The sequence below is a fragment of the Protofrankia sp. CiP1_Cm_nod4 genome (genome assembly GCF_982290645.1).
Genome location: NZ_CEVIVC010000003.1, coordinates 12,883 through 70,195 on the forward strand (window position 1 = coordinate 12,883; position 57,313 = coordinate 70,195).

The window sequence follows — 57,313 nt, forward strand, 5'->3', positions numbered from 1 at the left end:
GTCCCGTCCGTCCGCGCCGGACGTTGTGCCAGCTGTGCCGGAGCTGTCGGCCGCCGGCGTGCCGTGGGCCGCCGCGGCGGCCCGGACCTCGGTCACGTCATGGCTGACGCCGATCCACTCCAGCGGATAATCACCCTCAGTAATAGGAACGATCCGCATGACGAGCACCCGCTCCGTCCCGTCCACGGTGTCGAGCCGGAACTCGGCGTCGAAGACGGCGCGCTGCTCGACAGCCCTGCGCCAGGCGTCGGCGACCCGGTCCCGGTCCTCGGCGTGCACACCGTCGAGCCAGCCCGCCCCGGCGATCTCCGGGAAGCTCTGGCCGGTGGCGGCCCGCCAGCGCGGCATGTCCACGTCCAGGGCGCCGCGGGCGCCGGCGTGGAACACGTCCGTGTCCCCGGCCCGCGCGAGCGCCCGGTACCGGGCCTCGCCGCGGGCCAGCTGGTGCCGGGTGTCGCCGATCCTGGTGACGTCGGTGGCGACGAGCGCCGCGCCCAGCGGCACGCCATGGGCGTCCGTGGCCGGGAACCAGCTCATCGTCCAGATCCGCGGCGGCTGGGCGGCGGTGGCGGCGCTGACCTCGAAGGTGGCCACCGGCTCGCCGGTGGTGAGCACCCGCCGCAGCAGGCGGTCCATCTCGTGGCCGATGTCGCCGAGCAGCTCCGGCATGGTGCGGCCGATGTGCTCGCCGGGCGCCCGCCCGTTCAGCCTGGCCAGGACGTCGTTGACCCGCAGGTAGCGGCCCTGGGTGTCGTAGAAGGCGAAGCCGGCCGGCGCCTGGGTGAACAGCGCCTCGAGCAGGGTGATGACCGGTTCCACCGCGGCGGGCGGCCGCGGCGGGCTCCCGCCCGGGCCGGCCTCGGCGGGCTCCCGCCCGGCGGTGCCCCTGCCGTCGTCGTCCCCGGCCACCTCGGCGTCCTCGGCTCTCTGCGCGTCCGGGTGGCCGGCGCCGTTCGTCCGGTGGGCCCTGTGAGCCTCGCTCCAGCCGGCCTGGTCACCCGCCGGCCCGCTCCGCGGCTGTCCGGAAAGCTCCCCGAGGAACGGCGTCGTCATGGGAGACGATTGTGGCCGGTGTGGCACCGTTGTGCCCAAAACCTTCGACGGCCCGGGACACACCCTGAGCCTGGAAGACACCTCATGCGCCCGATCGTGCCGGGCCGGGCAGGCCGTGCGCTGTCCATCGACCGACAGGGGTGGCGCGCATCGCATGTGCGACGTCGCATGCCCGGCGGCGTCCCGCCCGTCCTCTCCCGGCCGCTGCCGGCCCTGGGCCGCCCGGCCGGGCAGCACCCGCCCATGCCCCTGACAGTAGCCGGCCCGGCCCGGCCATATCGGGCCCAACGGATTCCCCGGGAACATGGGCCGCATTATCGACATCCTTTGTCGTTCCATTGTGATGAATGCCCGGGGCCAAACGCCCAGGATCATGCCGGGCCCTGTCGCCGGGGATTCGTTAGGGTCTGGGTCCGTGGCTGCTGGACACGGCAACGAACACGGACCCGCACCGGAGACCGGAGCGGACACCGGCATCGAGGGACAACTGTTGTGGACGCCGTCCGCGCGGCGGGTCCGCGCCGCCGGGGTCACCGCCTACCTCGAGTGGCTGGCCGCCGAACGGGGCCGACGGCTGACCGACGCCACCGCCCTGTGGCAGTGGTCGGTGGACGATCTCGACGGCTTCTGGGACTCGGTCTGGGACTTCTGCGCGGTCGAGGGCGAACGCGGGGACGGGCCCGCGCTCGCCGACGCGCGGATGCCGGGTGCCCGATGGTTCCCGACCGCCCGGGTGAACTACGCCGAGAACGCCCTGACCCGCCACGGGCCGGCGCCGGCGGTGATCGCCGTACGCGAGGACGCCACCACGGCCGTGGTGTCCTGGGACGAGCTGCGCCGCGAGGTCGCGGCGGCCGCCGCGGGCCTGCGCCGGCTGGGGGTCGGGCCGGGCGACCGGGTCTGCGCCGTGCTACCGAACTGCATACACGCGGTGGTCGCCATGCTCGCCACCACCGCGATCGGGGCGGTCTGGTCGTCCTGCTCCCCCGACTTCGGGCCCACCGGCCTCGCGGACCGTTTCGCCCAGGTGCGCCCGACCGTGCTAATCGGCGTCGACGGCTACACCCACGGCGGCAGGTCGTTCGACACGCTCGGCGTGCTGGCCAAGGCGGCCGAGCGGCTGCCCGGCCTGCGCGCCACCGTCGTCGTCGCCTACCTGGCCACGGACGCCCTCGACCGGGCCCGCGCCACCGGCCTGCCGGGCCTGCTGGCCTGGGAGGACCTGCTCGCCGGGTGCGACGACGCCGTCCCGGCCTTCCACCGTCTCCCGTTCGACGCGCCGCTGTGGATCCTGTACTCCTCCGGCTCGACCGGAAAACCCAAACCGATCGTGCACGGTCACGGCGGCATCCTGCTCGAACATCTCAAGACGCTGGTGCTCCACCTCGACATCGGGCCGGACGACCGCTTCCTGTGGGTGACGAGCACCGGCTGGATGATGTGGAACCTGCTCGTCTCCGGCCTGCTCGCCGGCGCGGCCGTGGTGCTCTTCGACGGGAGTCCGAAATTCCCCGGCCCCGGCACCCTCTGGCGGCTGGCCGAGGCCACCGGAGTCACCTGTTTCGGGACGAGCCCCGGTTTCCTGACCGACTGCGCGCGCTCCGGCACGGTCCCCCGTGAGATCGCCGACCTCTCGGCGCTGCGCACCGTGGGATCCACCGGCGCGCCGCTGCCCGCGCGGACGTACGCCTGGGTGTACGAGTCCGTCGGCGACGACCTGATGCTGTCCTCCATCAGCGGTGGGACGGAGGTGTGCACCGCGTTCGTGCTCGGCCTGCCGACGCTGCCGGTGCGCGCCGGGGAGATCCCCATGCGTGGGCTCGGCTGCGCGGTGACCACCTTCGACGAGCAGGGCAAGGAGGTCGTCGACGAGGTCGGCGAGCTGGTGGTCACCGCCCCCATGCCGTCCATGCCGGTCGCCCTGTGGGGGGACGAGGACGGCTCGCTGCTGCGGGCAACCTACTTCTCGGCCTACGAGGACGTGTGGCGGCACGGGGACTGGGCGAGCATCACCGCCAGCGGGGCGGTGTCCATCCACGGCCGGTCCGACGCCACGCTGAACCGCGCGGGCGTCCGGATCGGTACCGCCGAGCTGTACCAGGTGGTGGAGAGCATCCCCGGCGTGACCGAAAGTATCGTCATCGACACCTCGACCGCCGGCCGGCGTGGGGAGCTCGTCCTCTACGTCTGCCTGGCCGGCGGCGTGGTGTTCGACGACGCGTTCACCGGGACGCTGCGCGCCACGATCCGCCGTGAGCTCAGCCCCCGTCACGTGCCCGACCGCGTCGAGGAGATCGCCGAGGTCCCGCGCACCCAGAACGGCAAGAAACTGGAGGTGCCGGTCAGACGGCTGCTGCTGGGCGAGCCGCTGGAGCGCGCGGTCAGCCTCGGCGCCGTCGCCAACCCTCAGGCGCTGCTGCCGTTCATGCCGCCGACGACCCGCTGACCGGTCCGCTGACCGGTCCTACGACGTGACGATCCCCTGCCCGGTCAACTACCCGGGCAGGGGATCGTCACGTCGTACGCGTTCTACGCGGAAACCAGCCGTACGCGGGGCAACTAGTCGAGGAACTCCCGCAGCCTGCTCGCGACCGCCGGCTTGCGCAGTTCGCGCAGGGTGTCCCGCTCGATCTGGCGGATCCGTTCCCGGGTCAGCCCCAGCCGGTTGCCCACCTCGGCGAGGGTGTGCTGCTTGCCGTCGGCGAGGCCGAACCGCAGCCGCATCACCTCACGCTCACGCGGGGTGAGCCCGCTCAACACGCCTTCGATCTCATCCTGCATGGCGCCGTAGGATGCGGCGTCCGCGGGCGAGGTGGCGTCGGCATCCTCGATGAAGTCACCGAGGACGGAGTCGCCGTCGTCGCCGACCGCGGTCTCCAGGCTGACCGTGTCCTGCGCGTACCGCCGCAGTTCGACGACCTGCTCGATCGGCATGTCGAGCTCGAGCGCCAGCTCCTCGTCGGTCGGTTCCCGGCCGAGCGTGGAGACGAGCTGCCGCTGCAGCCGAGTGATCTTGTTGATCTGCTCGACCACGTGTACCGGGATCCGGATGGTCCTGGCCTGGTCGGCCAGGGCTCGGCCGATGGCCTGCCGGATCCACCAGGTGGCGTAGGTGGAGAACTTGTAGCCCTTGGCGTAGTCGAACTTCTCGACCGCGCGGATCAGGCCGAGGTTGCCCTCCTGGACCAGGTCGAGCAGGGTCATGCCCCGGCCGCTGTACTTCTTGGCGACCGAGACGACCAGGCGCAGGTTCGCCGAGACCAGCTGCTGCTTGGCGGCGTGCCCGTCGCGGACCAGGGTCTGCAGGTCCCGGCGCAGCTCCGGAGCCAGGTCGGGGTCGGTGTCGAGCTTGTGCTCGGCGAACAGCCCGGCCTCGACCCGCTTCGACAGCTCGACCTCCTGCGCGGCGTTGAGCAGCGGCACCTTGCCGATCTCACGCAGGTACATACGGACGAGGTCGGCGGTCCCGGCGTGCTCGGACGTCGCGCGCGTGGCCGCAGCCCCGCCCGGCGCCTCCTCTTCTTCCTCGTCGAGAACCTCGACCCCGAGTGTGGTCAGCCGGGCGACCAGGACAGGCAGCAGTTCAAGACCGAGATCGGCGGTCTCCAGTGCCTCACGGAGCTCGGCACGGCTGAGTTCGCCGGACTCACGTCCACGCGCGACGAGCTCGGCGACCTGAGTGACGTCGAGTTCGTCGGTATCATCGGGCACGGCAGCCAAGCTGCGGCTGGGCGTCGTGCGGGCAGGAGTGGATGACCGACGAGTCCGTCGCGTGCTCACGGCACGCGTACGCGGCTCATCGGAGCGCTCATGAAGTTCGAGGGCAGGCAGCGTCATCAGTAGCAGATCCGAAGGTCGGTGCGGGTGACGGGTCTTGGTGCTTGCACGTATGGGCAACGCCTGGGGACGTCTCTCCCATTCCGCGTTCAGACACAACCGGACGTAAGCGATCGCCGGGTCTACGAAGCAGTGTAGACCCTCACCCTCGGGACGCCGCACCCGCTGTCGCGAAGACTACTCCGCGGATCGGCCAGTGTGTCACGAATAACTAATTATCTCTTCAGTTCTCCACGTCCGCGCTGTCGAGAACGAGACTAGCCCCAATTTTCCACCAACATGACCACAACAATGTGGACAGACCGTAACAATCGTCACTGAGAGTACGTGAGATCACGAAGGTGCCACGAGGTTCCGGCGCTACCGGCCACCGGCCCCGGTACCCTCACACGATGTCATCGCCGGCCCTGTCGTCCGAGGTGCTCGCCGAACTCCGAACGTCCGCGATCGAGGTACTGCGGGACAACGATCTGGGCGAGGCGACCCGGCCCTCCCCGACGCTCTACCCCCACCAGTGGCTGTGGGACAGCTGCTTCATCGCCATCGGGCTACGGCACGTCGACCCCGGACGGGCCAGCCGGGAAATCCTCGCGCTGCTGCAGGGCCAGTGGCTCAACGGGATGATCCCGCACGTCATCTTCTCCGGCTCCGGCAGCTACCACGCCGGGCCCGACCGGTGGCGCTCCGACCTCGTCGACGCCGGCCCGCGGCACGTGCAGACCACCGGCGTCACCCAGCCGCCGATGATCGCCGAAGCTGTCGTCCGCGTCGGCGAGGTGTTCGACCCGGCCCGGCGCCGCGAGTTCTACCGGGCGGTCTATCCGGGCCTGCTGCGCTACCACTGCTGGCTGTACCGCGAACGCGACCCCGACGACACCGGGCTGGTCACTCTGGTCCACTCGTGGGAGTCGGGGATGGACAACACCCCCGCCTGGATGGAGCTCACCCGCAGGGCGGCTCCCATCCCCCTGAAGCTCATCCGCCGGCTCAACGGGGATGGCGCGCTCGACGCCCTGCGCCGGGACAACAAGGAGGTTCCGTCCGACCAGCGGCTGTCCGCCACCGACCTGTTCACCCTTTACCACCTGGTCGGGGAGCTACGCGACGCCCGTTACGACTTCAGCCGGATTCGTGCGTCCCGCGTCCCGCTGGTACAGGATGTCGCCTTCAACGCGATTCTCGCCCGCGCGAACGACCACCTGCGCGACATCGCCGCCGACATCGGCGAACAGCTGCCCGCGCAGCTGCTGCGCTCGGCCCGCCGGACCAGGGCGGCGCTGCCCGCCCTGTTCGCCGACGGCATGTACTGGAGCCGGGACGCGCGTTCCGGCCGGCTGATCCGAAGGCCCACGATCGCCGGCTTCCTCGCCCTGTACGCCGGTGTCGTGCCCCCCGCCGGCGTCGAGGATCTTGTCAGCCGGATGACCGCACCGCGGTTCTGGCCGGCCCACGGCATCGCCAGCACCCCCACCGACGATCCCGACTTCCAGCCCCGCTGCTACTGGCAGGGCCCGGTCTGGGTGAACATGAACTGGCTGCTCGCCGACGGGCTCGACCGCGCCGGCCGCGGCGAGCTCGCCGACCGGCTGCGCGCCGACACGATCTCGATGATCGCCGGTTCCGAGGGCCTGTACGAGTACTACTCACCGTTCGACGGCACCGGAGTGGGCAGCAACCACTTCTCGTGGACGGCAGCCCTGCTCCTGGACCTGCTCGACGGCCGGAAACCGGCCCACCGCCTGCCGTCCGCCCGCACGGGCGCGGACGGGGAGCACCTGACCCGGCACGGCGGCTGACCAGCCGCCGCGCCGGGTCCACCGGCTCCCGCGATACTGGCGGAAGGCACATATTCGTGATCTGCGGTATTCCCGCGGCAGTCAAGATCGATTCGGTGCGAGGCGGCGCTGTGGCGTGGGCTACGACGACGAGGCCGCAGGCTGTTCGCCGGGTGAGGGCGGGACCGTGAGGCGGGCGATGGTGACGGTGTGGCCGGCCGGGCTGGTCTGGGTCGTCAGCGGGCCGTCGGCGGCGGACTCCGGCCGCGGGCGCTGGTCGAATATGACGATGTAGCCCGAGGCCAGGCTGAGGTGGTTGAGGTAGCCGTCGAGCTGGGTCATCGCTTCCTTGACCGGGTCGGCGTAGCCGGGGCGGTGGGTCTTCACCTCGAAAGCCTCGTGCTGTTCGGCACTGGTGCCATCGGGGGCGGTGTAGCGCCAGGTCATATGGATGTCGGCCCAGCCGCCGCCGGCGGCGAACTCCCGGAAGACGTCACCGTCGCCGTTCACAGCCCGGTCGAGCCAGCTCAGGAAGATGGCGTGCGGGATGGCCTCCCGGTAGGGCCTCTTCACCCTGAGCATTGGCTCGTTGTTCCGCCAATAGCGGGCGAGCGTGGTCAGCATGTCCGGCACGTCGAAACGGCCGTCGGGGCGGACGAAGTCCCGCGGTGCTGGAAGCGCCCCCGGTCACGCACGACGATCTCGGCCAGCGCGCGGGCGATGACCTCATCGTAGATCGGGTTGGCGATCCGCAGGCCGCCGTCGGGCGTCTCGGCGACCAGGCCGAGGTCGCGTGCATAGGACCGGTCGTCCGAGCAGGTCAGGTCGGCCGGCTCGTCGGTGCTAGCGAGAACGGGCTCGAGAACCCGGCGTACCGCCGGCTCCTGGAGCCGGCGGACGAGTGAGTCGAGGTGACTTGGCCGGGCCTGGATGATCCGTTCCCGGGCAGCGTTGACGTGTTCCACCGAGACCGGCTCTGTGACCGGGACCTTCATCCGGTCGACGATCTCGGCCGCCAGCGCGTTGACCAGCCAGGGCTGGCCCGTGGCCAGCCGGTGCACCTGCTCCACGGCCTCATCGGTGAACACCCGATCGGTCTCTGCCGTGTGCTGACTGTAAAGATCGTGGATCTCGTCCAGCGTGAAGTCACCGAGTCGCAGCGACTCGACGATGACGTTGAACGGGCTCGGCCCCCCGGACAGTTCTGGGCTGCCGCCGGCGGCGACCTTGTAGTGGCGAACGTCCCGCAGCCCGCACAGCGCGACCGAGGCCGGGAACGCACTCGGACGGTATTCAAAGCCGGTGCGCAGCTGGGAGAGCACCCTGACCAGGGTCGCCCCCTCCAGCGAGTCGATCTCGTCCACGCACCGGCCTCCGCTGCCTACCGACCACAACCCGATCAACGCAACTCTACGGACAGCGCTCGGCGTGGTCCTGCGACGGCTCGACAGCCGAAGGCTATCTAGATCAGGCGAAATACCGCATCCCGCCGCGATACCGCCCGGTCTCAGCTGCAGCCGCTGGTGGAGCCGCACTGCTCGCACACGTAGCAGCTGCCTGCGGGACGCATGGTGACCCCGCAGGTGAAGCACAGCGGCGCGTCCACCACGTTCTGCGCCGACAGCGCCTCGCCCGGTGGGACGCTGCGCGGCAGTTCGCCCCGCACCTCCCGGGCCGACAGGCCCACCGGGTGGGTGTGACCGGTCTCGGCGGGCACCGTCGGCACCGCCGCGGCACCGGCCGCCGCCGCCTCGTTCGCCGCGGGCCCGGCCGTCGCGGAGCCGGTCGCCTCGGCCGGCCCGGCGTCGGCTGTCTCCACCGTGTCCGTTTCCACCGCGTCCGGCTGGCCGGCCCCGCCGTGCTGGCCGGTGAGCTGGCGGGCCCGCTCCCGCGCGCTGAGGACGCCGAGCTCCGCGCGGGTCTGCTCGGGGAGGTAGTCCAGGGCCAGGCGACGGAAGAGGTAGTCCATCACCGACTGGGCGATCCGCACGTCCGGGTCGTCGGTCATGCCGGCCGGCTCGAAGCGCATGTTGATGAACTTGCGGACGTAGGTCTCCAACGGGACGCCGTGCTGGAGCGCGATCGAGACCGCGATGGCGAACGCGTCCATCACGCCGGAGAGGGTCGAGCCCTGCTTCGACATCTTGATGAAGACCTCGCCGAGCCCGTCGTCGGGATACGACCCGGCGGTCAGATACCCCTCGGCACCGCCCACGGTGAAGGAGACGGTCTGCGACTGGCGGATCTTCGGCAGCCGGCGCCGGACCGGACGGTGCTCCCCGGGCTGTGCGGCGGCGGGCTGTGCGGCCGGCTGCTCGCCCGCGCCCCCGGTCACGGACCGCTTCGCGCCGCGCAGGTCCGACAGCGGCTGGCCGACCTTGCAGTTGTCCCGGTAGATCGCCAGCGCCTTCAGACCGAGCCGCCACCCCTCCAGGTAGATCTGCTCGACGTCCTCGACCGTGGCCGACGTGGGCATGTTGACGGTCTTGGAGATGGCGCCGGACAGGAACGGCTGGACCGCCGCCATCATCCGGATGTGGCCCATCGGGCTGATGGCCCGCTCCCCGATCGCGCAGTCGAAGACCTCGTAGTGCTCGCGGCGCAGGCCGGGGGCGTCGATGACGTGACCGTGCTCGGCGATGTACTCGACGATCGCCTCGACGGTCTCCTCGGCGTAGCCGAGAGCGCGCAGCGCGGCGGGAACCGTCTGGTTGACGATCCGCATGCTGGAGCCGCCGACCATCTTCTTCATCTTCACCAGCGCGAGGTCGGGCTCGATGCCGGTGGTGTCGCAGTCCATCGCCAAGCCGATCGTGCCGGTCGGGGCGAGCAGGCTGACCTGCGCGTTGCGCCAGCCGTGCTTCTCCCCGACGCCCTGGGCGCGCTCCCACTCGCGGGCGGCGACGGCGAGCACCCGGGCGTCGTCGACCCCGACCGTGCGGACGGCGTCCGTGGCGGCGGCGTGCTTGCGGATCACCCGGCGGTGGGCGTCGGTGTTGCGGGCGAAGCCGTCGTAGGCCCCGAGCGCCGCCGCGAGCTCCGCCGAGCGGCGGTAGGCCGTCGCGGTCATCAGCGACGTGACGGCCGCGCCCATGGCCCGGCCGCCCTCGGAGTCGTACGCGCGGCCGGTGGCCATCAGCAGCGCGCCGAGGTTGGCGTAGCCGATGCCGAGCTGGCGGAACATCCGGGTCACCCGCGTGATCTCCGGAGTCGGGAAGTCCGCGAAGCAGATCGAGATGTCCATCGCCGTGATGATCAGCTCGACGGCCGCCACGAACGCGTCGGCGTCGAAGCTGAGGTCCTTGCGCAGGAACTTCATCAGGTTCAGCGACGCCAGGTTGCAGCTGGAGTTGTCCAGGTGCACGTATTCGCTGCACGGGTTGCTGGCGCTGATCCGGCCGGACTCCGGGCAGGTGTGCCAGTCGTTGATCGTGTCGTCGTACTGGATCCCGGGATCCGCGCAGTCCCAGGCCGCCTGGGCGATGGAGCGGAACAGCGACCGGGCCCGGAGGGTCTCGATCGTGCGCCCGTCGAGCCTGGCCCGCAGGTCGAAGCCGGCGTCGTCGACGACGGCCCGCATGAACTCGTCCGTCACCCGCACGGAGTTGTTGGCGTTCTGGTACTGCACCGAGACGATGTCACGGCCGCCGAGATCCATGTCGAAGCCGGCGTCCCGCAACGCACGGATCTTGCTCTCCTCGCGGGACTTGGTCTCGACGAAGTCGACGATGTCCGGATGGTCGACGTCGAGCACGACCATCTTCGCGGCCCGCCTGGTCGCGCCGCCCGACTTGATCGTGCCGGCCGAGGCGTCGGCCCCGCGCATGAAGCTCACCGGGCCCGAAGCGGTGCCGCCGGAGGACAGCAGCTCCTTCGACGATCGGATACGCGACAGGTTCAGCCCGGCGCCCGACCCGCCCTTGAAGATCAGCCCCTCCTCCCGGTACCAGTTGAGGATCGACTCCATCGTGTCGTCGACCGAGAGGATGAAGCAGGCCGAGACCTGCTGCGGCGCGGGGGTGCCGACGTTGAACCACACCGGGCTGTTGAAGCTGAACACCTGGTGCAGCAGCATCCAGGTCAGTTCGTGCTCGAAGATCTCGGCGTCCGCCGGCGAGGCGAAGTACCCGTGCTCGGTGCCGGCCGCGCCGTAGGCGCGCACGACCCGGTCGATGAGCTGGCGCAGGGACCACTCGCGGGCGGAGCTGCCGAGCGCGCCGCGGAAGTACTTGCTCGTGACGATGTTCGTGGCGTTCACCGACCAGAAGTCGGGGAACTCCACCCCGCGCTGCTCGAAGTTGACCGAGCCGTCGCGCCAGTTGGTCATGACGACGTCCCGCAGCTCCCAGGTGACCTCGTCATAGGGGTGGACGCCCGGCGAGGTGTTGACGCGTCGCACCTGCAGGCCAGCGGCCCTGGGGGCGGCCTTGGTGCCGGCCCTGGGGGCGGCCTTGGTCGCTTTCGTGCCACGGTTGTCGGTCATGGCGCTCCTCGTCTGGCGTCGGTCGGATGGTGTTTCTCACCAGCTGTCTGTCGCGTCGGGGTGCGTGGCTACGACGGCGCCCGGTCGGCCCGCCCGCGCAGGTCGGTGATCGCCGTCTCGAAGTCCGCCAGCGAGTCGAAGGAGAGGTACACCGAGGCGAACCGCAGGTAGGCGACCTCGTCGAGCTCCCGCAGCGGCCCGAGGATCGCCCGGCCGATCTCGTCCGAGGCGACCTCGGCGGCCCCCGAGGCACGCAGCGTGTCCTCGACCAGCTGGGCGAGCCGGGCCAGCGCGTCCGCCTGGACCGGCCGCCCCTGGCATGCCCGCCGCACGCCGGCGATCACCTTCCCGCGGCTGAACGGCTCGGTGACACCGCTGCGCTTGATGACTCGCAGTGACGCCTCTTCGATCGTCGTGAAACGACGGCCGCAGGACGGGCACGACCGACGGCGACGGATCGCGGCGCCCTCCTCGGCCTCCCGGCTGTCGACAACCTTGCTGTCAGGGTGCCGACAGAACGGACACCGCACGCACAACCTCCAAGATCTTGTCGACTTACAGCCACGTAACTACAAGATGTTGTGGTCAACACTAGGACCGGACACCACGAGCTGGCAAGCTGGCCCACCCGCGGAACCTCATGACACATGCATCACAGAAGACCCTTCATGCGGACCTGTCATGACAGGCCCGTCATGGCAGGCCCGTCACGGCAGACGGAGCATCTGACCGGGGACGAGATCGGTCGTCTCCAGCCGGTTGAGGCCGGCCAGCCGGGCCACGACCACCCGGGTGTCACCGTCGGGAGCCAGCGCGCGCGCGATGCCCCACAGCGTCTCCCCGGAACGCACCACGTGGACGCGCACCGGCCGGTCGTCCCCGGTCGGCGCGGCCGACGACGTCACCCGGGCCACGGACAGCACCAGGCAGGACACCAGCATGACCAGGACAATCAGGACAACCCGGCCCCGCCCGGTCAGCCGCAGCGGAGGCTCAGCCGACGCCCGCATCGTCCACCTCCCCAACTTCCACCAGCACATACCACTTCCAACAACATGATCAAAGAACATCCGTTCGATCGAACGTCTGATCGAGTTTGTACCGCACGGTCCCGACGGAATCGTCGTGACACGCTCGAACAGACGTTTGAGATATCCGGCCGCGGCGGTTACGGTCGTAGCGATCAGATTCAGGTCAGATCCAGGTCGTGGCCGCCAGCTCCGGTTCACGGCAGAACGTCGGATATGCCGGGAGCGCAAGTCTGCCATGACCGACAACGAAGGAGTACGGCAGGGATGACCACCGACGACAACCGCACCCGCCGCGGCCGGCCACCCCGCGGCTCCGTGCGCGACCTGCCGGACGGGCCGGCGGACGCCACGGGCCTGACCCCCCGCCAGCGCAGGGTGCTTGAGGTGATCCGCGACGCCGTCGAGCGCCGAGGCTACCCGCCGAGCGTGCGGGAAATCGGCGATGCGGTGGGGCTCACGAGCACGTCCAGCGTCGCGCACCAGCTCAAGACGCTGGAGGAGAAGGGCTTCCTGCGCCGCGACCCGCACCGCCCGCGGGCCATGGAGGTCCTCTCCGCGCAGGCACCGGTACGCCCCGTGCCACGCCAGGCGCCCGCCGTTGGTACGCTCGCGGCAGGCTCGTCGGCGGCTGGCCCCGCACAGGCGGCCTATGTGCCGGTCCTCGGCCGCATCGCCGCGGGTGGGCCGATCCTCGCCGAGCAGGCGGTCGAGGAGGTCTTCCCGCTCCCCCGCGAGATCGTGGGGGAGGGCACCCTGTTCACCCTGCGGGTCGTCGGGGACTCCATGGTCAACGCCGCGATCTGCGACGGCGACTGGGTGGTCGTCCGCCAGCAGCCGGTCGCGGACAGCGGCGAGATCGTCGCCGCGATGATCGACGGCGAGGCGACGGTCAAGACGCTGCGCCGTCGTGACGGCCACGTCTGGCTCGAGCCGCAGAATCCGGCCTATGCTGACATTCCGGGTGACAGTGCGACGATCCTCGGCCGGATCGTCGCGGTTCTTCGCCGGGTCTGATCCTCCCGGGAGTGAGCATGGGCACAGGTGTCGACCGGCACCGCGCCGGCCGGGTCGTGGCTGTCGTCGGGCCGACAGCGGCCGGCAAGAGCGACCTGGCGATCGCGCTGGCCACCGAGCTGGGCGGTGAGATCGTCAACGCCGACTCCATGCAGCTCTACTGCGGGATGGACATCGGCACCGCCAAGGTGCCGCCGGCGGAACGCGGTGGTGTCCCCCATCACCTGCTCGATGTCTGGGAGGTCACCCGCGCCGCCGACGTAGCGTCCTACCAGGCGCTGGCCCGGCAGGCCGTCGACGGCCTGCTGGCCGCCGGCCGCACGCCGGTGCTCGTGGGCGGCTCCGGGCTCTACGTCCGGGCCGTCCTCGACGACCTCGCCTTCCCCGGCACCGACCCGGCCGTACGGGGACGGCTGGAGCGGGAGCTGTCCGAGCGGGGCCCGGCCGCGCTGCACGCCGATCTCGCCGCGCGGGCGCCGGCGGCGGCGGCGGCCATCCTGCCTGGCAACGGCCGGCGTATCGTGCGCGCGCTGGAGGTGGTGGAGCTCACCGGCGGCTTCACCGCCTCCCTGCCGGAGCACCGCTCGGTCTACGACGTGGTCCAGTTCGGCATCGACCACCCGCAGCTCGACGAGAGGATCGCCGGCCGGGTGGCCGGTATGTGGGCCGCCGGCATGATCGAGGAGGTCCGCGCCCTCGTCGACATGGGCCTGCGGGACGGCCCCACCGCGTCCCGGGCGCTGGGCTACGCCCAGGTTCTCGCCTGGCTCGACGGCGCGCTCGATTCGGCCGAGTCGGCCCGGCTCGCGACAATCGCCGCGACGCGCCGACTTGCACGCAGACAAAGGTCGTGGTTTCGGCGCGATCCTCGCATAATTTGGCTGGACCGTCCCGACGTCGAACAGGTGGCGGGCATGGTCGACTCGGCCTGAACGTGCGACGACTCCGTGGCTCGTTCTTCCCGCCGGCTGGAGACACCCGTCGTCTGGAGACATGTGTGACCGCGATCGAGTTGAACCTCGTCCCGGCCCTGTGTGCCGCGTTCGACGACGGGTCGTTACAACTGCACTACCAGCCCGAGGTCGACCTGCGCACCGGGTCGGTCCCCGGGATGGAGGCGTTCCTGCGCTGGCACCATCCCGACCGGGGGCTGATGAACCCGTCGCAGTTCATGCCGGCCGCCGCGGCCGCGGGCCTGTCCGACCAGGTCGGCCGCTGGGTGTTACGCACCGCCGTGGCCGAGGCCCGGACATGGCACGAAATGGCCGCGGGAACCGCGATCCGCCCGCCCCGGCTGTGGGTCAACGTGACCGCCGACCAGCTGACCCGGCCCGGTTTCGCGATCGAGGTGGAACAGCTCCTGCACGGCCGTGCGCTGCCGCCGGGAGCGCTCGGGCTGGAGTTCACCGAACAGACCCTCGGCCTCGCGCGCGTCGGGGTGCCCCGGCTGCTGGCCCGGCTGCGCTCGTTCGGGCCGGCCATCGGCGTCGACGGCTTCGGCACCTGGTACGCGTCGCTGTCCACCCTCGACGTCCTGCCGCTGGACATGGTGAAGATCGATGGCCGCTTCCTGCACGCGATGCAGCGGGACCTGGAGGGCGAGGCTGTCCTGGCCTCGATCATCACACTGGCCCACCGGCGGCGGCTGGTCGTGACCGCCGAGGGCGTCGACAGCGCGGTCACGGCGTCCCGGCTGGCGGCGATGCACTGTGACCGGGGAGCCGGCCGCCTGTTCTGCCCGCCCGTCCCCACCGACGACGCCCGGATGATCGCCCTGGGCCGCGGCCGGCCGAACCGGCGCCACGGGCGCTCCCGGCCGGCCAGCGGCACGGGACGCGCCGGGCGCGCCGCGCCCGACCGCGGTGACCGGGCCACCGGCACCGCCAGCATGGCCGCCGTCATCTGACCGGGAACCACCGTCGTCCGGTCGAGAAAATTCGGTCGCGGCCCCGGAACGGACGTGGGAGCCTGCGATAAAGGAGGCAGCGACATGACGTTTCCCGCCCTCTTCGACGCCTCCGGCGAGGCGCTCGACCTCGCCGACCGTCTGGCACTGCGCCGGGTACCAGGCCTGGCAACCGAGCTCGACGACGTCACCGAGGTCGAGTACCGCCAGCTCCGGCTGGAGCGGGTGGTCCTCATCGGGGTGTGGACCTCGGGCACGGCCGCCGAGGCGGAGACCTCCATGGCCGAGCTCGCCGCCCTGGCGGCCACGGCCGGCTCGGTCATCCTGGACGCGCTCGTCCAGCGTCGGGACACTCCCGACTCGGCGACGTACGTCGGCTCCGGCAAGGCGCGTGAGCTGCGCGACGTCGTCACCGCCACCGGCGCCGACACCGTCGTCTGCGACGGTGAGCTGACCCCCGGCCAGCTGCGCCAGCTGGAGGACGTCGTCAAGGTCAAGGTCATCGACCGGACCGCGCTGATCCTCGACATCTTCGCCCAGCACGCCACCTCCCGGGAGGGCAAGGCCCAGGTCGAGCTCGCGCAGCTGCAGTACATGCTGCCGCGGCTGCGTGGCTGGGGTGAGTCGATGTCCCGCGCCGGTGGTGGCATCGGCACCCGCGGCCCCGGCGAGACGAAGATCGAGACGGACCGGCGGCGGCTGCGCACGCGCATGGCCAGGCTCCGCCGGGAGCTCGCCGGGATGAAGACGGTCCGGACGACCAAACGCTCGGCGCGGCAGCGCAGCGGCATCCCCGCGGTCGCGATCACCGGCTACACCAACGCCGGCAAGTCCTCGCTGCTCAACCGGCTGACCGGCGCCGGGGTGCTGGTCGAGGACGCCCTGTTCGCCACGCTGGACCCGGCCGTGCGGCGGGCCACGCTGCCCGACGGCCGGACGTTCACCCTCGCCGACACCGTCGGCTTCGTCCGCCACCTGCCGCACCAGATCGTGGAGGCGTTCCGCTCCACCCTGGAGGAGGTCGCCGACGCCGACCTGCTGCTGCACGTCGTCGACGGCTCGCATCCCGACCCGATGTCACAGATCTCCGCGGTCCGCACCGTGATCAACGACATCGACGCCGGGGACGTCCCCGAGCTGCTGGTCGTGAACAAGATCGACGCCGCCGGCCCGGACGTGCTCGCCCGGGTGCGCCGCGCCGTCCCCGGCGCGCTCCTCGTCTCGGCGCGCACCGGGGAGGGGCTGGCCGCCCTGGTGGCGGAGCTGACCGAGCGCGTCCCCCACCCCGACGTCGAGGTGTGCGTGCTGCTGCCGTTCACCCGCGGTGACCTGGTCTCCCGGGTGTACGCCCGCGGGGAGGTCCTCGGCCTCGAGCACACGGCGACCGGCACGGTCCTGCGGGCCCGGGTACCGGCCGAGCTCGCCTCCCAGCTCACCAGCTTCTTCCTCGAACCGGCCTGAGGCTGGCCTGAGGCTGGCGGGCCTACGCGGCCCGCTGGCCCACGCCGTTGCGCCAGAACTCGACCAGCAGCGCGGCGGTGACCTCCGGGTTCTCGGTCGCCGGCGAATGCGCCGCCCCGGCGATCACCTCGTAGCGGGCGTCCAGGCGTGCCGCCATCTCCGCCTGCAGACGCGGCGGCCAGGCGTCGTCGGCGGCCCCGTGGGCGACCAGCACGGGTACGTCGTCCTGGCTGACGGCGTCAGCGAGCTCACCGACCCGGTCGGGTTCGCTCAGCAGCTGCTCCCCCATCACCCGCAGGCCGACGTTGCTGCTGGCGAAGAACCGGCGCTCCAGGAACTCCAGGCCACCGGGCGGGTACACGGCGGTGTCCGCGGCCCGCATGGCGGCCCATACCGCGTCCCGGCCGCTGCGCTTGTACACCACCCGCATGGCCTGCAGCGCGATCCGCCGAGGGCCGACGATCCCGGCCGGGCCGGAGCTGAGCAGCACGAGGCTTGCCACGCACGACGGGCGGGCGATGACCGCGGTCCGCGCGACCAGCCCCCCGAAGGAATGGCCGAGCAGGTGCACCGGGCGACCGATCTCGTCGGCCACCCGGCCGACGTGTCCGGCCAGCGCGTCGACCGTGCAGTCCCGCTCCGGGTCGGCCGCGGGTGACTCGTACTGGCCGTGCTGGTCGACCGCGACCACGTCGAACCCGGCCCGCGCGAGCCGCGGAATGATCGGCAGGAAGTCCTCCTTGCTCCCGGTGTAACCGGGCAGCAGGACGACCGGCGGGTCGACGGGCGATCCGGCTCGTAGGACCGCGAGGCTCGCGCAGGTCGAGTGCTGTACCCCGGATGGCAGTTCCGTCGACCTCGAGATCATTACCCAGGACTCCCCTGCTCCCACACGGCGACCACGTACCCCACACCGTAAGGGGCGGCGACATACTCAGCACGAGACGTCCATGACCACGTGCGCGTGTCGCTCATGGTGATGCCCGGATCGTGCGCTGTGGCGGTGACGGTAGCACCGGCAAGCCGCGCGCCGGCGAGTACCTGCCACGACGCGCGGCCCGCCGCCAGCAGCTCCCGCGAGAGAGCCGGGTCCAGGCGCAGCAGCGCGGCCGCGTCGCCGGCGGCGAGCGCCGCCGCCACCGCGGCGTCGTGGCCGTCCGCGCGGCTGTCGAACCCGCCGGGCGCGCCGGCCGTCCGCCGTGCGCTGCCGTCGCCCATCACCAGCAGGGCGACCCGCCGCGCCGAGCCGGCGAGCTCGGCGCCGATCCGGGCGGCGTCCGCCGCGCTGGTCGTCGCGCTCACGCCGAAGCCGGTGACCGCGCCCTCCCACCGGGCCTGCCCGAGCAGCCAGGCCCCGACCGTCAGCGACAGCGGCAGCGCCGGGGCCGCCTCCGGCGTGGGAGAGGCCGCCGCGGGAGGATCCGGGACGCGTCCCAGCGTGACCGACAGCGGCACTCCGTAACCGGCCATGCTTCCGGACTCGCCTGCGGCGTACGGCCCGGTCCGTGGCGCGTCACCCACGACGACGACCACGTCCGGGCCGCCGGCCACAAGCCGGCGCACGGCCTGGACCGCCGGCTCACGCACCGCGACGGCCTCACCGGCGGCGAGCTCGGGGACGAGCAACGGTGGATGCGGGCAGAGCACCGCCGCCGTCAGCGTCACCGCCGCAGCGCGGGCATGCCGAGCAGCGTGGGCGCGCCCGCGGCGGCCGCGGCGGCCGGCCGTTCCCGCTCGGCCTCCCACAGGTCACCGGCCCTGGTCCGCCGGTGGGCGAGCAGCGGGCCGTCCGCGACGAGGTGATGGGGCGCGCCCCGCGTGACCGCCGTCCGCACCACGTCACCGGGACGGATCAGGGTGGCCGACGGCGCGCCCAGATGGACCAGCCGGCCGTCCCGGGCGCGACCGGAACGCCGCCCGGTGGCGGCGTCCTTGCGCCCCTCCCCCTCGACGACGAGGACCTCCACCGGCTGGCCGACGAGCGCGCGGTTGCCCACCCAGGAGACCTCGTCCTGGACCGCCACGAGCCGTTCGTAGCGGTCCCGCACGACGGCCGGGTCGACCTGGCCGTCCATGGTGGCGGCCGGGGTGCCCGCCCGCGGGGAGTACTGGAAGGTGAAGGCCCCGGCGAACCGCGCCTGGCGCACCACGTGCAGGGTGTCGGCGAAGTCGGCCTCCGTCTCGCCCGGGAAGCCCACGATGATGTCGGTGGTGATGGCGGCGTGCGGCATCGCGGCCCGGACCCGCTCGAGGATTCCCAGGAAGCGCTCCTGGCGGTAGGAGCGGCGCATCCGCCGCAGCACCGCGTCCGACCCCGACTGCAGCGGCATGTGCAGCTGCGGGCAGACGTTCGGGGCCGTCGCCATCGCCTCGATCACGTCGTCGGTGAAGTCCCGTGGATGCGGTGAGGTGAACCGGACCCGCTCCAGCCCCTCGATCGTCCCGCAGGCGTGCAGCAGCTTCGCGAACGCCCCGGGATCGCCCAGCGACCGGCCGTAGGAGTTCACGTTCTGGCCGAGCAGGGTGATCTCGATGACGCCGTCGGCGACCAGCGCCTCGACCTCGGCCAGGACGTCGCCCGGACGCCGGTCGGTCTCCCTGCCCCGCAGGCTCGGCACGATGCAGAAGGTGCAGGTGTTGTCACAGCCGACGCTGATGCTCACCCACGCCGAGTGGTGCGTCGAGCGGCGGGAGGGCAGCGCGCTGGGGAAGACCTCCAGCGCCTCGACGATCTCGACCTCGGCCGCCGCGTTGTGCCGTGCGCGCTCGAGCAGCACGGGCAGCCGGTGCAGGTTGTGGGTGCCGAAGACGACATCCACCCAGGGCGCCCGCTCGGTGATCGTCGCACGGTCCTTCTGCGCGAGACAGCCGCCGACCGCGATCTGCATGCCCGGATGCTGCTTCTTCGCCGGGTACATCTGGCCAAGATTGCCGTAGAGCCGGTTGTCGGCGTTCTCGCGGACGGCACAGGTGTTGAACACCACCACGTCCGGCGTGGCATCCGTGGCCGCGGGCACGTAGCCGGCGGCATCCAGCATGCCGGCGATCCGCTCGGAGTCATGGACGTTCATCTGACATCCGAATGTCCGGACCTGGTAACTGCGGGGACTCACACAGCCAGCCTACGGCGCGGGCGCAACAGACACTTTCCACCACCTCTGACAGGCGGCCCCTATCGGGCGGTCTCGACGGCGCGGGTCTCGCGGACCACCGTGACCCGGATCTGACCCGGGTAGGTCAGCTCGTCCTCGATCTGCTTGGCGACGTCACGGGCGAGTATGTGCGCGGCGATGTCGTCCACCTGCTCCGGGACGACCATCACCCGGACCTCGCGGCCGGCCTGCATCGCGAAGACCTTCTCCACCCCCGGGCGTTCCCCGGCGATCTGCTCGATGCGCTCGAGCCGTTTGACGTAGGACTCCAGGCTCTCCCGGCGGGCCCCCGGCCGTCCGCCGGAGATCTGGTCGGCGGCCTGGGTGAGCACCGCCTCGACCGAACGCGGCTCGACCTCGTTGTGGTGCGCCTCGATGGCGTGGACGATCTCCTCGTCCTCGCCGTAGCGGCGGGCGATCTCGGCGCCGATGAGGGCATGGCTGCCCTCCACCTCGTGGGTCAGCGCCTTGCCGAGGTCGTGGAGCAGGGTGCCCCGTTTGGCCAGCGCCGGCGGCAGCCGCAGCTCGGCGGCCATGATCCCCGCCAGGTGCGCGGACTCGATCAGGTGTGCCAGGACGTTCTGGCCGTAGCTGGTCCGGTACCGCAGCCGCCCGAGGATGGCGATCAGCTCGGGGTGCATCTCCGCGATACCGGTCTGCATGAGCGCGTCCTCACCGGCGCGCACACAGCGCGTCTCGACCTCGCGCCTGGCCCGGTCGTGCTCCTCCTCGATGCGGTGCGGGTGAATCCGCCCGTCTCCGACCAGGGCCTCCAGCGTGATCTTGGCGATTTCGCGGCGTACCGGATCGAAGCAGCTGAGCAGTACCGCCTCGGGCGTGTCGTCGATGATGACGTTCACGCCGGTGACCGACTCGAACGACCGGATGTTGCGCCCCTCACGGCCGATGATGCGGCCCTTCATCTCGTCGCTGGGCAGGTGCAGGACGGAGACGACCGACTCCGTGGTCGTCTCCAGGGCGACCCGCTGAATGGCCAGCGTAACGATCTTCCTGGCCCGTTCCTCACCCTGCTCCCGGGCCTGTGCCTCGATGTCACGGACCAGTACGGCCGCGTCCCGCCGGGCGTCGGCCTCGACGACCTTGACGATTTCGGCCCGCGCCTGGGCGGCGGTGAGCCGGGCCGCCTCCTCCAGCGTCCGGCGGCGTTCCTCCTCCAGGTCGACGACCTCCGCGCGCCGCCTGGCGAGTTCGGCCTCCCGGGCTGCCAGGTCGTGGTCCCTGGCCTCGATGTGACGGGCCTGTTCATCCATGGCGGCGGCGCGGGCCTCCAGCCGCTGCTCGCGCTGGGCGAGACGGGCGTCCCGCTCGTGCAGCTCCGCCCGCAGCGCCCGCACCTCCTCCTCGGCCTGCGTCCGGAAGGTCTCCGCAGACTTCCGGCCGGCCTCGCGCGCCTTCGCCTCGACAAGGGAGCCACGCAGCGCCAGCTCCGCATCGGCCCGCTCCCGCAGCGCCCGGGCGTTCTCCTCCGCGCGGCGGAGCAGGTCCGCGGCCTCCCGCTCCGTCTGCTCCCGCAGGCCGGCGGCCTGCCTGATGATCTCAGCGGCTTCGCCGGGCTCGGCCGTCGCCACCTCGGCGTCAGCGCCTCCCGAACGCAGGACGCGCAGGAGGAGCAGCGTGATTACTCCCAGACCCAGGAGCACGCAGACGGCAAGCACGACGAGGAGAACGCTCATCGGTCCTCCTCCCTCAGCCGGGATCGACCCGCGATCAGCGGGCCGGAACGGCGAGGGACTCACGAAACGGGCTGTTCCGGAACTCGTGAAGGCGTGTTGCCACCGACAAACGCCTGAGCCCACGCGGATGCGGCGGCGTCCGCAGACGTCGCGATCCGGGCCAGCCGCCCTCGTGTGAAGTTGTTTCGCACTATCGGAACCGCGTCACCGCGGGAGCCCTCTCACCTTTGCTGAGAGTAGGTCTGCGACTCATGGACGGTCAAGAAAAGCTAGTCAAGCGAACCATCCGCGACCTCCTCGGTGACCACTCGCACAACAAGATCGGACGGGTAGCCACGACGGCCGAGCAACGCGGCCAGACGCCGGGTGCGCACCTGGGCCGGCAGCCCTGCCATCGCCGGCATACGACGTCGCACCAGCTCCCGCGCGGCGGCCTCCTCGTCGTGGGTGTCCAGGTTGTCCTGGTCGGCGAGCGCCGCGGCGATGACCTCCACGTCGACCCCCCGACGGCGCAGCTCGTGCACGAGCCCGTGACGCCCCAGGCCGCGGTTCACCCGCGCGGAGGAGATCAACGCGGTGGCGAACGCCCTGTCGTCGACAAGACCCACCTCGGCCAGGCGGGCCAGCACCGCCCGCGCGGTATCGGGATCCACCCCACGCCGCGCCAGGGTGGCAGCCAGTTCCGCGTGGCTTCGCGGCCGGGCCTCAAGCTGACGCAGACAGATCTCCCGCGCTCTGGCGACCGGGTCCGCGGCCTCTTTCACAGGTCCGCGGCCTGTTTCACAGGTCGGCTGGCGGCGGGGACGCCGGATCCACGTCGAGCGTCGGCACCAGGCCGAGCTTTTCCTTGATTCGCTTCTCGATCTCGTCGGCGATGTCGGGGTTGTCCCGCATGAAGGAACGAGCGTTCTCCTTGCCCTGGCCCAGCTGGTCGCCGTCGTAGGTGTACCAGGCTCCCGACTTGCGGATGATGCCGTGCTCGACCCCCATATCGATCAACGAGCCCTCCCTGCTGATGCCGCCGCCGTAGACGATGTCGAACTCCGCCGTGCGGAACGGGGGGGCCATCTTGTTCTTCACGACCTTCACCCGAGTACGGTTACCCACGGCATCCGCCCCATCCTTCAGGGTCTCGATGCGGCGGACGTCCAGCCGCACGGAGGCGTAGAACTTCAGCGCCTTGCCGCCCGTGGTCGTCTCGGGCGAACCGAACATGACGCCGACCTTCTCGCGGAGCTGGTTGATGAAGATGGCGGTGGTCCCCGAATGCGACAGCGCACCGGTGAGCTTGCGCAGCGCCTGGGACATCAGCCTGGCCTGCAGACCGACGTGGCTGTCACCCATCTCACCCTCGATCTCGGCCCGGGGCACGAGGGCCGCCACCGAGTCGATGACGATGATGTCGATCGCGCCGGACCGGATGAGCATGTCCGCGATCTCCAACGCCTGCTCACCGGTGTCGGGCTGGGAGACCAGCAGCGCGTCGGTGTTGACCCCGAGCTTGGCCGCGTAGTCGGGGTCGAGCGCGTGCTCGGCGTCGATGAAGGCCGCGATCCCGCCGGCGGCCTGGGCGTTGGCGACCGCGTGCAGCGCGACGGTCGTCTTCCCGGACGACTCCGGACCGTAGATCTCCACGACGCGGCCACGCGGCAGCCCACCGATGCCGAGTGCCACGTCCAGGGCGATGGAACCGGTCGGGATGACCTGGACCGGTGGGCGGGTGTCGTCACCGAGCCGCATCACCGAGCCCTTGCCGAACTGCTTGTCGATCTGTGCGAGGGCGTTCTCCAACGCCTTCTCGCGGTCGAGTCCTGCCATCGGGGTCACTCCAGGCTGAGGTCGTCGATTCTTGGCCACGATGGCGACGGTAGGGGGCGGGTCCGACAATTTCGAGCGCCGGGCCGCGCCTGTGGACAACTGGACGGTCGAAGCAGCCACGATCAACAGCCTTTCTCACCCCACCGGGGCACCTCGCTACTCGACATCCACAGTAGGCGAACATGCGTTCGATGGCATCATCGACACGCCGTCGACACGCTGAGGCTCCCGGGATGGAGCCTCAGCGTTCGCGCGCGGGCACCCCGAACTCCTCGCACACCGCCCGCCAGACGTCCTTGGCGTCGTCACCGCGGGCGAGGGCCGCCTCGACCGTGGCCCCGCCGAGCCCGGCGACAACATGGTCGCGGGCAACCGACTCCGCGTACCCGGAGCCGAACTGCTTGTTCATTCGCGCCCAGAACTCGGTCAGCCGCACGGGTGCAAGTCTGCCCTTCCCGACAGACGGACTCGTGACAGGCAGACTCGAAGGCATGCCCGCGCCGTCCCCTCTCACGCTGTTCTCGGCCCCCACCCGGGCCTGGTTCACCGGCGTGTTCCCCGCGCCCACCCCCGCGCAGGCCGGCGCGTGGGAGGCGATCAGCCGCGGGGACGACGTGCTGGTCGTCGCCCCGACCGGCTCGGGCAAGACGCTCGCCGCCTTCCTGTGGTCGCTGGACCGCATCGCCCGCACCGGCCCTCCGGCCGACGCCTCCCGGCGCTGCCGGGTGCTCTACGTCAGCCCGCTCAAGGCGCTGGCCGTGGACGTCGAACGCAACCTGCGGGCCCCGCTGGCCGGGATCCGGGCCACCGCGGCGCGCCTGGGCCGGCCCGAGCCTGACGTGCGGGTGGGCATCCGCTCCGGTGACACCCCCGCCGCCGAGCGGCGGGCGTTCGGGCGGCTGCCCCCGGACGTGCTCATCACCACGCCCGAGTCGCTGTTCCTGATCCTGACCAGCCAGGCGCGCGAGGCGCTGCGCGGGGTCGAGACGGTCATCGTGGACGAGGTGCACGCCGTGGCCGGTACCAAGCGCGGCGCCCATCTCGCCCTGAGCCTGGAACGCCTCGACGCGCTGCTGGACACCCCCGCCCAGCGGGTGGGCCTGTCGGCGACGGTGCGCCCGGCCGAGGAGGCCGCGCGCTTCCTCGGGGGCGCCCGCGCGGTCACGGTGGTCCGCCCGTCCACGGACAAGACCCTGCGGATCGACGTGGTCGTGCCGGTGCCGGACATGACCCAGCTCACCGGCCCCAGCACCGACACGCGGCCGGCGGCGTCGATCTGGCCGGCCGTGGAGGAGCGGATCCTCGACCTCGTCCTCGCGCACCGCTCGACCATCGTGTTCGCCAACTCCCGCCGGCTGGCCGAACGGCTGTGCGCCCAGCTGAACACCCTCGCCACAGCGGAGGTGGCCCGGGCGCATCACGGCAGCGTCAGCCGGCAGCAGCGGGCGCTCATCGAGGACGATCTCAAGGCCGGCCGGCTGCCCGCGGTCGTGGCCACCTCCAGCCTGGAGCTCGGCATCGACATGGGCGCCGTCGACCTCGTCGTCCAGGTCGAGTCACCACCGAGCGTGGCCGCCGGCATGCAGCGGGTGGGACGGGCCGGGCACCAGGTCGGGGCCGCCAGCCGCGGAGTGATCATACCCAAGCACCGCGGTGACCTGCTGTCGTGCGCCGTCGTCGCCGAACGGATGCGCGACGGCGGGATCGAGCAGCTGCGCTATCCGCGCAACCCGCTGGACGTGCTCGCCCAGCAGATCGTGGCGATGGCCGCGATGGACCCCTGGCAGGTCGACGACGTCGCCGCGCTGGTACGCCGGGCGGCCTCGTTCGCGACGCTGCCGCCGTCCGCCCTGGATGCGGTCCTGGACATGCTCGCGGGCCGCTACCCCAGCGACGACTTCGCCGAGCTGCGTCCCCGCCTGGTCTGGGACCGGGCCACCGGCACCCTCACCGGCCGGCCCGGCAGCGGGCGGCTGGCGGTCACCAGCGGCGGCAGCATCCCCGACCGCGGCCTGTTCGGGGTCTTCCTGGTGGGTGAGAAGGCCAGCCGGGTCGGCGAGCTGGACGAGGAGATGGTCTACGAGTCCCGGGCCGGCGACGTCGTTCTGCTCGGGTCGTCGAGCTGGCGGATCGAGGAGATCACCCCCGACCGGGTGCTGGTGGCCCCGGCGCCGGGCCGGCCGGGCAAGCTGCCGTTCTGGCACGGCGACACGCTCGGGCGTCCCGCCGAACTCGGCCGCGAGATCGGCGCCTTCACCCGCGAGCTGGCCCGCCTCGACACCGGGCCGGCGCGCGAGCGCCTGCGGGCGGCCGGGTTCGACGGGTGGGCCACCGACAACCTGCTCGCCTACCTCGCCGACCAGCGGGCGGCCACCGGGCATCTGCCGGACGACCGGACGATCGTCGTCGAACGCTTCCGGGACGAGCTCGGCGACTGGCGGCTGGCAGTCCACTCGCCCGTCGGCGCCCCGGTGACCGCGCCGTGGGCGCTGGCCATCGCCGCCCGGCTGCGCGACCGCTACGGCGTCGAGGTGCAGATCATGCACTGCGACGACGGTGTCGTCGCGCGGATCCCGGACGCCGGCCTCGCCCCCACCGCCGACGTGGCCGTGTTCGACCCCGACGAGATCGACGCGCTCGTGCGGGCCGAGGTCGGTACCAGCGCGCTGTTCGCGAGCCGGTTCCGGGAGTGCGCGGGCCGGTCGCTGCTGCTGCCGCGGCGCACCCCCGGCCGCCGGACGCCGCTGTGGCAGCAACGGCAGCGCAGCGCCCACCTGTTGGAGGTGGCAGCCCGCTTCGACGACTTCCCCGTGGTGCTGGAGACCATGCGGGAGTGTCTGCAGGACGTCTTCGACGTCCCCGCCCTGACCGGGCTGATGCGTCAGGTCGCGGCCCGCACGCTGCGTGTCGTCGAGGTGGAGACCGCGGCACCCTCGCCGTTCGCCCGCTCGATGCTGTTCGGCTACGTCGCGGCGTTCATGTACGACGGGGACACCCCGCTGGCCGAACGCCGGGCCCAGCTGCTCGCGCTGGACAGCTCCCTGCTCACCCAGCTGCTCGGCCAGGCCGACCTGCGGGAGCTGATCGACGCGGCCGTGCTCGCCCAGGTGGAGGCCGAGCTGCAGCGCCTGGCACCCGGCCGGCGGGCACGTGACGTCGAGGACGTCGCCGACCTGCTGCGCGTGGTCGGCGACCTCAGCACGCCGGAGGCGCTGGCCCGCGGCGCGGCCCCGGCCCACCTCGCCGAGCTCGCCGACACCCACCGCGCGCTGCGGGTACGCATCGCCGGCGAGGAACGCTGGGTGGCCGTCGAGGACGCCGGCCGGCTGCGCGACGCCGTCGGCATCCCGGTGCCGGCCGGGGTGCCGACGGCCTTCACCGAAACGGTCCGCGACCCGCTCGGCGATCTGCTCGCCCGCTACGCGCGCACACACGGCCCGTTCGACGCCGAGGCGGCCGCCGACCGGTTCGGGCTGGGGGTGGCGGTGGTGACCGCCGGTCTGGAGCGGATGCTCGCCACCGGCCGGCTCGTCCGCGGCGAGCTGCGCCCGGGAGACACCGGAGAGCAGTGGTGTGACAACACGGTGTTACGGATACTGCGCCGACGCAGCCTCGCCGCCTCCCGCCGCGACGTCGAACCCGCCCCGACGGCGGCCCTCGGCCGCTTCCTGCCCGCCTGGCAGGGGATTTCACACGGCCGGGACGGCGCGCACGGCGGCAGCCACGGCGTCGACGCGGCGCTGCGGGCCATCGAGCAGCTGCAGGGCGCGCTGATGCCGGCCAGCGCCTGGGAGCAGCTCATCCTGCCCGCCCGGGTGGCGGACTACCAGCCGGGGATGCTCGACGAGCTGTGCGTGTCCGGTGAGGTGCTGTGGGCCGGCGCGGGCGGGCTGCCCGGCAACGACGGCTGGCTGGCCCTGGTCCTCGCCGACAGCGCCCCCCTGCTGCTGCCACCACCCGCCCCGGACGCGGCGGGCACCCCGCTGCACGCCGCCGTGCTCGAGGCCCTCGACGCGGGGGCCGCTCTGTTCTTCCGGACCCTCTCCGACCGGGTCACCAGCCTCGACGACGCCGCGCTCGCGGCCGCGCTGTGGGATCTGGTGTGGGCGGGCCTGGTCACCAACGACAGCCTCGCCCCGCTGCGGGCCTCGCTGGCCGCCCGCCGCGGCAGCCATCCGACCGCCCGGCGCAGCCCACGGTTACGCCCGGTCCGCTATTCCCGCCCGGCTGTCCCCCGCCCGCGCATGCCGTCACGGACCGGCCCGCCGACGGTGGCCGGCCGCTGGTCGCTGCTGCCCGAGCGGGATCCCGACCTGACCCTGCGCGCCCACGCGCAGGCCGGGACGCTGCTCGACCGGTACGGGATCGTCACCCGCGGCGCGGTCACGGCCGAGGGGCTCCCGGGCGGTTTCGCCGGGGTGTACCGCGTCCTGTCCGCCTTCGAGGACAACGGGCAGTGCAGACGTGGCTACTTCGTGGAATCCCTCGGCGCGGCCCAGTTCGCCGTCCCCGGCGCGGTCGACCGGCTGCGGGCGACGCCGGCGACGTCCGGCGCGACCGTGCTCGCCGCGACCGACCCGGCGAACCCCTACGGCGCCGCCCTGCCCTGGCCGGCCAGCTCTTCGGGACACCGGCCGGGACGCACGCCGGGCGCGCTCGTCGTGCTCGTCGACGGCGAACTGGCGCTGTACGTCGAACGCGGCGGCCGGACGCTGCTGACCTGGACCGACGGCCCCGGACGGGTACAGCCGGCGGTCGACGCCCTCGCGCTCGCCGTGCGGGACGGCTGGCTGGGGCAGCTGTCCGTGGAGAAGGCCGACGGCCAGGCCGTGCTCACCAGCGAGCTGCGCGCCAGCGAACTCGGGCAGGCCCTGGAACGCGCCGGCTTCCACCCCACGCCCCGCGGCCTGCGGCTACGGGCCTGAAGCCTGCGGCTACGGGCCTGAACCATCCCGCATGAGTTCGCGCAGGCCGTCGGCGAAGCCGCGCAGGGCTGCGGTCCCTCGCTCGAGCTCGCCGCCGCGCCCCATCCCCGGCATCCCCGGCCCCGCCGGCGACAGCGCCGACGGTGTCGAGGCGAGCAGGTCACTGGCCGCGGCCAGCATCTCGTCGAGAGCGTTCGCGGCGGTCGTCATCGCGCTCACCAGGCCCATGATCATGCTGGTGATCTCCGCGCGGCGGTCCGGGTCGACGACCGCGCGCGCCGCCGACTCGGCGGCCAGCACCCGGGCGGCCTGGCCGCGCAGACCGTCGACCACCTGGGCGGCCGACACCATCGCCGCGCGGACCGCCTCGGCGGCGGCCCCGGGCGGCAGCGCCCGCAGCATCGCGGCGAGCGCGAGCATCGCCGCCTCGCCGCGCTGCAGGGGCTCCGCGGCGGCCGAGCCCCGCAGCCGCAGCCGCGAAGGCAGCGGCGCCGTCGGCAGCGGCAGCGCCGCCGGCAGCGCCGGGGCCGCCCGCGCCTGACGCCAGGACAGCCCGGCCCGCACGAGCGCGCCGGCGCCCACGACCAGCCAGGCCCACGTCCCGTCCAGCACCGCGGCGGCCGGGGTGAGGACCGCGACCCCGGACCACACCCGCGCGGACGTGGCGGCCCGGCGGCGCAGCCGGGCCTGGGTGCGGACCAGCCGCTGCTCGCCGCGCAGCAGGTTCCGGCGTTCGATGTCGGCACGCAGCCACTCCGGCAGGCGGCTGCTCGGCCCCGTCCCGTGTGCCGGCAGCACCGTCAGCCGTCCGGCTGATCGGCCGGTCCCTTGTCCAGGGACGGCGGTGATCCCTTGTTCAGGGACAGCGTGCCGTCGGATCCGCCCGCCGCCGGCCCGGCCGACAGGGCCGTGCGGATCTCGGTGAGACGGTTGGACGCCTTCGCGTCCAACGACGCCCGGCGAATCTCCAGCATCCGCGACTCCACCCCCTGCGAGGACAGCTCGTGGTGTCCCAGGGCGACCGCGTAGCGTTGCTCGACCTTGTCCCGGACCTGCCCCAGCGTCGGGGTGTCACCCGGCGGGGTGAGCCGGGACATGCCGTCGAGCGCCTTGCTCATCTGCTCCTGCATGGCGGCGTGCTCGATCTGGGTCAGCAGCCGGGCCCGCTCGGCGAGCTGCCCCTCCAGCCGCAGCGTGTTGTCCTCCACCGCGCGGCGGGCCTGCTCGGCGGAGAGCACGGCCTGCTGGTGCAGGGACTTGAGGTCGTCGAGGGAGCCCTCCGCGGCGACGAGCTGGCCGGCGAACGCCTGCGCGGTCTGCTCGTAGCGGGCGGCCGCGTCCACCTCGCCCTTCGCGCTGGCCGCGTCCGCGAGCAGGATGGCCTGGCGCGCGGAGGCGGCCAGGCTCTCGACCTCCTCGATCTGGCGCGCCATCCGCATCTCCAGCTGCCGCTGGTTGCCGACGACCGCGGCGGCCTGCTGTACGAGCGCCTGGTGCTGCCGCTGCGCCTCGGTGATCGCCTGGTCGATCTGGACCCGGGGGTCAGCCTTCTCGTCCAGCTTCCGGTTCGCCGACGCGGACAGATAGCGGTAGAACTTGCGGACGACGTTCGCCATACCCCCGATCGTCGCACGCCAAGCCGGACATCGGTGCCCCCCGGCCTACGAAAACGGCAGTCGGCTAGGCGGCACGGTCGACCACGGCGGTGGTCGCGCCGCCGCGGGACTGCATGGCGGCCATCGGCGGCATCCCCGCCATCGGGGCGCCCACCCGGGCCGGGCCGCCAGCCGCGAGCTCGGCGAGCTCCAGGTCGTCGCTCACCTCACGCAGCAGGTCGGCGAGCCGGACGCCGAGCGCGTCGCAGATCGACGCCAGCAGCTCGGAGCTCGCCTCCTTCTGCCCTCGCTCGACCTCGGAGAGGTATCCGAGCGAGACCCTCGCGTTGGAGGACACCTCACGCAGGGTCCGGTGCTGATCCTGGCGGCGGCGGCGCAATGCCTCGCCGAGCATGCGTCGGAGCAGGACCATCGTGCCTCCTCCTTCGTCCTCGGGCTGGGCCTTACCGTATACCTGCTGTCCACCGTGATGGCTGGCCGTTGATACGACTGTAACCATGTAAGCAACACGCGTCCGGCGGTTCATCCCAGTCAACAGGTATGAACAGTCAGGGTACGCCGAAGAACGTCCAACGCCTGGACGACCGCATAGACACGGTTCGTACGACGGTCGCCGGGGAGGCGTAGGGACCTCGTCAGCGTGCCGAAGGCACCAACCATACCTATGTGCAGGGTCCCGACGGGCTTGCCCTCCTGCTCGTCGGGGCCGGCCACCCCGGTCACCGCCAGCCCGGTGCTCGCCCCCAGCAGGTCCCGCACGCCCGCGGCCATCGCCGCCGCCGCCTCCGGGGACACCGCGCCGGACGTCGCCAGCACCTCCGGGCCGACCCCGAGCACGTCCCGCTTGGCCTCGGTGGCGTAGGAGACCACCCCGCCGCGCAGCACCGCGCTGGCACCGGCGACATCGGTGAGCCGGCCGGCGAGCAGCCCGCCGGTCATCGACTCGGCGACGGCGAGCGTCTCACCGCGCTCGGCGAGCAGCCGCAGGACGGTCCCCTCCAGGGTGTCGTCGTCGACGCCGTAGAGCGCGGTCCCGAGCGCGTCGCGGGCCGCCTTCTCCACCGGCTCGATGAGCCGGTACGCCTCGGCCCGGTCTGCGGCGCGGGCGCTGACCCGCACCCGGGTCTGCCCGCCGCTGGCCAGAAAGGCGATTGTCGGGTTCCCGACCGGGGCGAGCCGCTCGACCTCACCGGCCAGCGCCTGGGCCACCGCCGACTCCCAGATCCCGGCGGTGCGCAGGACCCGGTGCACCACGACCGCCGGCTCCCCGGCCCGGCGCAGCAGATCCGGCAGGACCGACCCGGTGAACATGGCGTACATCTCGCTGGGGACGCCAGGCAGGGCGTACACCACGCCGCCGGCTGTCTCCAGCCGGACGCCGGGGGCGGTGCCGACCTCGTTCGGCAGCGGTTCGGCTCCCTCGGGGAGATCTGCCTGCCGGTAGTTCATCTCCGGCGCCCCTCGGTCCGTACCGCTCGGCACATCCCGCCTCAGCGCCTGGAACCGACGCCGTAAGGCCGCCTCCAGGAAGGCGTCCCGGCGCAGGGCCACACCAGCCGCCAGGGCGATCCCCTCCCTGGTCAGGTCGTCCTGGGTCGGCCCGAGCCCGCCGGTGAGGATGACCGCGTCCGCGCGGCCCAGCGCCGCCCGGATCCCGGCCGCGATCACGTCGACGTTGTCGCCCACCACCGTTGACATCGTCAGCCGTACGCCCACGTCGGCGAGCTGCCGCCCGAGCCACGCCGCGTTGCCGTTGACGATGTCCCCGAACAGCAGTTCGTCGCCCACAGCCAGTAGTTCAGCCCGCATCGTTCTCCTCGGAGATCGCGGGGACCGGCCGCGTCGCCTGCCGTCGCAGGGCCAGCGCCCGTCCCACGTAGTCAAGACCGGTGACCACCGCCACCAGCACCCCGGCGGCGAGAACGACCGCCCGCGCGGAGGCGGCGATCCCCTCCAGGGGAAGCACGTAGAGACCGATCGCGCAGTTGAGCAGCAGGGTCTTCAGCTTGCCCCCGCGGCTGGGCGCCATCACCCCGTAGCGGATCATCCGTAACCGCAGCAGGGTGACCCCGGCCTCCCGGACCACGACGACCACCGTCACCAGCCACGGCAGCTCACCGAGCAGCGACAGGGACAGCAGCGCGGCACCGGTGAGCGCCTTGTCCGCGATCGGGTCGAGGATGATCCCGAAATCCGTGACGATCCCGCGGCTGCGGGCGATGTATCCGTCGACCTGGTCGGTGACCGCCGCGAGCGCGTAGACGGCGAACGCCGCCACCCGCCAGCCGGAACCGTCCTGCCCGCCGGCGAACATGAGCACCACGAACACCGGGACGAGCGCGACCCGCCCGACGGTGAGCGCGTTGGCGAGGTTCAGCCGGCTGACAGCGGCACCAGCCCCGCTCATCCCACGGAGTCGACAACGTCGAGGAGCTCGGCGACCAGGTCCACCCCTTCGGCCGCGACCACCTTCGCGCTCACCAGATCACCCACCCGTACCCGCGCGGCCTCGGCCGGTGGCAGGCGGACCGTGCACGCCCCGTCGACCTCGGGCTGCTGGTGCGCGGCCCGTCCGTGCGCCAGCCCACCGGCGGCCTCCTCCACCAGGACCTCGACGACCGAGGAGAGCCGCCGCTGCGCGCGGGCGGCGGTCAGCTGCTCGACCAGGTCGGTCACGCGCGCCTGGCGCCGGCGTACCGTGGCCGGCGTGACCTTGCCGGGCAGGCCGGCCGCCTCGGTACCGTCCTCGTCGGAGTATCCGAAGACCCCGACGGCGTCGAGGTCGGCGTCGGTGAGGAAGCGCTCCAGCAGCGCGACGTCCGCCCGGGTCTCGCCCGGGAAGCCGACGATCACGTTCGAGCGGGCGCCGACGTCCGGGGCCAGCGCGCGGGCCCGCGCCAGCAGATCGAGGAAGGCGTCCGCGCCACCGAAACGGCGCATCCGCCGCAGCACCGACGGACTGGCGTGCTGGAACGACAGATCGAGGTAGGGGGCGACGCCGGGGGTCGTCAGCACCGTCTCCAGCAGGGACGGGCGTACCTCGGCGGGCTGCAGGTACACCGCTCTGACCCGGACCACACCGGTGATCGCGGCCAGCTGGGGCAGCAGCTTCTCCAGCGCCCGCAGGTCCCCGAGGTCCTTGCCGTAGGAGGTCGAGTTCTCGCTGACCAGGACGAGTTCCCGCACGCCCTGGCCGGCGAGCCACTCGGCCTCGGCGAGGACGTCCTGCGGCGGCCGGGAGACGTGTGCCCCGCGGAACGTGGGGATCGCGCAGAACGCACAGCGCCGGTCACAGCCACTGGAGATCTTCAACGACGCGACAGGCCCACCGAGCAGGCGCTGGCGCAGGACCGGCGGGCCGGACGCGGGCCCGGACCGCTCCGCCTGCCCTGCCTGCTGCCCTGCCTGCTGCCCTGCCTGGCGGTCGACCGGTGTGATCGGCAGCAGGGCCCGCCGGTCACGCGGAGTGTGCGCCGCGGGCTTCTCGCCGCGCAGCACCGCGTCCAGGTGGCTGCCGAGCGCCGGGTAGGCGTCGAAGCCGAGGACGGCGTCGGCCTCCGGCAGGCTCTCGGCGAGCTGCCGGCCGTACCGCTCGGCCAGGCAGCCGACCGCGACCACGGCCTTCGGGCCCCCGGCGGCGTCGCGCAGGTCGGCGGCGGCGAGCAACGTGTCGATCGAGTCCTTCTTGGCGACGTCGACGAAACCGCAGGTGTTGACCACCACGGCGTCGGCACTGGCCGGATCGTCGACCACGGCCCAGCCGTCCCCCCCGAGCCGCGCCGCGAGCTCCTCGGAGTCCACGTCGTTGCGGGCACAGCCCAATGTGATCAGCGCGACACGGCGAACAGGACGATCGGGCACGACGTCAGGCTACCGGGATGCCGGGTTACCAATGGCACAGTCTCCCGACGCACCCAGTCCCACACGTACGGTGAGAACCTGGCCGGGGCTGCCCCCCACTCCCAGATCCCGGCCGTTGCAGAAGACCGCCACCGACCCGGCGTTACCGATTCTGATCTCCACGGAACGGGCCGCCTTCACCAGCCGGCTGTCGCCGGGCTGCAGGAGCTGCTGCAGCAGGACCCGCTGGGCCTCGTCCCGCATCTCCAGCCAGCTCGGCTCGTCCCGCACCGCCACCTCGACGTTCACCCCGCTCGGCGCGGGCGTCGCGGACCGCACGGGCCCGGCGGGCGCACCGGTCGCGCCGGCTCCCGGCGTCACCGGCGGGACCGTGGCGGCAGCCCGGACACCGGTGGGGTCACGCAGCGCACCGCCGGAGCCGTTCGGGACGAGGACGGCGAGAGCCGCCAGGACACAGACCGCCACCAACGCGACGATCACCGCGGGCGCCCAGGGAAATCCCCGACGGGCCCCCGCCCCCTGCGGGATCAACGGGTCGACCGGCCGCGCCGGGAGCGGCTGCGGCCCGGTCAGCCGGCCGTGACGCCGGTCGAACTCGGCGATCAGCGGTACGGGATCGATCCCCAGAGTGCGGGCGATGCTGCGAATATGGCCACGCGCATACACCGAACCACCACAGCTGGTGAAATCGTCACCCTCTATCTGCTCAATCAGTGCGGTGCGCACACGGGTCCGCTCGCTGACATCCAAGATCGACAGACCCTGTCTGACGCGGGCGGCTGCGAGCACCGCGCCCACGCCCTCAGGGGACTGCATAGTCACCCTCCGCCCGGTCGGATCGGCAGTACTGGCGAGTCTACGGTGGTTGGCCAGTCGCCGAAAGCACACTCCGATGATCGCCGCCGACGTCACTAGCCATTGCGTAGAGTCACCAGAAGTCCTTCAAGTTCGTCCGGCATGACCAACACGTCCCGAGCCTTCGACCCCTCGCTCGGACCGACGATGCCCCGGCTTTCCATCAGGTCCATCAGCCGGCCGGCCTTGGCGAACCCGACCCGCAGCTTGCGCTGGAGCATCGAGGTCGACCCGAACTGGGTCGACACCACCAGCTCGACCGCCTGTACGAACAGCTGCAGGTCGTCCCCGATGTCCTCGTCGATCTCCTTCTTGGGCTCGGTGGCACCGTCGAACACATCCGCCCGGAACGCCGGAGCCGCCTGTTCCCTGGTATGCGCGACGATCGCGGCGATCTCCTCCTCGGAGACGAACGCCCCCTGGATCCGCGCCGGCTTCCCCGCCCCCATCGGCAGGAACAACGCGTCCCCGAGACCGACCAGCTTCTCCGCCCCCGCCTGGTCCAGGATCACCCGGCTGTCCGCCAGCGACGACGTCGCGAACGCCAGCCGCGACGGCACATTCGCCTTGATCAGACCGGTCACCACGTCCACCGACGGCCGCTGTGTGGCCAGCACCAGGTGAATCCCCACCGCCCGCGCCATCGCCGTGATCCGCGAGATCGAGTCCTCGACGTCCCGTGGCGCCACCATCATCAGGTCCGCCAGCTCGTCCACGATCGCCAGGATGTACGGATACGGCGTGTACACTCGCTCCGACCCCGGCGGCGCCACGATCTGACCGGCCCGCACCTTGCGGTTGAAGTCGTCGACATGGCGCACCCCGCAGGCGGCCAGGTCCTCGTAGCGGTTCTCCATCTCCTTGACCACCCACTCCAACGCGTCCGCGGCCTTCTTCGGACTCGTGATGATCGGCGTGATCAGATGGGGAATCCCCTGGTAGCTCGTCAGCTCCACCCGCTTGGGGTCCACCAGCACCAGCCGCACCTGGTCCGGTGTGGCCCGCGCCAGCACACTCGTGATCAGCGTGTTGATACAGGTCGACTTGCCCGCCCCGGTCGCCCCGGCGATCAGGATGTGCGGCATCTTCGCGAGGTTCGCCACCACATAGCCGCCCTCGATGTCCTTGCCCAGGCCGACCAGCAGCGGATGCGGGTTCCCGGTCGCCTCCTCGCTGCGCAGCACGTCCCCGAGCGAGACCAGCTCCCGGTCGCTGTTCGGGATCTCGATCCCGACCGCGCTCTTCCCCGGGATCGGGCTGATGATCCGCACATCCGGGCTCTTCACCGCATACGCGATGTTCTTGGTGAGCTGGATGATCCGCTCGACCTTCACCGCCGCGCCCAGCTCGATCTCGTACCGGGTCACCGTCGGCCCCCGGGTGAAACCCGTCACTTTGGCATCCACCCGGAACTGCGCGAAGACGTCCGTCAACGAACCGATCACTGTGTCCGTCGCGGCCGACCGCACCTTCGGCGGCGTACCCTGCTGCAACAGGGTCGGTGACGGCAGAACGTAGTCACTGTCCGCTGTCCCACTCAGTCCGGGAGCGACGAAGTGCTCCACCTCGGACGGCGGCTCGGGCCTTGGCCCGCGGCCACGCGTCTTCGCGGCCCGCCGTTCGCCAGCCCGGGGAGCCGGCGCCGGCTCGTCCGCCACCGGCGGCTCGGCATCTCCGAGCGCGTCGATATCGAACACGTCCGGATCCGGTAGCGACCGGGAGCCAGGGGCACCGAGCAGGTCCTCCACCAGCGACCCGCGGAACTGGTCCCGCGCCGGGCTGCCGGCGACCGGCTCGTTCCGGCGGCCTCCACGGCTGCCCACCGGCCGATGATCGTGATCGTCCCCGTGCTGGTGGTAACCGGCCACGAGCCTGTCCCGCAGATCGCGCAGCCGGTCGGGGATCACGCGGATCGGGGTCCTGGTGATCACGAGTATGCCGAACACGCTCACCAGGAGCAGCAGGGGTGCCGCCAGGTACGCGGTGACGGCGCTGGACAGCGGTGAGCTGACCAGGAACCCGGCCAGCCCCCCCGCCCGCTCGATCGCGGCGGTACCGGCACCGAAGTCGGGCACCCCGTGCGCGACGTGCACCAGCCCCAGCACACCCGCTGCGAACGCGGCCCAGCCGATCAGCACCCGGCCACGGCTGTCCGGATCACTCGGGCTGCGGATCAGCCGCCAGGTCGCGCCGAGGCCGAACAGCGGAAGCGCCAGCGCCCCCGCGCCGACCAGGAAGCGCAGCAGGCCGGCGACGACACCGCCCACCGGCCCGCCGGCATGGAACCAGACCGCGGCCATGGTGAGCGCGGTCGCGCCGAGCGCGGCAAGCCCCGCCCCGTCCCGCCGGTGCGCCTCGTCGATACGCAGGTCACGGGCACCCCGACCGATCCGGCGGCCCATCTCGCCCAGCAGCGTGGCCGCAATCCCCCAGGCCCGGACCAACAGCCGGATCGCGGCAAGGGCGGCGACCACGGTAAAAGGGGGGCGTGACCTGCCCGTACCGGTTCTTCCCGTATCGGTTCTTCCCGCACTGGCCTTCGCGGGGACGGCCTTCGGCCGGGGCCTGTTCGCTGCCGGCTTCCCGCTCGACGCCTTGCCCCCGGCCGGTGGACGCCGCGCAGGCGCCGAGCCGGAGGGAGACCTCCCGCCCTGGGCACGCGTCCGCGTACCACTCGCCCGTGTGGCCACTCGAGGACGGTACCGGTCTCCGGCCGCGACATCCGGCAACCCCGACCTTCCGGGCGCGTCGCCTCAGAGCATGCTGCCTCAGACCTCGACCACCACCGGCACGATCATTGGCCGACGCCGGTAGGTGTCGCTCACCCAGCGTCCGACCGTGCGGCGGACCAGCTGCTGCAGCGCGGCGACGTCCACCATGCCAGAGCGCATCGACTCGGCCAACGCCTCGGACACCAGGCCGCGTACCTGCTCGAACGTCTCGCGGACGTCGGAGAACCCCCGGGCCGACAGCTCGGGGCCGCCCACGACCTTCCCCGACGCGGCGTCGACCACGACCGTGATCGTGATGAAGCCCTCATCACCCAGGATGCGACGGTCCTTCAGACTCGACTCGCCGACGTCACCGACGGCGAGCCCGTCGACATAGACGTAGCCGCACGGGACGACACCGGTGATGTTCGCCTGCCCGTCGACCAGGTCAACGACCATGCCGTCGTCGGCGAGCACGATCCTGTCCGCGGGCACACCGGTCGCCTCGGCGAGCGCGCCGTGCGCCCGCAGATGGCGCCACTCGCCGTGTACCGGCATGACATTGGACGGACGGGTGGCGTTGAGGACGTAGAGGAGCTCGCCGGCCGGTGCGTGCCCGGAGGTGTGCACCTTGGCCACACCCTTGTGGACGACCTTCGCTCCCCAGCGGGTCAGCCCGTTGATCACCCGATGGACCGCGGTCTCGTTGCCCGGGATCAGGCTGGAGGCGAGCACGACCGTGTCGCCGGCCTCGATCCGGATCGCGTGGTCACGGTTGGCCATCCGGGACAGGGCCGACAACGGCTCGCCCTGGGAACCGGTTGAGACCAGGCAGACGTTGCGGTCGGGCAGCGAGGCGACGTCCCGCATGTCGACCATGAGGCCCGGCGCGACCCGCAGCAGGCCCAGGTCGCGGGCCACCCCCATGTTGCGCACCATCGAGCGTCCCACGAAGCACACCGAGCGACCATGCGCCTCCGCCGCGTCAAGGATCTGCTGTACCCGGTGTACATGGCTGGCGAAGCACGCGACGATGATCCTCTTGTTCGCATCCCGGAACACGCCGTCGAGGACAGGAGCGATCTCCCGTTCCGAGGTCACGAAGCCGGGCACCTCGGCGTTGGTGGAGTCGGACAGCAGCAGGTCGACGCCCTCCTGGCCGAGCCGGGCGAAGCCGCCCAGGTCGGTCAGCCTGCCGTCGAGGGGAAGCTGGTCCATCTTGAAGTCGCCGGTGTGCAGCACCAGACCGGCCGGTGTGCGGATCGCGACGGCCAGGGCGTCCGGGATGGAATGGTTGACCGCGAAGAACTCGCAACCGAACGGGCCGAAACTGTGGACCTGCCCCTCCCGTACCTCGACCGTGACCGGCGTGATGCGGTGCTCGGCGAGCTTGGCCACGGTCAGCGCGAGCGTCAGCCGGGAGCCGACCAGCGGGATGTCGGCACGTTCGCGCAGCAGGTAGGGGACGGCGCCGATGTGGTCCTCGTGGGCGTGGGTGAGCACGACCGCCTCGATGGCGTCCAGCCTGTCCCGGATGGCGGTGAAGTCGGGGAGGATGAGGTCGACGCCGGGCTGGTCGCTCTCGGGGAAGAGCACTCCGCAGTCGACGACGAGCAGCCGGCCGTCGAACTCGAACACGGTCATGTTGCGGCCGATCTCGCCGAGGCCCCCGAGCGCGACGATACGCAGCCCGTCCGGCGGAAGCGGTGGCGGTGTTCTCAGCCCGGGGTGGGGATGGCTCACGCGGAACCCGCCGTTGCAGCCGTAGCAGCCGTAACAGCCGTAGCGGTGGCCACGTCCGCGGACAGGTCGATCCCGGCCGCGGCCAGGTCGGCCCGGAGTTGCTCGCGCTCCTGCCCGGTGGCGTCCACCAGCGGCGGCCGGACTCCCCCAGCGGGCAGCCCGGCCATGTGAAGAGCAGCTTTTGTCATGATCACACCTTGGTTCCTGAACATGCCCTCGTACGCCGGAAGCAGACTCAGGTGCAGTGAACGGGCACGAATGGCGTCACCTGCGTCGAAAGCATCGATCATCGAACGAATCCGGGCGGTGGCGACGTGCCCGACGACGCTTACGACCCCCACGGCCCCCACCGCCAGGAGTGGGAGGTTGAGAATGTCCGTACCGGAGTAGTACGCAAGTTCTGTTCGAGCAAGGACCCACGATGACGCACCAAGATCGTCCTTGGCGTCCTTGACAGCCACGATCCGTGGATGGTCGGCCAAGCGTACCAGCGTATCCGTTGCCACCGGGACACCGGTACGGCCAGGTATATCATAGATCATGACGGGTAGCCCAGTAGCGTCCGCGACGGTACGGAAGTGCTCCGCAAGCCCGCTCTGCGGAGGCTTGCTGTAGTAAGGGCTGACCACCAGCAGCCCGTGCGCGCCGGCCTTCTGTGCCGCCACGGCCAGTTCCACCGTGTGCCGAGTGTCGTTGGTGCCCACACCGGCAATCACCTTCGCCCGGGTGCCGACAGCCTCCACCACCGCCCTGAGCAGCTCTTCTTTTTCCGCGTCCGAGGTGGTCGGCGATTCCCCTGTCGTCCCGTTGACGACCAGGCCATCGTTGCCGACGTCCACCAGATACTCCGCGAGTGCCGCGGCACCTTTAAGATCAAGTTCACCGTCCACGGTGAACGGAGTGATCATTGCTGTAATCATGCGACCGAAGGGCGCTCGGGACAACACTGACATGCCGGTCACCTTAGTTCTCATGGTGCCTTGTCGGACAATACCCGACACGGCACGTGACGGCACCTCGGACGCACAACCTCGGACGCACATGAGTCCGTCACACATGAGACGGCCGGAATGCCGACGACGGCCAGGAAGCTTCGACGATAGCCGCTACCCAGCGCGACCGGCATCCCGGCGGCAGCACCCCGACGGCGCCCCCGGCCCGGGTTTCTTCGGCATGGCGATCAGTCTACTCCGTTGACGGGCGCAGCAGCCCTGGGCACAGCAGCGTCCACTGCGCCCACCGGCCGTGTTCCATCGCCGTCCCGGCCGTGTTCCGCGGAACACAGCCCTCCCTCCAGAAAGATCGACTTTCTGCCGAAGGCTCCCCAGCAGCCCACCCGAGCAACAGCCTGCCGCCAGAAAAGCAGCAGATCGGTGCACGTATCGTCACTATCAGCAAGCACCACCTACGACCACCAGGCCTCTGCAACCGACGCAGCCGTGTTCCGCGGGGCACGAGTCCAGCCTCCGACCCGCGCCTCACGCCTCACGAGCCTTCGCCTCTCACGACCCCTCTCAGGCTTCCCGTCACGACCTTTTATGCCGTCACGACCCTCTTGCGCAACAGGCGACGCAGGCCTAATATCGAACTTATGTTCGATATCGACGTGGAGCATGCCCCTCTCCACCAGCTTGAGGCGGAAATCTGCGCCTGGGCCGGGCGGATCTCAGCCGCGATGTGCGCCTGGCTGCTGGCGCTGGCCGCGTTCGACCGCCGCGAGGGCTGGGCAGGGGTGGGGATCCGCTCCTGTGCGCACTGGCTGTCGTGGAAGTGCGGGATCAGCCTGCGTACCGGCTATGAGCACCTCCGTGTCGGGCATGCTCTCGAACAGCTCCCCGCGCTGCGCGACGCCTTCGCGGGCGGCCGGCTGTCCTATGCCAAGGCCCGCGCCATCAGCCGGGTCGCCGACGTCGACAGCGAGGCCGAATGGGTCCGCCAGGCCGAACATGCCACGGCCAGTCAGCTTGACCGGCTCGTCGCCGCGTACGGCCGTCTGCGTGGCCGCGACGGGCTGGGAAGGGCGGTCGACCGACACGCCCGCCGGTCCTGTTCGTGGCGGTGGGACGACGACGGCAGCCTGATCGTCCACGCGCGGCTGACCCCCGAGGACGGCGCCCTGTTCATCAAGGCCCTTGACGCGGCTCACGCCGGCCACACATCTGACATGCCTCGCGACCAGGCCGCGAATGCCGACGCCCTCACCACGGTCGCCGGCGGTTTCCTCGCCAGCAGGGCACCTACGCTGGCCGACCCCGCCCGCTACACCGTGAACGTCCACGTCGACGCGAACCTGCTCACCGACGGCGTCCCTCCACACGACAGTGGCCGCCCGCACCAGCCCCGCAGTGACGTCGAACCCGGTGTCGCGGTGCACCCGGAAACCGTTCGCCGGCTCGCCTGCGACGCGGGTGTCACCATCCCGGACGCCGGGCGCCGGCGCCGCACCGTCCCACAGGCCCTACGTCGTCTCCTGGAGGCCCGTGACCAGGGCACCTGCCGCTACCCCGGCTGCGACCACACCCGCTGGCTGCACGCCCACCACGCCGTCCACTGGGCCGACGGCGGCAGAACGGATCTCGACAACCTCGTTCTGCTCTGCTCGTTCCATCACCATGCCGTCCACGAGGCGGGGCTCATCCTCGCCATCGGCGAGGATCACAGCGTCACCGTACGGCGTCCCGACGGTACCGTGATTCCCCATCAGCCTCCCCTCAGCACAGGCGACGAGCCGCTACGCCATCTGCGGGACGCGACCGCGTCCGTCGCCCACGACGCCATCACCGGACGGTGGGCCGGGGAACCGCTGCACCTTCAGGAGTCGGTCACCGCTCTCCTCAACGCGGGAGCTGTCCGGCAAGGCACGCGCGGACGCCTCGGGCGATCTCCAGCTCCTCGCGGGCCTCGACAACGAGTGTCCGGACCGGCGAGCCGGCAGCAGTGATGTCATGATCACCAGAGGTATGGGCGGCGTTACGGTCCGGGTCGACAGCCACACCGAGGAAGCCCAGCCCGTCCGCGGCGCCGGCTCGTACCGCGGCGGAGCGCTCCCCCACCCCGCCGGTGAAGACCAGCGTGTCCAGGCCGCCGAGAGCCGCCGCCATCGCGGCGATCTGCGCACGCAGGCGGTGGAGGTAGACCGCCAGCGCCAGGGAGGAGGCGGCCTCGCCGGTGACGGCCTGGTCGACGACCGTACGCATGTCCGGGGTGCCGGCCAGGGCGGCCAGGCCCGACCGGTGGAACAACGCCTCGGTGAGCTCGTCGGCGGACAGGCCGGCCGACGTCTGCAGCCACAACAGCAGACCCGGATCGATCGTGCCGGAGCGGGTCGACATGACCAGCCCCTCCAAGGGGGTGAACCCCATGGTGGTGTCGATGCCGACGCCGTCGCGGACGGCCGCCAGCGACGCGCCCGACCCAAGATGGCAGGTCACCACCCGGCTCCCGCCGGTCAGTACCGCCGCCCGGCGGGACGCGTACGCGTGGGACAGCCCGTGGAAGCCGTAGCGGCGCACGCCGAGACGGTCCCGCCAGTCGGCCGGGACCGCGTAGGTGGTCGCGGCCGGTGGCATCCGGGCGTGGAAGGAGGTGTCGAAGCAGGCGACCTGGGTGATGCCGGGCGCCGCGGTCCGTATCTCGGCCAGTGCGGCGAGCGCCGCCGGCTGGTGCAGCGGGGCCAGTACGGCGAGCGAGTGTAGCTCCTTGGCCACCCGGTCGGTGACGACCACCGGGCCGGTGAACACTGTCCCGCCGTGCACGATTCGGTGCCCGACCGCGCCGAACTCGCCGCGGCGGGCCAGGTCCGTGATCGTCGCGGTGACCTCGTCCGGGTCCGGTCGGCCTTCCCGCGCGCGAAGGTCGACCGCGGCCAGCAGAGCGTCCCCCGGCCCGAGGAGGCGCAGTTTCAGGCTGGACGAACCGGCGTTGACCACGAGGATGTTCACGCCGCTGATGTGCACAGCGCTGGGCCGTCTAGTAGGGCCAGGTCCAGTTGGAGATCTCGGGCATGTCCGTGCCGAAGTCGCGGGTGTACGCGCGGGCCGCGATCCGGGCGTCCACCATGTCCTGCCGAACGTGTGCGGCGCGCGCGCCCAGTGACGGGACCCGGTCGATCACGTCGATCACCAGGTGGAACCGGTCGAGGTTGTTCATCATCACCATGTCGAACGGTGTGGTGGTCGTGCCCTCCTCGATGTAGCCGCGGACATGGATGTTGATGTGGTTGGTACGCCGGTAGGTCAGCCGGTGGATCAGCCATGGGTAGCCGTGGTAGGCGAAGATCACTGGCCGGTCAGCGGTGAACAGCGCGTCGAACCGGGCGTCGGAGATCCCGTGTGGATGTTCGCTGTCGGGCTGGAGGCACATCAGATCGACGATGTTGACGACACGTACCTTCAGGTCGGGGAAGTGACGTCGCAGGATGTCGACCGCGGCCAGGGTCTCCAGGGTCGGGATGTCGCCGGCGCATGCCATGACCACGTCGGGCATGCCGTCGACGGATCCGTGATCGCCGGCTTTGTGGTCGCCGGCTTTGTGGTCGTTGCTGGCCCAGTCCCAGATGCCGATGCCCCGGGCGCAGTGGGCGATCGCCGCGTCCATCGGCAGGTAGTTCAGCGCTGGCTGCTTGCCGGCCACGATGACGTTGATGTAATGCCGGCTGCGCAGACAGTGGTCGGCGACGGACAGCAGTGTGTTCGCGTCCGGCGGGAGGTAGACCCGGATTATCTCCGCCTTCTTGTTGACCACGTGGTCGATGAAGCCCGGGTCCTGGTGGGAGAAGCCGTTGTGGTCCTGCCGCCAGACGTGGCTGGTGAGCAGGTAGTTCAGCGACGCGATCGGGCGCCGCCACGGGATGTGGCGGGTCGTCTTCAGCCACTTCGCGTGCTGGTTCACCATCGAGTCGACGATGTGGATGAACGCCTCGTAGCAGGAGAAGAGCCCGTGCCGGCCGGTGAGGAGGTATCCCTCCAGCCAGCCCTGGCACAGATGCTCCGAGAGCACCTCCATGACCCGGCCGTCCGGCGCCAGGTCGTCGTCACCGTCGACGATCTGCGCGTTCCAGGCCCGGGACGTCGTCTGGAACAGCGCGCCGAGACGGTTGGAGGCGGTCTCGTCCGGGCCCATGACCCGGAACGTCGTCGGGTTCGCCGTCATCACGTCCCGCAGGAAGCCGCCGAGGACCCTTGTCGCCTCGCTGAACGTCGTGGCCGGGCTGGTGACCTCCACGGCGTAGTCGCGGAAGTCGGGCAGGGCCAGGTCGCGCAGCAGTTCCCCGCCGTTGGCGTGCGGGTTCGCGCTCATCCGCCGGTTGCCCGACGGCGCGAGGCCGGCGAGTTCGGCGACCAGGCGGCCGTCGGCGTCGAAGAGCTCCTCGGGCCGGTAGCCGCGCAGCCACCGTTCCAGCTCCGCCAGGTGCTCCGGACTGTCGTGGATCTGCGCGACCGGCACCTGGTGGGACCGCCACGTGCCCTCGACCTGCGCGCCGTCGACGACGGCCGGGCCGGTCCAGCCCTTCGGGGTGCGAAGGACGATCATGGGCCACAGCGGGCGGGACGGGTCGCCGTGCGCCCGTGCCTGCCGCTGAATCCGGGCGATCTCGGCGACGACGGTGTCGAGGACGGCGGCGAAGCGCTGGTGGACCTGCTCGGGATCGTCCCCGGTGACGTGGAACGGCTGGTAGCCGTAGCCGCGCATCAGATGGTCGAGCTCGGCCTGGGGGATGCGCGCGAGCACGGCCGGTTGGGCGATCTTGTAGCCGTTCAGGTGGAGGATCGGCAGTACCGCGCCGTCACGGACCGGGTCGAGGAACTTGTTCGAGTGCCAGCTCGCCGCCAGCGGGCCGGTCTCGGCCTCCCCGTCCCCGACGACCGCGCAGACCAGCAGGTCAGGGTTGTCGAACGCGGCGCCGAAGGCATGGGTGAGGGCGTAGCCGAGCTCCCCGCCCTCGTGGATCGAGCCGGGGGTCTCCGGCGCCACATGGCTGGGGATGCCACCGGGGAAGGAGAACTGGCGGAACAGCCGGCGCAGCCCGGCGGCGTCCCGGGTGATGGAGGGGCAGACCTCGGAGTACGTGCCTTCCAGGTAGGCGTTCGCGACGATGCCGGGGCCGCCGTGGCCCGGGCCGATGACGTAGATCGCGTTGAGGTCGTTCGTCCTGATCACGCGGTTCATGTGGGCGTAGATCAGGTTGAGCCCCGGTGTGGTGCCCCAGTGGCCGAGCAGGCGGGGCTTGACATGCTCGGCCCGCAGGGGCTCCCGCAGCAGGGGGTTGTCGAGCAGGTAGATCTGGCCGACCGACAGATAGTTCGCCGCGCGCCAGTAGGCGTGGATGCGCCGCAGCTCGTCCGGTGACAGCGGCCCCGGTGACAGCGGCCCTGCGGCGGCGGTGAGAAGGCTGTTGGTCATGCATCCACCTCAGTCGGCGAGCGGGCTCGACGCAACCTCGGTCCCGTCGTCCAGGGCGGTCACCTGGAAGTCGCCGAAGACATTCGGCGCGAGTCGCTGGAGCTCACGCAGCACCGCCACCGCCAGGGCGCGGATCTCGACGTCGGCCGCCTCGCTCGCCCGCATCGCGACGAAGTGACGCCAGGCCCGGTAGTTCCCGGTCACCACGATCCGGGTCTCGGTGGCGTTGGGCAGCACCGACCGGGCGGCCTGCCGGGCGAGCTTGCGCCGGGAGGTCGGTGCCGCCACGTCGGCGAACCGCTTCTCCAGCCCCTCGAGGAGCCTGCCGTAGGCCTCCAGGGAGGCGGCGGCGGCCTCGGTGAACAGCTCGTGCAGCCGTGGGTCCTCGGCGATGACGTCGGGCTCGATCACGGCGGCGTCCCGCTCCGGTACGTAACGCTGGGAAAGCTGGCTGTAGGAGAAGTGCCGGTGGCGGACCAGCTCGTGGGTCAGGCTCCGGGAGACCCCGGTGATGTACACGCTCACCGTCGCGTGCTCGAGCACGGACAGGTGCCCGACGTCGAGGATGTGGCGCAGGTAGCCGGCGTTCGTGGCCGTGGCGGGGTTCGGTTTCGACCAGCTCTGGTAACAGGCCCGGCCGGCGAACTCCGCGAGCGCCTGGCCACCGTCGGCATCGGTGGACCAGTCGACGTCGTCCGGTGGGGTGAACTGCGTCTGAGCGATGATCTGGACGCGCATGCCCATACCGTAACCTGCGGCCAACTGGCCCCGGACCGGACCTATGGCGACCTACGGCGGCCTAGATTCTGGGCGGCGCCGGGCCGTGGTAGACCAGGATCGACGGTCATCCCCCCGTCAACCCCCGGCCGCCCACAGGCGGGCCGACGGCGGGCAGACGCTGGCGACCAGCAGCCGCCCGCCGTCGCGCACGCATCCGAACACCGCCAGGTGCAGCGGCCGTTCGGCCGGCACCGGGAGGCCGCCGTCCACGTCGTATCTGGCGTTGGTGACCTTACGGCGATGCGCGGCCGGGTCGTCCGCCGTGCCGGCCGGCGCGTCGGAGCGCCAGACGACCATCATCTCGGTGCAGCCCGGCGGCCAGGTCCAGCGCAGCAGGTCACCGGCGAGGTGCAGACCGGTCGCGGGCTCGAGGCGGTCCGCGGCGTTCAGGGCGACGGGCGCGGTCAGGACGGGAGCAGGGCCGGGCTGGTCCGCGCCGGACCGGGCGGGGGCGGACCACAGCCCGGAGCGGCCGGCGAGCACCTCGTAGACCGGGATCGGCGCGTCCGGGCCGACCCCGCCGTCCTCGATGCTGGTGACCTGGGTGACGCCGACCGCGCGGGAGGCGCCGTCCGGCCCGATCCGCAGCACGCGGTACCTGATCGTGCCTGCCGACGGCGACGGCTGCCAGGTGACCACCACGGCGCGGCCGGCACGCCGGGCCCGCACCCGCGCCGGTGGCGCCACCCCGGTGACGGCGAGGGCGTCGCGGGCGGCCTGATGGTCGGCGACGATCTCCAGTGCCTCCAGCAGCAGGCTCTCCCGCTGCGCGCCGTGGCTGCGGCCGGCGGCGGCGACCATCTCGTCGGCGCGCGCGAGCTGCTCGCGGACGGCCGCGGTCTCCTCGGCGACGCTGCGCCCGTCCCGGCCGGGCACGTCGGCGGCGTCGCGGGCGAGCTCGTCGAGCAGCCGGGCGGCGGTCCGCAGGTTGCGGCCGGCCAGCGCCGCCTCGACCTGCCGCCACCGCGACCCGGCCTCGCGGATGGCCTGCTCGACCTCGTCGGCGACGGCCCGGATCGCGGGCAGCAGCTCCCCGGCCCGCTCCCGGGCCTCGGCGACCTGCTCGTGGGCCTCGACCGGGCGGCCCGCCCGTAGCGCGGCCCGGGCCCTGGCCAGCGGTTCCAGCCACTGTGTGGCCCGGGACGGCTGAGCTGGCGGGGCCGGTCGGGCCGGCTGGGCCGGCCGGGGCAGCCGGGCCGGCTGAGCCCGGACGGGGGCGTCCGGCACGTCGACGCCGTGCTCGCGGGCGAGTTCGGCGAGCACGGCCTCGGCCCGGCCCCGGTCGAGGCCGTGCTCCTCGGCCTCGGTGAGGAAGCCCGTGTAGTGCCGTGGGGTGAGGGCGTCCTCGACCAGCACCGCCGCGGCCACCGCCGGGCGCAGCCGGGCGGTCACGTCGGCCGCCAGGGCGTCCAGGTACAGCGCCGGGTCGGCGTCGACGAGCAGGGCGGTGACCGCGGCCAGCAGGTCGTCCACGAGTGCGCGGCGGCGGTCCGGGCGGCGTTCGCGGTTGCGGGCGGCGAACTCGTCCCGGGCCTGGCGGATCTCGTCCCGGTCGGCCTCGGGAGGCAGGCCGAGCAGGGTGAGCAGGCTCGTCGGCGGGGTCTCCCCGGACAGCCGGCCGAGCTCGTCGAGGTCGGCGCGTACCTGCCGGAGCAGGTCGGGGTCGACGGCGGGACGGTCGGGACGCGCCGGCGTCCCGGCGGGCAGCACCTTGTACCGGCGCACCCGCAGGGCGAAGGCGTCGGCGTCGATGCCACGCTCGGCGGCGAGCTGCCGCAGGCCGGGGAGCTTGTCCTCGGGCAGGCCGCCGAAGCGCTGCACCAGCCGGGCCACGGCGGCGTCGAGGTCGGCGAAGCGCTGCCCGTCCCGGTCGTCGCGCTCGCGGCGGACCCGCTCGGCGAGCAGGCCGCGGCGGCGCGCGTCGAGCAGCTCCGGGCCGGCCTGGTCGTGCGCGGCCAGCAGGGCGAGCACCAGGCCTCGGTACTTGGGATGGTCCCGGGACTTCTGCCAGAAGGCCCACACCGCCTCGACGCGGGCGGCGACGTCGGCGTCGGTGAGCCGGTCGGCCTCCGCCAGCGGGATGTCGTACAGCTCGAAGGGGTCGGACTGCCCGGCCCCACCGCGGGCCTGGACGACGGCAAGGACCCGCTTGCGGTAGTCGTTAGGCTGGAAATCCTCCACGCCCGCTCCTTCAGCCCTCCCGACGGCGCAGCCGGGCCACCGCGTCCCGTTCCCGGGCGACGTCGGCCTGGCTGAGTGCCGCGCTGGTCTCCACCCGCACGGTCAGGGGACGGTCGGCCAGCCCCTCGTGCAGCGCGGTCACCTCCAGGATGCCGTCGAAGCCCATCCGGAAGGTGATCTCGATGGGCGTCCCGGCCGGGAAGCCCGGGGGGATCCCGGTGATGTCCGCCTGTGCGATGATCTTAACGTCGTCGACCCGGGTCGACTCGGCACCGCCGCCCTGTTCCACCACATGAACCGTGACAACATCCTGATCGTCGCGGACGGTGCCGAAGCTGCGCCTGACCGCTATCGGCAGCCGGTCGTTGCGGTGGACGAGGAACACCGCGGAGCGTTCGCCGAAACGGTCGAGCGCGAGCACGCCGAACCCGCGGGAGACCACGTTGACCACCTGCACCTCGACGGTGCGGCGGACCCGCTCGGCGGTCAGCCCGAAGGCGTCCGCCAGGCGCCGGCAGGCGGCGGCGAGATCCTCGGGCGCGGCGGTGTCGGGCTGGGCGCCGTCGAGGATCTGCCCCCGGGACACCAGGTCGGCCAGCACCAGCCGCTCGATGGCCTTCTTCTCCCCGTAGAGGGCCGCGCCCTTGGCAACCGCGAGGTCGGGGTCGCGCAGCTCCACCGGCACGCCGAGCTCGGCGGCCAGCCGGCGGGCCACCGCCGGCATCCGGGACGAGCCGCCGACGAGCAGCACCCGGTCCAGCCGGGCGACCCCGCGGGCCCGGGCCGCGGCCAGGACGGAGCGGGCCAGTGTCACGGTCCGCTCCAGCAGGCCGGCGGTCAGCCGCTCCAGGTCGTCCCGGGAGAACGGCACCGTCAGCGCGTGCCCGTCGTGCTCCACCCGGACCGTTGTCCGCGTCCGGTCGCTGAGCTCGCGCTTAGCCTGTTCGGCCGCCAGCAGCAGCGCCTGGGCGGCCTCGGAGTCGTCGAGGGGGTCCTCGGCGCCGGGATGGGCGTCGAGGAACTGCCGGGACAGGTACAGCACGATCTTCTCGTCCCAGTCGGCCCCGCCGAGCTGGTGGTCGCCGTCGACCGCGACCACCGAGACCCGGCGGTCGGCGAGCTCGACGACGGTCACGTCGAAGGTGCCGCCGCCGAGGTCGTAGACGAGCGCGGCCTCCTCGTGCCCCTCCCGCCCGCTCCGGCCCGCGTCGGAGGCGCCGGAGGCGTCGGCGTTGAACCGGGCGAAACCATAGGACAGCGCGGCGGCGGTCGGCTCGTTGATGACGTCCACGACCGTGAGGCCGGCGTACTGCCCGGCGAGCACCGTCGCGCGGCGCTCCTCGTCACCGAAGTAGGCCGGGACGGTGATGACGACGTCGCGGACCGACTCGCCGGCGGCGAAGGCCACGTCGCCGACCAGCGCCCGCAGGATCAGGCTGCTGACCGCCGGTGCCGACCAGGCCCGCCCGGAGCTGACGAAACGCCAGTCACCGTCGCCCATCCGGCGTTTGACCAGCGCGCACACGTCGTCGGCACGGGCGCGGGCGAGACGGCGGGCGGGCTCACCGGTGACGTAGTCGTCCGGCCCGACGAACAGCACGACGCTCGGCAGCGTGGCGGCGCCGTCGGAGAGCGGGACCACCTCCGGCTCCCCCAACCGGTTCACCCGGGCAACACAGCTGTACGTGGTTCCGAGATCGATTCCGTAGACGACGCCCGCGCTCATGTCCGAAACGTATCGAGATCACGCGGCGGAATCGGCGCGTTCGAGAGCTATTGCGTAGCGCATCGCACGCCGTCCCCGACGGGTGTCCCCAGCGTCACCGTAAGCCGCCGCGAGCCGGTACCAGGCCCGCCAGTCCCGGGGGGCCGCCTCGGTCTCGGCCCGCCGGGTCTCGAAGAGCGCGTCGGCGGCGGCGCGGTCGATCCGGCCGGAGGGGCGTCGCGGCAGCTGCGTCGCGACGTCGGCGGATTCCGCTGACAACTGGCGGCCCAGCCGTTCGGCCGCCCGGCCGAACTGCAGCTCCCGGACGACGACGGCCACGCCCACCACGGGCAGCAGCAGGACGCCCACGCCCATCCCGCGCGCGGCCCAGCTGTCCTCGGTGAGCAGCTGGACGCCCCGCCAGCCGATCAGGGCGAGGTAGAACACCGCCGCGACGACCAGCACGACCACCACGTGACGGGCCTTCACCGCCGCGGCCCCAACGGTCCGGGCCTCACAGCTCGAGCAGGGCCTCGAGGCCCACGGTCAGGCCGGGCCGGTCGGGCGTGCGGCGCACGCCGAGCAGCACCCCCGGCATGAAGGAGGTCCGGTCCAACGAGTCGTGACGCAGGGTCAGCGTCTCGCCGGCGCCGCCGAAGAGCACCTCCTGGTGCGCGACGAGCCCGGACAGCCGGATGCTGTGGACGGGCACCCCGCCGACCCGCGCGCCGCGCGCCCCGGGCAGCGCGGACGAGGTGGCGTCCGGGCCGGCCGGGTCCAGCCCGGCCTTGGCCCGGGCCCGCGCGACCGCCTCCGCGGTGTGGGCGGCCGTCCCGCTGGGGGCGTCGAGCTTGCCCGGATGGTGCAGCTCGACGATCTCCACGGACTCGAAGAAGCGGGCTGCCTGGGCGGCAAAATGGATCATGAGCACCGCCGCGACCCCGAAGTTCGGGGCCACCAGCACCCCGACCCCGGGGGCGTCGGCGAGCCAGCCGCGCACGGTGGCCAGCCGCTGCGCGTCAAAGCCGGAGGTGCCCACGACGACGTGCAGGCCGGCGTCGACGCACCAGCGCAGGTTGTCCATGACGGCGTCGGGGCGGGTGAAGTCGACGACGATCTGGGCGGCGCGCAGGGCGTCGCGGTCGTCCCCGGCGTCGGCCGCGGCGACCAGGGAGAGATCGTCAGCGGCTTCGACGGCGGCGCGGACCGTCGAGCCCATCCGGCCGCGGGCGCCGAGCACACCGACCCGCAGGCGCTCGGGGGCGGCGGGAGCGGAGCTCATGCCGCGACCACCCGCGCGAAGTCGTGGCCGTCGAACGGGCCGATCACGCCCAGGGCGAGCGGACGGGTGAGCAGCTCGGCGGCGACGGCCCGGACGTCGTCGCGGGTGACCGCGTCCACCCGGGCAAGTATCTCGTCGACGGAGAGCAGCTCGCCGTGGACGAGCTCGCTCTTGCCGATCCGGCTCATCCGCGAACCGGTGTCCTCCAGGCCCAGCACCAGGGAGCCCCGGCTCTGGCCCTTGGCCCGGGCCAGCTCCTCGTCGGTGACGCCCGCCGTCGCCATCAGCTCGAGCTGCTCGCGGCAGAGGGCGAGCACGTCGTCGGCGCGCCGCGGCGCGCATCCCGCGTACACGCCGAACAGCCCGGCGTCGGCGAAGTGGGAGGCGAACGAGTAGACGGAGTAGGCCAGCCCGCGCTTCTCCCGGACCTCCTGGAACAGCCGGGAGCTCATCCCCCCGCCGAGGGCCGAGGACATGATTCCCAGGGCGAACCGGCGGTCGTCCTGGCGGGACATCCCGACGGTGCCGAGCACGACGTGCGCCTGCTCGGTGGGACGCCGGTGGACCACCACGCCCGCGGCGTCGGGGTAGGTGTAGGAACCGCCGCGCGCCGCCGCCGGGGCGCCCAGCCCGCCCAGCCGGTCGGCGAAGGCCGAGGTGACGAGCGCGAGCGTCCGCTCATGGTCGATGTTGCCGGCGACCGCGACCACCATGTCCGACAGGGTGTACCGGGAGCGGTAGTACTCGGCGATGGTGTCGCGCTCGAGGTTCTCGATGGACTCGGTCGTGCCCAGCACCGGGCGGCCCAGCTCGGTGTCGCCGAGCAGGGCCGCGGAGAACACGTCGTGCACGACGTCGCTCGGGTCGTCGTCGTGCATGGCGATCTCCTCGAGGATCACGCCGCGCTCGGCCTCGACGTCGTCGGCGGTGATCAGCGAATGGGAGATCATGTCGCTGAGCACCTCGACCGCGTCGGCGAGGTCGCTGTCGAGCACCCGCACGTAGTAGCAGGTGTACTCCTTGGTCGTGAAGGCGTTGAGCTCACCGCCGACCGCCTCGATCGCCGCGCTGATCGTGAGCGCGTCCCGGGAGGGAGTGCCCTTGAACAGCAGGTGCTCGAGGTAGTGGGAGCAGCCCGCCGTCAGTGGGCTCTCGTCGCGGGAGCCCACCCCGACCCAGATCCCGATCGCGACCGAGCGGACCCCGGGGACCTGCTCGGTGAGCACCCGCAGCCCACCGGGCAGCATCACCCGCCGGACCCCGCCGGACAGCAGCTCCTCGCCCGCCCTGATGACAGCCGTGTCGGTCACCGGCGGCGGTCAGGCCCCGACCGGGACGCCGTCGGCGTCCTCGACCACGGGGCTCAGGCTGATCTTCCCGCGGCTGTCGATGTCGGTGATCTCGACCTGGAGCTTCTGGCCGACCTGGACCACCTCTTCCACCTTCTCCACCCGCTTCCCTCCGGAGAGCTGCTTGAGCTTGCTGACGTGGAGGAGCCCGTCCTTGCCCGGGGTCAGCGAGACGAACGCGCCGAAGGTCGTGATCTTGACGATCGTGCCCAGGTAGCGTTCCCCGACCTCGGGGAGCTGCGGGTTGGCGATCGCGTTGATCGCCGAACGAGCGCTCTCGGCGGAGACGCCGTCCTGCGCGCCGATGTAGATGGTGCCGTCGTCCTCGACGGTGATCTCGGCCCCGCTGTCCGCCTGGATCTGATTGATCATCTTGCCCTTCGGGCCGATGACCTCACCGATCTTGTCTACCGGGATCTTGACGGAGATGACCCGTGGCGCGTGGGCGGACATCTCGTCCGGCCCGTCGATGGCCTCGGCCATGACGTCGAGGATCGCCAGCCGCGCGGCCCTGGCCTGCTGGAGCGCGCCGGCGAGGACGGTGGCGGGAATGCCGTCCAGCTTCGTGTCGAGCTGGAGGGCCGTGACGAACTCCCGCGTCCCGGCGACCTTGAAGTCCATGTCGCCGTAGGCGTCCTCGGCACCGAGGATGTCGGTGAGCGTGACGAACTGGTCACCCTCGCGGATGAGCCCCATCGCGATCCCGGCGACGGCGGCCTTGAGCGGGACACCGGCGTTCAGTAACGACAACGTGCTCGCGCAGACCGACCCCATACTGGTCGACCCGTTGGAGCCCAGCGCCTCGGAGACCTGCCGGATCGCGTACGGGAACTCCTCCCGGCTGGGCAGCACGGGCAGCAGCGCCCGCTCGGCCAGCGCGCCATGGCCGATCTCGCGCCGCTTCGGCGAGCCCACCCGGCCGGTCTCCCCGGTGGAGTACGGCGGGAAGTTGTAGTTGTGCATGTAGCGCTTGGTGCGGTCGGGGTTGAGCGTGTCGACCGTCTGCTCCATCCGCAGCATGGCCAGGGTGGTCACGCCGAGGATCTGGGTCTCGCCCCGCTCGAACAGCGCCGAGCCGTGCACCCGGGGGATGAAGTCGACCTCCGCCGCCAGCTCGCGGATCTCGGTGACCCCACGCCCGTCGATGCGGACGCCGTCGGCGACGATGCGCTGGCGCACCAGCTTCTTGGTCAGGGCGCGGTAGGCCGCGCCGATCTCCTTCTCCCGGCCCTCGAACTGGCCCACGACCTTCTCCGCGGCCAGCAGGCGGACCCGGTCGAGCTCGGTCTCCCGCTCCTGCTTGCCCGCGATGCGCAGCGCCGCGGCCAGCTCGTCACCGACCGCTATCGTGAGCGCTTCCAGCACGTCGTCGTGGTAGTCGATGAACAGCGGGAAGTCACGGGTGGGCTTGGCTGCCCGCTCGGCCAGTTCGCGCTGGGCCCGGCACAGCTCCCGGATGGCGGGCTTGGCCGCCTCCAGGCCCGCGGCCACGACGTCCTCGGTCGGGGCGGACGATCCCGCGGCGAGCAGCGGGATCGTCTGCACGGTGGCCTCCGCCTCGACCATCATGATCGCGACGTCGGAGCCGTCGTCGAGGACGCGGCCGGCCACAACCATGTCGAAGGTGGCCCGCTCCAGCTCCGCGTGGGTCGGGAAGGCGATCCAGGTCCCGTCCACATAGCCGACCCGGGTGGCCCCGACCGGGCCTGAGAACGGCAGCCCGGCCAGTGTCGTGGACGCGCTGGCGGCGTTGATCGCGACCACGTCGTAGAGCGTGTCCGGGTCGAGGGCGAGCACTGTCGCCACGATCTGGATCTCGTTGCGCAGGCCCTTGACGAACGACGGCCGCAACGGGCGGTCGATCAGGCGGCAGGTCAGGATCGCGTCCTCGCTGGGACGCCCCTCCCGCCGGAAGAACGAGCCGGGGATACGCCCGGCGGCGTACATCCGCTCCTCGACGTCCACCGTCAGCGGGAAGAAGTCGAGCTGCTCCTTGGGCTGCTTGCTGACCGTCGTCGCGGACAGCACCATCGTGTCGCCCAGGTAGGCGACGGCCGAGCCGGCCGCCTGGCGGGCCAGCCGGCCCGTCTCGAAACGGACGGTCCGCTGGCCGGCGGCACCGTTGTCGATGACTGCCTCGGCCGAGATCGTCTGGTCTTCTACTGGCACCATTCCTCCTCCACATCGGCCGGGTCCGTCTCGCCGAGGAGGCCGGCGCTCAGTCGAAGCCCCCGGGTCCACCGTACGACCGCCTCGTACGGCCCAGCACCCGGGCACCACCACCGAGGACCGACAGCTCGCACCGTCACGGACCCGGTCAGATCAATGGAAGCGACATCGCCTCACATACGACATCGCTTCCCCATCGCTATCCCCGCCTCCGCCGCTACCGCCGCAGCCCGAGCCGCTCGATCAGCGACCGGTACCGGCTGATGTCGGTGTTGGCGAGGTAGTTCAACAGCCGCCGCCGGCGCCCGACCAGCAGCAGCAGGCCCCGCCGGCTGTGATGGTCGTGCTTGTGCATCTTCAGGTGCTCGGTCAGGTCACTGATCCGCCGGGTGAGCATCGCCACCTGCACCTCGGGGGAGCCGGTGTCCCGCTCGACCGTGGCGTACTCGGACAGGATCTGCTGCTTGACGTCGCTCGCGAGCGGCATGCGAAACCTCTTTCGTCACCGGGCGGGATGCGCGCCCGGGGTCTTCCCCACCCGGGCTGACGGACACACCACGCTCGTCTGGTGTCGAAGCTTACCAACCCAGCGGGTACTGCCCGACCTGCGTCCGCCGGCGTCCCACGGCTACCGGTGCCCCGGGCCCGCTACCGCGATGATCTTGCGGGTGGCGGTCACGTCGGCGGCCATCTGGGTGACGAGGTCGCCCACGGAGTCGAAACGCAGGGTCGGGCGCAGCCGTTCGGTGAACTCGAACGCCAGCTGGGCGCCGTAGAGATCGCCGTCGAAGTCGAGCAGGTACGCCTCGACCCGGCGGTCGGCGCCATCGAACGTGGGGTTCGTCCCGATCGAGATCGCCGCCGGGTGACGCGCCGGATGACGCTCGGTGGCCCGCAGCACGTACCCGGCGTAGACGCCGTCCGCCGGCACCGCCGCGTACCGGGTGGTGCGCAGGTTCGCTGTCGGATATCCGATGGTCCGCCCGCGCGCGTCCCCGTGCACCACGGTCCCCTCGACCCGATGGTCACGGCCGAGCGCACGCGCCGCCGTCGCCACGTCACCCTCGGCGATACGAGCCCGAATGTGGGTGGAGGAGAGCACATGGTCGTCCTCGCGCACGAGCCGGACGCCCTCCACCGCGAAGCCCGCCGCCTCGCCGGCGCGGCGCAGGCTCTCCAGGTTCCCCTCCGCCCGGTGGCCGTAGGTGAAGTTATCGCCGACCACCACCACACTCGGCCGCAGCCGGGGCCGCAGCATGCCGTGGACGAAGTCCGCCGCCGGCATCAGGCTGAACTCGGGCGTGAACGACTGTACGCACACGGCGTCGGCACCCAGGCGGCCCAGCAGTTCGATCTTGAAATCAGGAGTGGTCAACAACGGTGGGTGACTGCCTGGACTGATGACCTCCGCCGGATGCGGGTCGAAGGTCAGCACCAGGACCGGCTCGCCGGCCTGACGCCCCCGCTCGACCGCACGGGTGATGATCTGCTGGTGGCCGCGGTGGACGCCGTCGAAAAAACCGATCGTCACGACACCGCCGGGCCAGTCGTCCGGCGTATTGCGCACCTCACGCCACCACTGCACGTTCAGAAGCCTATCGGGATCTCCGCGGGCCCAGGGGTGGAAGGCGGCGTGAAAACCACCAACGGCCGGCCGGCCCCCGCGGTGTCCTGGGCCAGGGCGAGCAGCTCACCAGCAGGGCCGAAGACACCATAGAGGCCGGGCACGCCGAACGGCGGCAGCCGGCGGCCATGAGATATCGCACCTGCCTCGTCGGCGTCGACCTGGCGGCGGGGGAACAGCGCGCCGACCGCGCCGGCCAGCGGACGCAGCGCGGCCGCCCCCCGCTCGGCGAGGGTGTCGAGCGTGACCGCCCCGGCAAGGCCGAACGAGCCCACCGACGTCCGCCGCAGGGCGGTGAGGTGGGCGCCGCAGCCCAGCGCCGCGCCCAGGTCGCGGGCCAGCGCCCGCACGTAGGTGCCGCTGGAGCAGGCCACGGCCACGTCGAGATCCGTCCCGCGGCGGGCGAGCAGGTCGAAGCGGCTCACCGTCACCCGGCGCGCCGCCAGGACGACGTCCTGCCCGGCGCGCACCCGGGCGTAGGCCCGCACCCCGTCGACCTTCACCGCGCTGACCGCGGACGGGACCTGGTCGATCTCACCGGTGAGCGCCGCCATGGCGGCGGCCAGGCGCGGCTGGTCGGCGGCCGCCGCCTGGGCGACGGCGTCGTCCGCGACGGCGAGCGCCTCCCCCTCGGCGTCGTCGGTGGTGGTCGACACGCCGAGCCGCACCGTCGCCTCGTAGACCTTGCCCGTCAGGGCGAGATGACCGAGCAGCCGGGTGCCCCGGCCGACCCCGAGCACCAGCACGCCGGTGGCCATCGGGTCGAGCGTGCCCGCGTGGCCGATCCGGCGGGTGCGCAGTATCCGGCGGGAGCGGGCGACCACGTCGTGCGAGGTCCAGCCCGCCGGCTTGTCGACCACGACCAGGCCTTCCACAGCCGGGCCTT

Annotated in this window: 44 protein-coding genes; 8 read left to right on the forward strand and 36 right to left on the reverse strand. The window is 72.0% G+C overall.

The features are described 5' to 3' along the window. Nucleotides 1-1,053: PAS domain-containing protein (locus AC5LSR_RS01450; protein WP_493468069.1), on the reverse strand; the 1,053-nt coding region annotated here is incomplete at its 3' end. A 415-nt stretch (nt 1,054-1,468) separates the two neighbouring features. Between AC5LSR_RS01450 and AC5LSR_RS01455 the strand changes: the two genes are divergently transcribed. Next, entirely contained in the window at nt 1,469-3,499 is a 2,031-nt protein-coding gene (locus AC5LSR_RS01455; protein ID WP_250284696.1) for an acetoacetate--CoA ligase, read from the forward strand. 113 nt (nt 3,500-3,612) lie between these two features. Here AC5LSR_RS01455 and AC5LSR_RS01460 read toward each other — a convergent pair whose 3' ends face one another. Continuing rightward, nucleotides 3,613-4,890 (reverse strand): RNA polymerase sigma factor, encoded by a 1,278-nt coding sequence (locus AC5LSR_RS01460; RefSeq protein ID WP_250284693.1) that lies wholly within the window; start codon nt 4,888-4,890, stop codon nt 3,613-3,615. Between the two features lie 392 nt (nt 4,891-5,282). On the opposite strand from AC5LSR_RS01460, the gene AC5LSR_RS01465 reads away from it, so the two are divergent. Beyond that, a complete protein-coding gene (locus tag AC5LSR_RS01465) occupies nt 5,283-6,686 on the forward strand; it encodes an amylo-alpha-1,6-glucosidase (RefSeq protein WP_250284691.1) in 1,404 nt (467 codons plus the stop codon). A 120-nt stretch (nt 6,687-6,806) separates the two neighbouring features. On the opposite strand, the gene AC5LSR_RS01470 is transcribed toward AC5LSR_RS01465, so the two are convergent. The 5 genes from AC5LSR_RS01470 to AC5LSR_RS01490 form a co-directional block, all read right to left on the reverse strand. Continuing rightward, nucleotides 6,807-7,247 (reverse strand): hypothetical protein, encoded by a 441-nt coding sequence (locus AC5LSR_RS01470; protein ID WP_493468070.1) that lies wholly within the window; start codon nt 7,245-7,247, stop codon nt 6,807-6,809. Nucleotides 7,248-7,282: 35 nt separating this feature from the next. After that, on the reverse strand, nt 7,283-8,029 hold the full coding sequence (locus AC5LSR_RS01475; RefSeq protein ID WP_250292362.1) for a hypothetical protein: 747 nt from the start codon (nt 8,027-8,029) through the stop codon (nt 7,283-7,285). Between the two features lie 143 nt (nt 8,030-8,172). After that, a complete protein-coding gene (locus tag AC5LSR_RS01480; protein ID WP_250284685.1) occupies nt 8,173-11,148 on the reverse strand; it encodes a vitamin B12-dependent ribonucleotide reductase in 2,976 nt (991 codons plus the stop codon). A gap of 68 nt (nt 11,149-11,216) precedes the next feature. Continuing rightward, nucleotides 11,217-11,678: a transcriptional regulator NrdR gene (gene nrdR / locus AC5LSR_RS01485; RefSeq protein WP_250284683.1), complete on the reverse strand. Its 462-nt coding sequence runs from the start codon at nt 11,676-11,678 to the stop codon at nt 11,217-11,219. A 177-nt stretch (nt 11,679-11,855) separates the two neighbouring features. After that, complete coding sequence (locus AC5LSR_RS01490; RefSeq protein ID WP_250284681.1) at nt 11,856-12,158, reverse strand: LysM peptidoglycan-binding domain-containing protein; 303 nt, start codon at nt 12,156-12,158, stop codon at nt 11,856-11,858. A 285-nt stretch (nt 12,159-12,443) separates the two neighbouring features. On the opposite strand from AC5LSR_RS01490, the gene lexA reads away from it, so the two are divergent. The 4 genes from lexA to hflX all read left to right on the forward strand — a co-directional run bounded on the left by lexA (nt 12,444) and on the right by hflX (nt 16,560). Then, nucleotides 12,444-13,193 carry a transcriptional repressor LexA gene (gene lexA, locus AC5LSR_RS01495; protein WP_250284680.1) on the forward strand — a complete coding sequence of 250 codons (750 nt, stop codon included), beginning with the start codon at nt 12,444-12,446 and terminating at the stop codon, nt 13,191-13,193. Between the two features lie 17 nt (nt 13,194-13,210). After that, nucleotides 13,211-14,125, forward strand: coding sequence for a tRNA (adenosine(37)-N6)-dimethylallyltransferase MiaA (gene miaA, locus AC5LSR_RS01500; RefSeq protein ID WP_250284678.1), 915 nt, complete (start codon nt 13,211-13,213; stop codon nt 14,123-14,125). Nucleotides 14,126-14,190: 65 nt separating this feature from the next. Continuing rightward, complete coding sequence (locus AC5LSR_RS01505; RefSeq protein ID WP_250284676.1) at nt 14,191-15,099, forward strand: EAL domain-containing protein; 909 nt, start codon at nt 14,191-14,193, stop codon at nt 15,097-15,099. A gap of 84 nt (nt 15,100-15,183) precedes the next feature. Next, nucleotides 15,184-16,560 (forward strand): GTPase HflX, encoded by a 1,377-nt coding sequence (hflX, locus tag AC5LSR_RS01510; protein WP_250284674.1) that lies wholly within the window; start codon nt 15,184-15,186, stop codon nt 16,558-16,560. Nucleotides 16,561-16,582: 22 nt separating this feature from the next. Here the strand turns inward: hflX and AC5LSR_RS01515 are convergent, their stop codons facing one another. The 7 genes from AC5LSR_RS01515 to AC5LSR_RS01545 all read right to left on the reverse strand — a co-directional run bounded on the left by AC5LSR_RS01515 (nt 16,583) and on the right by AC5LSR_RS01545 (nt 23,660). Next, entirely contained in the window at nt 16,583-17,428 is an 846-nt protein-coding gene (locus tag AC5LSR_RS01515; RefSeq protein WP_250284672.1) for an alpha/beta fold hydrolase, read from the reverse strand. Next, on the reverse strand, nt 17,428-18,225 hold the full coding sequence (locus AC5LSR_RS01520; protein ID WP_493464378.1) for a class III extradiol ring-cleavage dioxygenase family protein: 798 nt from the start codon (nt 18,223-18,225) through the stop codon (nt 17,428-17,430). Before AC5LSR_RS01520 ends, AC5LSR_RS01515 begins: the two co-directional genes overlap by 1 nt. Then, the gene (miaB, locus tag AC5LSR_RS01525; RefSeq protein WP_445548754.1) at nt 18,222-19,673 is read right to left on the reverse strand and encodes a tRNA (N6-isopentenyl adenosine(37)-C2)-methylthiotransferase MiaB; all 1,452 of its coding nucleotides are present in this window, start codon (nt 19,671-19,673) and stop codon (nt 18,222-18,224) included. Before miaB ends, AC5LSR_RS01520 begins: the two co-directional genes overlap by 4 nt. A gap of 59 nt (nt 19,674-19,732) precedes the next feature. Next, entirely contained in the window at nt 19,733-21,406 is a 1,674-nt protein-coding gene (gene rny / locus AC5LSR_RS01530) for a ribonuclease Y (RefSeq protein ID WP_250285858.1), read from the reverse strand. Nucleotides 21,407-21,675: 269 nt separating this feature from the next. Then, complete coding sequence (locus AC5LSR_RS01535) at nt 21,676-22,170, reverse strand: regulatory protein RecX (protein ID WP_250285859.1); 495 nt, start codon at nt 22,168-22,170, stop codon at nt 21,676-21,678. A 16-nt stretch (nt 22,171-22,186) separates the two neighbouring features. After that, on the reverse strand, nt 22,187-23,224 hold the full coding sequence (gene recA, locus AC5LSR_RS01540; RefSeq protein WP_250285860.1) for a recombinase RecA: 1,038 nt from the start codon (nt 23,222-23,224) through the stop codon (nt 22,187-22,189). Between the two features lie 241 nt (nt 23,225-23,465). Continuing rightward, entirely contained in the window at nt 23,466-23,660 is a 195-nt protein-coding gene (locus AC5LSR_RS01545) for a DUF3046 domain-containing protein (RefSeq protein WP_250285861.1), read from the reverse strand. Nucleotides 23,661-23,715: 55 nt separating this feature from the next. Between AC5LSR_RS01545 and AC5LSR_RS01550 the strand changes: the two genes are divergently transcribed. After that, nucleotides 23,716-28,149, forward strand: a complete 4,434-nt coding sequence (locus AC5LSR_RS01550) for an Lhr family helicase (RefSeq protein ID WP_250292375.1) — start codon at nt 23,716-23,718, stop codon at nt 28,147-28,149. Nucleotides 28,150-28,158: 9 nt separating this feature from the next. Here AC5LSR_RS01550 and pspM read toward each other — a convergent pair whose 3' ends face one another. The 10 genes from pspM to dapA form a co-directional block, all read right to left on the reverse strand. Further along, entirely contained in the window at nt 28,159-28,947 is a 789-nt protein-coding gene (pspM, locus tag AC5LSR_RS01555) for a phage shock envelope stress response protein PspM (protein WP_493464377.1), read from the reverse strand. Nucleotides 28,948-28,949: 2 nt separating this feature from the next. Beyond that, on the reverse strand, nt 28,950-29,765 hold the full coding sequence (locus tag AC5LSR_RS01560; RefSeq protein ID WP_250282278.1) for a PspA/IM30 family protein: 816 nt from the start codon (nt 29,763-29,765) through the stop codon (nt 28,950-28,952). Nucleotides 29,766-29,829: 64 nt separating this feature from the next. Next, complete coding sequence (locus AC5LSR_RS01565) at nt 29,830-30,177, reverse strand: helix-turn-helix domain-containing protein (protein WP_250282276.1); 348 nt, start codon at nt 30,175-30,177, stop codon at nt 29,830-29,832. Between the two features lie 119 nt (nt 30,178-30,296). After that, nucleotides 30,297-31,574: a competence/damage-inducible protein A gene (locus tag AC5LSR_RS01570; protein WP_250282274.1), complete on the reverse strand. Its 1,278-nt coding sequence runs from the start codon at nt 31,572-31,574 to the stop codon at nt 30,297-30,299. Continuing rightward, the gene (locus AC5LSR_RS01575; RefSeq protein ID WP_250282272.1) at nt 31,564-32,172 is read right to left on the reverse strand and encodes a CDP-alcohol phosphatidyltransferase family protein; all 609 of its coding nucleotides are present in this window, start codon (nt 32,170-32,172) and stop codon (nt 31,564-31,566) included. Before AC5LSR_RS01575 ends, AC5LSR_RS01570 begins: the two co-directional genes overlap by 11 nt. Beyond that, the gene (locus AC5LSR_RS01580) at nt 32,169-33,626 is read right to left on the reverse strand and encodes a MiaB/RimO family radical SAM methylthiotransferase (protein WP_250282270.1); all 1,458 of its coding nucleotides are present in this window, start codon (nt 33,624-33,626) and stop codon (nt 32,169-32,171) included. The genes AC5LSR_RS01575 and AC5LSR_RS01580 overlap by 4 nt, the downstream gene beginning before the upstream one ends. Before the next feature lie 9 nt (nt 33,627-33,635). Continuing rightward, entirely contained in the window at nt 33,636-34,442 is an 807-nt protein-coding gene (locus AC5LSR_RS01585; protein ID WP_250282268.1) for a helix-turn-helix domain-containing protein, read from the reverse strand. Nucleotides 34,443-34,537: 95 nt separating this feature from the next. Next, a complete protein-coding gene (locus AC5LSR_RS01590) occupies nt 34,538-36,955 on the reverse strand; it encodes an FtsK/SpoIIIE family DNA translocase (RefSeq protein ID WP_250282266.1) in 2,418 nt (805 codons plus the stop codon). A 294-nt stretch (nt 36,956-37,249) separates the two neighbouring features. Then, a complete protein-coding gene (locus tag AC5LSR_RS01595) occupies nt 37,250-38,935 on the reverse strand; it encodes a ribonuclease J (RefSeq protein WP_250282264.1) in 1,686 nt (561 codons plus the stop codon). Beyond that, the gene (gene dapA / locus AC5LSR_RS01600) at nt 38,932-39,888 is read right to left on the reverse strand and encodes a 4-hydroxy-tetrahydrodipicolinate synthase (RefSeq protein WP_250292377.1); all 957 of its coding nucleotides are present in this window, start codon (nt 39,886-39,888) and stop codon (nt 38,932-38,934) included. The genes AC5LSR_RS01595 and dapA overlap by 4 nt, the downstream gene beginning before the upstream one ends. A 638-nt stretch (nt 39,889-40,526) precedes the next feature. On the opposite strand from dapA, the gene AC5LSR_RS01605 reads away from it, so the two are divergent. After that, a complete protein-coding gene (locus AC5LSR_RS01605) occupies nt 40,527-41,876 on the forward strand; it encodes an HNH endonuclease (RefSeq protein ID WP_250282261.1) in 1,350 nt (449 codons plus the stop codon). Here the strand turns inward: AC5LSR_RS01605 and AC5LSR_RS01610 are convergent. The 12 genes from AC5LSR_RS01610 to truB form a co-directional block, all read right to left on the reverse strand. Further along, nucleotides 41,770-42,876, reverse strand: a complete 1,107-nt coding sequence (locus AC5LSR_RS01610; RefSeq protein WP_250292381.1) for an acetate/propionate family kinase — start codon at nt 42,874-42,876, stop codon at nt 41,770-41,772. The genes AC5LSR_RS01605 and AC5LSR_RS01610 overlap by 107 nt on opposite strands. Before the next feature lie 28 nt (nt 42,877-42,904). After that, nucleotides 42,905-45,337: a phosphoketolase family protein gene (locus AC5LSR_RS01615; RefSeq protein ID WP_250282259.1), complete on the reverse strand. Its 2,433-nt coding sequence runs from the start codon at nt 45,335-45,337 to the stop codon at nt 42,905-42,907. Between the two features lie 9 nt (nt 45,338-45,346). Beyond that, entirely contained in the window at nt 45,347-46,075 is a 729-nt protein-coding gene (gene thyX / locus AC5LSR_RS01620) for an FAD-dependent thymidylate synthase (protein WP_250282284.1), read from the reverse strand. A gap of 117 nt (nt 46,076-46,192) precedes the next feature. After that, the gene (locus AC5LSR_RS01625; protein ID WP_250282258.1) at nt 46,193-48,298 is read right to left on the reverse strand and encodes a hypothetical protein; all 2,106 of its coding nucleotides are present in this window, start codon (nt 48,296-48,298) and stop codon (nt 46,193-46,195) included. Between the two features lie 10 nt (nt 48,299-48,308). Further along, a complete protein-coding gene (locus AC5LSR_RS01630; protein WP_250282256.1) occupies nt 48,309-50,024 on the reverse strand; it encodes an Hsp70 family protein in 1,716 nt (571 codons plus the stop codon). Between the two features lie 18 nt (nt 50,025-50,042). Continuing rightward, the gene (locus AC5LSR_RS01635; protein ID WP_493468071.1) at nt 50,043-50,477 is read right to left on the reverse strand and encodes a hypothetical protein; all 435 of its coding nucleotides are present in this window, start codon (nt 50,475-50,477) and stop codon (nt 50,043-50,045) included. A gap of 40 nt (nt 50,478-50,517) precedes the next feature. After that, on the reverse strand, nt 50,518-51,285 hold the full coding sequence (gene dapB, locus AC5LSR_RS01640) for a 4-hydroxy-tetrahydrodipicolinate reductase (RefSeq protein WP_250282253.1): 768 nt from the start codon (nt 51,283-51,285) through the stop codon (nt 50,518-50,520). Further along, complete coding sequence (locus tag AC5LSR_RS01645) at nt 51,282-52,595, reverse strand: M16 family metallopeptidase (protein ID WP_250282251.1); 1,314 nt, start codon at nt 52,593-52,595, stop codon at nt 51,282-51,284. Before AC5LSR_RS01645 ends, dapB begins: the two co-directional genes overlap by 4 nt. Before the next feature lie 9 nt (nt 52,596-52,604). Beyond that, nucleotides 52,605-54,806, reverse strand: a complete 2,202-nt coding sequence (locus tag AC5LSR_RS01650) for a polyribonucleotide nucleotidyltransferase (RefSeq protein WP_250282249.1) — start codon at nt 54,804-54,806, stop codon at nt 52,605-52,607. Between the two features lie 214 nt (nt 54,807-55,020). Further along, nucleotides 55,021-55,290: a 30S ribosomal protein S15 gene (gene rpsO, locus AC5LSR_RS01655; protein WP_250282247.1), complete on the reverse strand. Its 270-nt coding sequence runs from the start codon at nt 55,288-55,290 to the stop codon at nt 55,021-55,023. 141 nt (nt 55,291-55,431) lie between these two features. Further along, nucleotides 55,432-56,388, reverse strand: coding sequence for a bifunctional riboflavin kinase/FAD synthetase (locus tag AC5LSR_RS01660; protein WP_250292386.1), 957 nt, complete (start codon nt 56,386-56,388; stop codon nt 55,432-55,434). Between the two features lie 2 nt (nt 56,389-56,390). Next, nucleotides 56,391-57,313: tRNA pseudouridine(55) synthase TruB (gene truB, locus AC5LSR_RS01665; RefSeq protein WP_493468072.1), on the reverse strand; the 923-nt coding region annotated here is incomplete at its 5' end.

What these genes read in the sequence shown, in the direction of transcription:
- AC5LSR_RS01615 (WP_250282259.1), bottom strand. Translation starts at nt 45,337, where the DNA reads ATGACCAACAGCCTTCTCACCGCCGCCGCAGGGCCGCTGTCACCGGGG.
- dapB (WP_250282253.1), bottom strand. Translation starts at nt 51,285, where the DNA reads ATGAGCTCCGCTCCCGCCGCCCCCGAGCGCCTGCGGGTCGGTGTGCTC.
- rpsO (WP_250282247.1), bottom strand. Translation starts at nt 55,290, where the DNA reads ATGCCGCTCGCGAGCGACGTCAAGCAGCAGATCCTGTCCGAGTACGCC.
- AC5LSR_RS01515 (WP_250284672.1), bottom strand. Translation starts at nt 17,428, where the DNA reads ATGATCTCGAGGTCGACGGAACTGCCATCCGGGGTACAGCACTCGACC.
- AC5LSR_RS01460 (WP_250284693.1), bottom strand. Translation starts at nt 4,890, where the DNA reads ATGACGCTGCCTGCCCTCGAACTTCATGAGCGCTCCGATGAGCCGCGT.
- recA (WP_250285860.1), bottom strand. Translation starts at nt 23,224, where the DNA reads ATGGCAGGACTCGACCGCGAGAAGGCGTTGGAGAACGCCCTCGCACAG.
- AC5LSR_RS01490 (WP_250284681.1), bottom strand. Translation starts at nt 12,158, where the DNA reads ATGCGGGCGTCGGCTGAGCCTCCGCTGCGGCTGACCGGGCGGGGCCGG.
- AC5LSR_RS01570 (WP_250282274.1), bottom strand. Translation starts at nt 31,574, where the DNA reads ATGCGGGCTGAACTACTGGCTGTGGGCGACGAACTGCTGTTCGGGGAC.
- hflX (WP_250284674.1), top strand. Translation starts at nt 15,184, where the DNA reads ATGACGTTTCCCGCCCTCTTCGACGCCTCCGGCGAGGCGCTCGACCTC.
- AC5LSR_RS01575 (WP_250282272.1), bottom strand. Translation starts at nt 32,172, where the DNA reads ATGAGCGGGGCTGGTGCCGCTGTCAGCCGGCTGAACCTCGCCAACGCG.
- lexA (WP_250284680.1), top strand. Translation starts at nt 12,444, where the DNA reads ATGACCACCGACGACAACCGCACCCGCCGCGGCCGGCCACCCCGCGGC.
- AC5LSR_RS01550 (WP_250292375.1), top strand. Translation starts at nt 23,716, where the DNA reads ATGCCCGCGCCGTCCCCTCTCACGCTGTTCTCGGCCCCCACCCGGGCC.
- AC5LSR_RS01605 (WP_250282261.1), top strand. Translation starts at nt 40,527, where the DNA reads ATGTTCGATATCGACGTGGAGCATGCCCCTCTCCACCAGCTTGAGGCG.
- AC5LSR_RS01650 (WP_250282249.1), bottom strand. Translation starts at nt 54,806, where the DNA reads ATGGTGCCAGTAGAAGACCAGACGATCTCGGCCGAGGCAGTCATCGAC.
- AC5LSR_RS01630 (WP_250282256.1), bottom strand. Translation starts at nt 50,024, where the DNA reads ATGAGCGCGGGCGTCGTCTACGGAATCGATCTCGGAACCACGTACAGC.
- AC5LSR_RS01560 (WP_250282278.1), bottom strand. Translation starts at nt 29,765, where the DNA reads ATGGCGAACGTCGTCCGCAAGTTCTACCGCTATCTGTCCGCGTCGGCG.
- AC5LSR_RS01585 (WP_250282268.1), bottom strand. Translation starts at nt 34,442, where the DNA reads ATGCAGTCCCCTGAGGGCGTGGGCGCGGTGCTCGCAGCCGCCCGCGTC.
- AC5LSR_RS01465 (WP_250284691.1), top strand. Translation starts at nt 5,283, where the DNA reads ATGTCATCGCCGGCCCTGTCGTCCGAGGTGCTCGCCGAACTCCGAACG.
- AC5LSR_RS01480 (WP_250284685.1), bottom strand. Translation starts at nt 11,148, where the DNA reads ATGACCGACAACCGTGGCACGAAAGCGACCAAGGCCGCCCCCAGGGCC.
- miaA (WP_250284678.1), top strand. Translation starts at nt 13,211, where the DNA reads ATGGGCACAGGTGTCGACCGGCACCGCGCCGGCCGGGTCGTGGCTGTC.
- dapA (WP_250292377.1), bottom strand. Translation starts at nt 39,888, where the DNA reads ATGTCAGTGTTGTCCCGAGCGCCCTTCGGTCGCATGATTACAGCAATG.
- AC5LSR_RS01565 (WP_250282276.1), bottom strand. Translation starts at nt 30,177, where the DNA reads ATGGTCCTGCTCCGACGCATGCTCGGCGAGGCATTGCGCCGCCGCCGC.
- thyX (WP_250282284.1), bottom strand. Translation starts at nt 46,075, where the DNA reads ATGCGCGTCCAGATCATCGCTCAGACGCAGTTCACCCCACCGGACGAC.
- AC5LSR_RS01470 (WP_493468070.1), bottom strand. Translation starts at nt 7,247, where the DNA reads ATGCTCAGGGTGAAGAGGCCCTACCGGGAGGCCATCCCGCACGCCATC.
- rny (WP_250285858.1), bottom strand. Translation starts at nt 21,406, where the DNA reads ATGAGCGTTCTCCTCGTCGTGCTTGCCGTCTGCGTGCTCCTGGGTCTG.